Below are 57,671 nucleotides of genomic sequence, written 5' to 3' on the forward strand. Positions count from 1 at the left end.
ACGCGTTATTGCGGATCACATTCGCTCTTGTGCCTTCTTGATTGCAGACGGTGTTCTACCTTCCAACGAAGGGCGTGGCTATGTGCTGCGTCGTATTATTCGCCGGGCGATTCGCCATGGGCATAAGCTGGGTGCTTCTGAGCCGTTTTTCCACAAGCTGGTAACCGCACTCGATACTGAGATGGGCGATGCCTACCCGGAGCTGCGAGATGCCAGCGAGCAGATCGCCCGCGTGTTGCTTAAAGAAGAGGAGCAATTTGCGCGGACATTGGACCACGGCATGGGGCTATTGAATGCGGCGCTTGAAGAGCTGCAAGGTGACGTGCTGCCTGGAGAAACCGTCTTCAAGCTTTACGATACCTACGGTTTCCCCTTCGACCTGACGGCGGATGTCTGTCGTGAGCGCGAAGTCACATTGGATGAAGCCGGTTTTCAGCGCGAGTTAGAAGCGCAGCGTGAGCGTGCTCGGGCGGCCAGCCAATTTGGCGCAGATTACAGTGCTGCTATCGATTTGGAGGGTGAAACCCAGTTCACAGGTTACGAACATCTAGCCGACCAAGCGACAGTTACTGCTATCGTGGATAGCGAAGGTAATGCGTTAGCGGCTCTGGAGGATGGCCAGAAAGGCACCGTTGTACTAGACCGCACGCCATTCTATGGTGAATCGGGTGGCCAGGTGGGTGACACCGGTTACTTATACATTGATGGCGGTCGCTTCCAGGTAACCGACACGCAGAAGCAGAGTGGCCACCACCTTCACCAAGGGGTTATGGTAGATGGCACGCTCAGCGTCGGCGCGAAGGTCCGCGGCGAGGTGGATGCCAGCTTGCGTGGTGCCACCATCCGTAATCACTCAGCGACTCACTTGCTTCACAAAGCACTGCGCATGGTGCTGGGTGACCACGTTCAGCAGAAAGGCTCGCTAGTTAATGCAGAGCGCCTGCGCTTTGACTTTAGCCACTTTGAGCCGATGACTGCAGAGCAATTAGCGGAAGTTGAGCGTCTGGTAAATGAGCAGATCTTAGCGAATGCACCGACCAAGACAGAGCAGATGAGCCTCGCAGAAGCAAAAGCCAAAGGGGCAGCCGCGCTGTTTGAAGCAAAGTATGCTGATAACGTGCGGGTACTGACCATTGGTGCTGACGACTTCTCTATCGAGCTGTGCGGTGGTACTCACGTGAACCGAAGCGGCGATATTGGTTGTTGCCATGTGGTGAGCGAAGTAGGTATCGCTTCTGGCGTGCGTCGTATTGAGGCGATTACCGGTGAAAATGCGCTGGCTTATTTCCGTGAGCAGGAGGCGCGTGTTCAGCGGTTAGGTGAGCGACTGAAAACCAAACCCGAGCAAGTGGAAGCTCGGGTAGAATCACTGGTTGAGCGTAACCGCGCGCTGGAAAAAGAGCTTGAGCAACTGAAAGCGAAACTGGCAAGCGCTGCGGGCAGTGACATGCTTAGCCAGGTGCAAGAAATTAACGGTGTTAATTTACTGGTCACCCAGCTTGACGGTGTTTCCGGTAAAGAGTTACGTGGCGTACTTGATCAGTTGAAAAACAAGCTTGGTTCTGGCGTCATCTTGCTTGGGGTTGCGGATACTGCGGCAGGAAAAGTGAGCTTAATTGCTGGGGTTACCCAAGACTTAGTGGGTCGCGTTAAGGCAGGTGAACTAGTTAATCATGTCGCTTCGCAAGTGGGCGGTAAAGGTGGTGGCCGCCCAGATATGGCTCAAGCGGGTGGAAATTTACCTGATGCCTTGCCTGCGGCATTAAGCAGCGTACCGGCTTGGTTGGAAAATACGCTTAGCTAATTACAAAGGCCGGTGGCACTATTTGCTACCGGCTTTTTGTTAAATAGTAATAACAACACTCACTCTCCATTCCCGAACCTATAGGAAAAAACGGCATATGGCATTATACGTACAGAAGTTCGGCGGCACCTCGGTGGGCTCTGTCGACCGTATCAAGGCCGTGGCGGAAAAGGTTAAAGGCTTTCGCGACCAAGGCCACCAAGTTGTAGTGGTGGTGTCCGCGATGAGCGGAGAGACCAATCGCCTGACCGATATGGCAAACGCAATCAATGAAGACCCAGCACCACGCGAAATGGATATGCTGCTCTCGACCGGTGAGCAGGTAACTATTTCGCTACTGGCAATGGCGCTTCAACAAATTGGTGTTTCTGCCACTTCCCATACGGGTGCCCAAGTCGGCATTCATACCGATAGCGCCTACACCAAAGCGCGTATTCAGCGCATTGAAACTGATGACCTGAAATCTGACCTTGATGACGGGAAAGTGGTTGTGGTGGCTGGTTTCCAGGGCGTTGATGAAGACGGCAACATTACGACGCTTGGACGTGGTGGTTCAGATACCACGGGTGTTGCGCTTGCTGCAGCGCTTGGTGCTGATGAGTGCCAGATATACACCGATGTTGATGGTGTTTACACCACTGACCCTCGCGTGTGTTCCAAGGCTCAGCGCCTTGAGAGCATTACCGTCGAAGAAATGCTTGAACTCGCAAGCCTAGGCTCCAAAGTTCTACAGATTCGCGCCGTCGAATTTGCTGGTAAGTACAACGTACCACTTCGCGTGCTGTCGAGCTTTGAAGATGGCCCCGGCACCCTAATTGTTGCAGACGCAGACCAAGACGAGGACGCTATGGAAGAACCGCTAATCTCCGGTATCGCTTTTACTAAAAATGAAGCTAAATTAACCCTGTTGAATACGCCTGATGTGCCAGGTGTAGCGTCGCGTATTCTTGGTCCTATCGCCGATGCCAATATCGAAGTCGATATGATTGTGCAAAACGTAGCACCTGCTGGTGATTACACTGACTTCACCTTTACGGTAGCCAAAGGCGATTACAAAGCAACGAAGAAATTGCTTGAAGAAACAGTAATTCCTGACTTGGGCGGCGGCGAGCTACGTGGCGATGACAACATTGCCAAAGTATCGCTTGTAGGGGTTGGTATGCGTTCTCATGCCGGTGTTGCTTCTAAAATGTTCCGTGTTTTGGCAGACGAGAACGTCAATATCCGTATGGTTTCAACGTCGGAAATTAAAATTTCCGTTGTCATTGATGAAAAGCATATGGAGCTTGCGGTTAACGCCTTACACAAAGCATTCGGTTTAGATAAGTCTGATATCGAATCTGAATAACAATTATGCGCTAAACCTTCTACGCTGAAGGGTACTTGCTGCCGTGTGGTGGTGAGCTTTCTTTCAACGGGAGGTTAAGGTGTCATAGGGGCTTGAGCCATTGGTGGTGGCGGCACCATGCCGCATAATAGCGTGGTGCCGCTTTGAGCGGACACATCCCGTTGTATAAAACGTCTGAGAAGGAGATCAGCCATGCTCATCCTAACCCGCCGTGTCGGCGAAACACTGATGATAGGTGATGAAATCACCGTTACAGTGCTAGGTGTGAAAGGTAATCAAGTGCGTATTGGTGTTAACGCACCAAAAGACGTGGCGGTTCACCGCGAAGAGATTTACCAGCGCATTCAGCGTGAACGCAACAGCGAAAGCGAATCTGAGTAAATGGCCGTTTGTGCTGCGCTCATTACAGGGCGCTTAAGCGGTAACTGCGGGGCGGTGCGAAAAAAATCGGCATAAGACTGGACAGCAGTCATCAAAATCGGTAATATTCGCGCCGTGCCGTTGAGGAGAGGTGGCCGAGTGGCTGAAGGCGCTCCCCTGCTAAGGGAGTATAGGGTTTATAGCCCTATCGAGGGTTCGAATCCCTCTCTCTCCGCCAACTGCATAAAGCAACATCAATTTGGATAAGCGCCCGTAGCTCAGCTGGATAGAGTACCTGACTACGAATCAGGGGGTCGGAGGTTCGAATCCTCCCGGGCGCGCCAGCTTGAATTCAGAAGTTATTGATGTTACTATGTTTTTGCTCACGCAAGTGATGTTAAAAACTGTTAAGCGCCCGTAGCTCAGCTGGATAGAGTACCTGACTACGAATCAGGGGGTCGGAGGTTCGAATCCTCCCGGGCGCGCCAAATTCGAAAAACCCGCTTTCAAAAGAAAGCGGGTTTTCTTATTTCTAGCCTGGCCATAGTAGCTCGTGCTTTGGTCTTGAGATCGTTTAAAGCGTCCCCGCACAGCGGCCGGGCGCTTTTTTTTTGTGCCGCTACCTAATGCCGAAAACGACTTATGCGGGCTCGCAGCAAAGAGATGTGCTGGGTATCAGGTTGTTTAGCAGCGTATTAAGGTCCGTGAGGCGTTTTAAGCGCTGAAAGTGTTGGTTGGCCTCGGCATTGCCTTGGCGCATTTGTGCTAGCCACTGTTTAACTAGTGACACCACGACGCGCTCTGGTAAATGCTGCCGCTGTAAATCAGCGTACTGCTTTAGAACGTTGGCGCGCATTTTCCAGGTGGTGGCGGGGAGGCGCTCACCCGTGCGCTGCCAATGGCGTATGCGAGCTGCAAGCCATGGATCTGAAAGGGCGCTACGGCCAAGCATGACATCCTCGCAACCTGATAGAGTACGAGCCTTCCAGTAGTCTTCTAGTGTCCAAATATCGCCGTTTGCAACGACAGGGATTGATACGTGGTGGCGAACTTTGCCAATCCACTCCCAGTGTGCAGGTGGACGATAGCCTTCATCCCGCGTACGGCCATGCACGACTAACTGTGCAGCGCCACCAGCTTCCGTGGCCTGTGCGCAGGCCACTGCTAAGCGACGATCAGAAAAACCAAGGCGGATTTTAGCCGTCACTGGAATTTCGCCATCTAATACTTCGGCGACCGCTTTTACGGCGCGATAGACGCGATCTGGCTGGCGAAGTAGCGATGCGCCACCATCATGGCGATTGACCAGTTTTGCGGGGCAGCCAAAGTTAAGATCGATGCTGATAGCGCCCAGCGAGAGCGCTTGTTGTGCATTGCTGGCTAATGCGTCGGGGTCTGATCCCAAAAGCTGTAAATGCACGGGAACGCCGTTAGGGGTAGCGACGCTGCCTGCTGTCAGTTCGGGACAATGTTTATAGAACACGCGAGGGGGGAGTCGTGCGTCGACCACCCTGACAAACTCAGTCACTGCCCAGTCAAAACCTGCCTGCTGAGTCAGTAAATCACGCGTTAAGGCGTCGATGACACCTTCCATAGGCGCTAGGCCTATCCTGCCTTTATGTAGTAAATTAACAACCATGACTTCCACTATGGCGCGATTGCAATCTATCCTGGATGTGGCAGGTTAGTGTATTAGCCTCACTGCGCCAAGCGCCTTTAGAGGCTATTGGTGTGCCGATAAGCATTTGAAAGAGGGGGAATGCGGTATGCAGGAGTCAGAGTTGCTCCAGGAAGGGCTTGCCCTTATGGGGTTAGGTATGGGGTTTGTATTTGTTTTTCTTACGATTTTGGTAATTAGCGTCACGCTGATGTCGAAATTAATTGGCCGTTTTCAGCCTGCCCCTGTTGCAGCGCCGAATGGCAGAAATAGCGCAAAAACATCTGCACCGAAAGGCCAGGATGATGAAGTCATGGCAGTGATTAGTGCTGCAGTGCATCGTTATCGTTCTTCGCGCCGCAAGTAAGGCCCTAGTTTTGTAGCTATCCTACCGCCCAATTGCTAATTATTTTGTTAAATTTACTACAAATCCATAACGTAAAAATTGTGAGCCACGACCATGAATGAAACAAAACGTCCTCTGGGGATCACTGATGTTGTTCTTCGCGATGCCCATCAATCGCTGTTTGCCACTCGTTTGCGTCTTGATGACATGCTGCCGATCGCTGAAAAGCTCGACAACGTTGGCTATTGGTCATTAGAGACCTGGGGTGGAGCAACGTTTGATTCGTGCATCCGTTATTTGGGTGAAGATCCTTGGGAGCGTATTCGGGCCCTGAAAGAAGCCATGCCGAATACACCTCAAGCGATGTTGTTACGTGGACAAAACTTGTTAGGCTATCGCCACTACGCCGATGACGTAGTTGATAAGTTTGTAGAGCGTGCCAAGACCAACGGGGTTGATGTGTTCCGCGTATTTGACGCGATGAATGACCCGCGCAATCTTGAGCGTGCCATCAAAGCGGTTCGTCAAGTAGGTGGGCATGCTCAAGGTACCATCTCTTATACGGTTAGCCCGGTACATACCCTGGATAGCTGGGTAGAGCTCGCCAAAACCATTGCCGCAATGGGCGCTGACTCGCTGGCTATCAAGGATATGGCGGGGCTTCTGACGCCTTATATCGCCTATGACCTTGTTACGCGATTGAAAAAAGAGCTGTCTATTCCAGTTCACCTGCATTGCCATGCCACTACAGGGCTGTCGACCTCGACAATTTTAAAAGCTGTCGAAGCGGGGGTCGATAATGTCGATACTGCGATCTCTTCTATGTCCATGACCTACGGCCATAGTCCGACTGAGTCTGTTGTTGCCATGCTCAAGGATACTGATCGCGATACCGGTCTTGATCTGGAGTTATTGGAAGATATCGCCAGTTATTTCCGTGAAGTGCGCAAAAAGTATGCGGCGTTTGAAGGCTCGTTGCGCGGTATTGACTCACGCATTTTGATTGCTCAGGTGCCTGGCGGCATGCTCACCAACATGGAAGGCCAGCTTAAAGAGCAGGGCGCTGGCGATAAGCTTGACGATGTGTTGAGTGAGATCCCCCGCGTACGCGAAGACCTTGGTTTTATTCCTCTGGTGACGCCGACCTCCCAGATTGTGGGTACTCAAGCCGTGATGAACGTGATGATGGGGGAGCGTTACAAGTCCATCTCCAAAGAGGTTCAGGCGCTGTTAAAAGGTGAATACGGTTCCGCGCCCGCACCGTTTAATACAGAGCTACAAAAACGCGTGCTTGAAGGCGGCGAGCCAATCACTTGCCGCCCGGCAGATAATCTGTCGCCAGAAATGGATCGACTAGCTGCCGAACTTAAAGAGAAGGCGAGCGCAGATAGCATTCGTATTGCTGGTGGAGAGCAGGAAATAGACGACGTGCTGACCTATGCGCTGTTCCCGCAAATTGGCCTGAAATTCCTTAAAAATCGTGACAATCCTGATGCTTTCGAGCCTGCACCCCAGGTGGCTGAAGCGAAAAGCACTAACGTGCCGGCAAAAGCCGAAAGTAAAGCGCCAGTCGTCTCGAGTGGCCCGGAAACATACACCGTTAAGCTCAATGGCAAAGCGTTTGTAGTAGAGGTGTCTGAGGGCGGAGAAATAGGCGAGGTGCAAGAGCAAGCGGCAGCGAGTGCTAGCGCTCCCAAAGAGGAAGCAGCTGCACCCAGCGGTGAAAGCATTGATGCACCGCTAGCTGGCAATATCTTCAAGGTCAATGTGCGTCCTGGTGACCAAGTAGCGGAAGGCGATGTGGTGATTATTTTGGAAGCCATGAAAATGGAAACCGAAGTGCGCGCCAGCAGTGCCGGAACCGTATCGAAAGTTAACGTCAGCGAGGGTGACAGCGTCACCGTCGGCGATTCGCTGATCGAGCTTTAAGGGCATTCGGCAATGGATAAGTTAATCACCTTATGGGAGGGCTCGGGGCTTTATAATCTCGAGCTTGGTCAAGCGGTCATGGTTTTGGTAGGGCTGGGGCTTCTCTATCTCGCTATCTACAAGAAGTTTGAGCCGCTGCTGCTGGTACCGATTGGGTTTGGCGGCATTCTTGCCAATATCCCTGAGGCGGGCTTGGCGATTTCAGCGCTCGATCAGGCGATCGAGGTTGCAAAACCCGCTGTACTGCAACAGATAGCCTCTGTACTGGGCGCTACCCTTGATCCACTAAGCGGTGTAGAAACCTGGCGAGAGTCACTGAAGGCAATCGCTCACGATGCTGCTGCCCCGGACCAGTTGCGAGCGGCAAAGGATATCGCCATGAACGTTGGTTATGGCGATGGCATGCTCTATAGCTTTTATAACGTAGCGATCGCCTCCGGTATTGCCCCGCTGATTATCTTTATGGGCGTGGGGGCAATGACCGATTTTGGCCCGTTATTGGCTAACCCGCGTACGCTCTTTTTAGGGGCAGCGGCTCAGTTTGGTATTTTTGCTACGCTGTTTGGTGCTGTTGCACTGTCGTCGATAGGAGTGATGGATTTTTCCCTCAATCAGGCCGCGGCAATTGGCATTATCGGTGGTGCTGACGGCCCGACGTCTATTTACGTATCGAGTGTGTTAGCCCCTGAACTGCTTGGTGCTATTGCGGTGGCGGCGTACGCCTACATGGCACTTGTGCCGTTGATTCAGCCGCCGATCATGCGTTTGCTGACCACTCAAAAAGAGCGTCAAATTAAGATGACGCAGTTGCGGCCAGTATCCAAGCTGGAAAAGGTTGTTTTCCCGCTAGTGTTGTTGATTCTGGTTGCGCTCTTCTTGCCTGATGCAGCGCCGCTATTAGGGATGTTCTGCTTTGGTAATTTGATGCGTGAGTGTGGTGTGGTTGAGCGCTTATCGGATACGGCGCAAAACGCCCTGATTAATATCGTGACAATTATCTTAGGGCTGTCGGTAGGCTCCAAACTAATGGCGGAAAGCTTTCTGACGTTTGAGACGCTGGGCATCTTGGGCTTGGGCATTGTGGCGTTTGGTATTGGCACGGCCGCAGGCGTATTGATGGCGAAGCTGATGAATTTGGTTAGCAAGATGCCGATTAACCCATTGATTGGTGCTGCTGGTGTTTCTGCGGTGCCGATGGCTGCACGAGTGGCGAATAAGGTTGGCTTGGAGTCGAACCCGCATAACTTCCTACTGATGCACGCCATGGGCCCCAATGTGGCAGGTGTTATCGGTTCTGCTGTCGCGGCGGGTGTTATGATTAAATATTTAGGCTAAGACCCGCTAGCAGTGCCATTGCGCAGTTGTTGTTACGTGATGGTTAGTGGCTAAAGCGCGGCTTACCGGGCAATTGCTCGCGTAAGTCGCGTTTTTTTGTCTAACATATCAATGGCTCTGTTACGGCGTCACTTTTTGAATATCGAGAGCAGTTTTTAGTCGGTTTTCAAGCGTTGTGAGACTTAGGGGTTCATCCCTTGGCCAGCCAATCGTGAGGCACACGCCGCTGCTATCATACTCTGCTTGTTGGACGGGAATTTTCTGTTCGTCACACCAAGTGCGCGCGACTGCCTCATGGGAAAAGTTAACGCGGAGCAGGTAATTTTCTCGTTCGACGACTTCGCATGTGGGTAATGTGTCAACCCCGGCGTTAACCGACTGTGCGTAAGCCCGGGCAAGTCCGCCAGTGCCCAACTTGGTGCCGCCAAAGTAGCGAATCACCACGCAGCCTATTTCTCCTATTTGACTGCCAAGCAAGGCTTGATACATGGGTCTGCCAGCTGTTCCTCCTGGTTCGCCATCATCAGAGAAACCTATATGTGTCTGTTCACCAGGAGGGCCTGCAATAAAGGCCGTACAGTGATGACTTGCATTGGGGTGGGCGGTTTTGGCTGCCTGCAGCATTGCATGAAAGTCAGCAGTGTTGGGCGCATGGCATATCCAAGTGAGGAAGCGACTTTTTTCAACCTCAATTTCAGCGGTATGCCATGTGGCGGGTGCTAGGTTTGGAACTCGGTAACGCAATCGATACTCCCTAAAGCGGGTGACGAATTAGTGGTGCCGAGTGTTGGTAGCGCCATGCTCGACGCCCATCACCATTCCCAGCACTTGAATATCACAATTATGCAGGAAGACGGCAGGCATGGCTGCATCTTCGGGCCATAGGTGAACGCCAAGCCGGCTAATGGAAAGTTGCTTTAGCGCAACTTCTCGCTGGTTAATCATCGCAATAGCCGTTTCTTGATGGCTGCCTTGTTGGTAACGGCGAATAATAATGACATCGCCATCGAATAGATTGCATTCACGCATTCTGTTGCCGCGCACGCGAAGCGCATAAGTATTGCGCCGAGTTACACGAGGTGCTGAATAAGCAGGACGACCGCTATTCAGCGTCGTTTGAGTTAGTGGCTGTTGAGTTAATGCCTGTTGAGATATGGTCAAGGGTGTTGGCATTGACATCGTCATACTGTTTTCTCCAATGCAGCGCCCGCTCCCTAGGCGTGTAATTGAGCAGATTGCTGTGTTTATGATCGGTAATGTTTTTTCATACAGTGGTCGTAGTATAGGCCTGTTTTTGCATACAGTGCTAGTGCTCTGCATTGTCTATTGTTCTTAAGCGAAGATAGGGAGGCGTGTGCTGCGACCCCAGACCGCAGAGAGCGACTGGCGAGAAAGGGGCTTTCCGTGTAGAGTTCGACGCAAAATCTACGTGCCTGGAGATATCCTTGAGCCTCTGCCTGCAAGCCCGACAGCTAGCCTGTGAACGCGATGACCGCTGGCTGTTTGAGGGGCTAGACCTTGATATTCAACGTGGTGAAATTGTCCGCATCGAAGGCCCTAACGGGAGCGGAAAAACCACACTGTTGAAAATTCTCTCAGGCCAGTTGAGCGACTACCATGGCCACATTTATTGGAATGGCGACTCAATGCGTGAGGTGCGTGAACATTTTCTCGCCAATCTACTCTATTTAGGACATGCCCCTGGCATAAAATCGGGTCTTTCTCCGCTGGAGAACTTAGCGTGGTACCAAGCGCTTAGCGGTGAAAAAGGCGATGATTACCAGCGTGAAGAAGCGCTGGCACAGGTCGGGCTTAGTGGCTTTGAAGATGTGCCAGCAGGGCAGCTTTCCGCAGGCCAGCAGCGGCGGATTGCACTTGCTAGGCTAACGCTTACTAAGCGGGCATTGTGGGTGCTGGATGAACCTTTCACAGCAATTGATCGCCATGGAGTGGCAGCATTAGAAGCTCAGCTTGTTGCACATGCCAATGCGGGAGGCTGTGTATTAGTGACGACACATCATGAGTTAACCGCATCCTCCGTGCTTAGGCGCATTCAACTGGGGTAGAAGGAGACAGCGTTGCCAAGCTCACACGCCACGACAGGCATCCCAGAAATGTCGATGCATGCGCCTTCCGGTGGGCTCATGGTCGCCATTAGTGCCACCTTTAAGCGAGATCTAACGCTTTTGCTACGCCGTCGTGGTGAAGTGCTTAACCCATTGGTGTTCTTTGCCTTGGTGATTACGCTCTTTCCGATCGGCATTTCACCTGATCCCCAGTTACTGGCAGAAATAGCGCCTGGGTTGCTGTGGGTGGCGGCATTACTGGCGGCATTGCTTTCCCTGGATAGCCTATTCCGGAGCGACTACGACGACGGTAGTTTGGAGCAGCTACTGTTAGCCCCTCAGCCGTTGGCGGCTCTCAGCCTTGCGAAAGTTGCCGTTCACTGGCTGCTGACAGGACTGCCTTTGGCCCTCATGGCACCGATTTTAGGTATCATGTTGGCACTTCCTGCCGGTAGTTACTTGGTGTTGGCGCTATCGTTGGCATTGGGAACCGCAAGCCTCAGCTTGATAGGTGCAATTGGCGCGGCGCTTACCGTCGGGCTTGCCAGAGGCGGTGTTTTGCTATCACTGCTGGTACTGCCACTCTATATTCCAGTTCTTATTTTTGGCGCGGGCGCTGTGCAGGCCGCTATTTTAGGCGATGGTATCGCGGCACATCTTGCTATTTTAGGCGCACTTTTAGCGATTTCGTTAATGCTAGCACCTTGGGCTATTGCCGCATCGCTACGCATCAGCATCAACGGTTAAAGGACGAAAACACCATGTGGGCCTTTATAAACAAACTGAGATCACCCAAGTGGTTCTACGCGATTAGCGCCAAGCTTCAGCCCTGGTTCTGGGTAGCCGCGGGGCTCTTGTTGCTGCTGGGAACCGTTTGGGGGCTGGCATTTGCTCCCGCGGATTATCAGCAGGGCAATAGCTTTCGCATTATTTATGTCCACGTTCCTGCCGCTTTCCTAGCGCAATCTATTTTTGTCTCAATGGCAATTTCAGGCTTGGTATTTATGGTCTGGAAAATCAAAGTGGCTGATATGGCAGCCACCGTAATGGCGCCATTAGGGGCTGCGATGACGTTTGTGGCACTTTTTTCAGGTGCGGTATGGGGAGTGCCTACCTGGGGAACTTGGTGGATGTGGGACGCGCGTTTAACGTCCATGCTGATTTTGCTGTTTTTGTATTTAGGTGTCATTGCACTGCGCGGCGCTTTCAGTAGTCGCGATAGCGGGTCTCGTGCAGCCTCAGTGCTGGCGATGGTGGGCGTGATTAATATTCCGATCATCAAATATTCGGTGGACTGGTGGTACACCCTGCACCAGCCTGCCTCGTTTACGATTACTGGACGTTCGGCGATGCCCATGGAAATGTGGGCGCCGCTGCTCATTATGGTACTTGGTTTCTACTGCTTTTTTATTGCATTAACCCTGATGCGTACTCGCAGCGAAATACTGCGTCGTGAAACCAATAAGCGTTGGGTGCAAGAGCTAGTAGAGGAGGAGAGATAATGGCTTTTTCCTCACTTAATGAATTTTTTGCCATGGGTGGCCACGGACTTTATGTGTGGGCTGCTTGGGGCATTACTGCGCTGTTGATGCTGGTAATAGTTTGGCATGCGCGCCAAGAGCGCAGCCAACTGCTGAAAGGCGTTAAGCGCCGTGTGCGCCGCCAAAAAGCCCATCCCCAGTCCGCGCAAGCACCGGTTAACTCTGCTCAAAGGGACGTTCGTAATGACGCCTAAACGTAAACAGAAGCTGTTTGTTATTTTAGGGTTGGTTTCACTGACCGCGATAGCGGTGGGACTGACGCTTTATGCGCTGCGCTCCAACATCAATTTATTTTTTAGCCCGGTCCAAATTGCTCAAGGCGATGCGCCTATGGAGCGCCAGATTCGCGCAGGTGGAATGGTTAAAGAGGGCTCGGTGTCGCGAGACCCCGAAAGCCTTGACGTTGAATTTACCGTGACCGACTACGTCGATGACTTGGAGGTCTACTACAGCGGTATTCTGCCGGATCTTTTCCGTGAAGGGCAGGGCGTGGTCGTAGTAGGTGAGCTACAGGCAGATGGACGCTTATATGCCGACAAGGTCTTAGCTCGTCACGATGAGAATTATATGCCGCCTGAAGTGGCGCAAGCATTAGAAGAAGCAGGTTACTCCCCGGCAGATTTTCAGGCAAAAGCAGCCGAAGTGGGTAAGCGTTTGGAACAGGAAGGCACTCCTAAAGCAAGTGACTATTAATGTCTTGTTGTGTCCAGAAAACGGTTATGCCCACTGCTAATTTGGAGCGCTCATGTTCATCAAAATGATTCCTGAAATCGGCCACTTTGCTTTGGTCATCGCCCTATTGATGGCCATAATACAAGCAGTGATGCCGCTCGCGGGGGCAGCTACTCGGCGTCCACTATGGATGGCTTATGGCAAGCCCATGGCAACAGGGCAGTTCTTCTTTGTTGCCATTGCCTATTTGTGCCTAACGGCCAGTTACATGCTGGACGACTTCAGCGTGGCGAATGTTGCCAATAATTCGAATTCACTGTTGCCCTGGTACTACAAATTTAGTGCCGTATGGGGAAACCATGAAGGGTCTGTATTGCTATGGAGCTTGATGCTGGCTGGCTGGGGTTATGCGGCGTCAGTATTTTCCGGCGACTTGCCCCGCGACATGGTTGCACGTGTTCAAGGCATTATGGGAATGGTTTGTGTTGGCTTCCTGCTGTTTATCTTAATGACCTCCAACCCATTCGAGCGGTTATTGCCGGACATGCCCCAGGACGGGGCTGATCTCAACCCGCTGTTGCAGGACTTCGGCTTGGTTGTTCATCCTCCTATGCTCTATATGGGGTATGTAGGATTCTCGGTAGTCTTTGCATTTGCCATTGCCGCACTGCTAGGTGGGCGTTTAGACGCCGCCTGGACTCGCTGGGCACGCCCGTGGACTAATGTGGCCTGGGCATTTCTTACCGTCGGCATCGCGCTAGGAAGCTGGTGGGCTTATTACGAGCTTGGCTGGGGCGGCTGGTGGTTCTGGGATCCGGTTGAAAACGCCTCATTGCTGCCCTGGTTAACAGGAACGGCGCTGGTGCACTCGTTGGCGGTCACTGAAAAGCGCGGTTCGTTCAAAAGCTGGACGGTGCTGTTGGCTATTTCAACCTTCTCGCTGTCACTAATGGGCACGTTTCTGGTGCGCTCTGGCGTGCTGACCTCAGTGCACGCGTTTGCTAACGACCCTTCTCGCGGCTTCTTTATCTTGATGCTGCTGGCAATTACTGTGACGTTGTCGCTGCTGGTATTTGCGCTGCGTGCACCTCGTGTGAGTCATAAAGTCGGGTTTAATTGGTTATCCCGTGACTCGTTGTTGTTGGTCAATAATATTCTATTGGTCATTATGACCGTCACTGTGTTGTTAGGGACGGTCTACCCGCTAATCCTGGACTCTCTTGGATTAGGCAAGATTAGTGTAGGACCTCCGTACTTTAATGCGCTTTTTGTGCCATTAACGGTGCTCATGTGCATGTTTATGGGGCTTGGCCCCATCGCGCGTTGGAAAAGCATGAATGCCAGTGAACTGTGGCGTAAGCTCTGGCTATCCGGCGCTGCTGCGCTCGCGTTGGGCATTGCTATGCCTTTGTTATATGGCGGCGAATGGAATTTGTGGGTTTCCTTGGGGATTATTTCGGCACTCTGGATCGTGCTGCCTATCGTGCGTGATCTATTCGATAAAACTCGTCATGCCAGTTCCTTTATTGCTGGTCTGCGTAAGCTTTCGTTAGCGTATTGGGGCATGGTGCTTGGTCATGTGGGTATTGCGGTCACCATCGTTGGCGTGGCCGTTGTTTCCAATTACAACATCGAACGCAACGTGAGGATGTCGCCGGGCACGACTGTTGAAGTGGCTGGTTATCAGTTCACCATGACGGAGCTGACAAACCGCCGAGGCCCCAACTTCCTGGCAGACACGTCCATCATTCAGGTACAGCGCGGCGATGCCGGGAGCAGCTTTGTGATGCGTCCAGAAAAACGTCTCTATCTTGCGACGGGTATGCCAATGACTCAGGTGGCGCTTCGCCCAGGGCTGTTCCGTGACCTTTATGTAGCTATGGGGGAAGATTTAGGCGACGGTAGCTACGCGATGCGTGTTCAATACAAACCGTTTGTACGCTGGCTATGGCTTGGCGGGTTGCTGATGGCCTTCGGTGGCATTCTGGCGATAGTCGATAAGCGATACCGCCGTGTCGTATCGCGCAAAGTGCCTGCTAACGCAGCCTCTGCAACGACTGAGTCTGGAATGTCTAAGGAAGCTACGGTATGACACGTCGCCTGTTGCTTTTACTGCTGCCCATTGGCTTTTTGGGGATCGCACTATTTCTGTATCAGGGGCTAGGGCGCGACCCTTCGCACCGTGACTCTGCGTTAATGGCCAGACAGTTTCCTGCGTTTGAAGCCACAACACTGCGCGATGAAAACCGCCAAGTTGATCAAACATTGTTAACTGGCGACGTCACCCTGGTGAATGTATGGGGCGAGTGGTGCCCTGCCTGTAAGCAGGAAATGCCGCAGCTGCTGGAATTGGCTGATCAAGGAATTCGCATGGTTGGCATTAACTATCGAGATACTCGCGAAAAAGGGCTGGAATTTTTGAGCGAGTTTGGCGATCCCTTTGAAGTGAATATCTTTGATCCCGACGGTAGCCTTGGCTTTGATTTGGGGGTTTACGGCGCGCCGGAAACCTTCCTGGTTGATGCTGACGGCGTCATTCGCTACCACCACAAAGGCTACGTGTCACCGGAAGACGTTCGTGAACGCATTCTGCCGGAGGTGGAAAAATGGCGCTAATACGCTTAATGCTTACCGTCGCGCTGCTTGTACTGACCAGCAGCGCGTTGGCTGCGGGTATCGAGATACGTGAGTTTGACGATCCTGTTATGGAGCAGCGCTATCGCGACCTAACTGCTTCAATGCGCTGCCCTCTGTGTGAGAACCAAGCAATTGATGATTCTGATGCGCCAATTTCCGGTGATATGCGTGAACGCGTTTATCAGTTGCTACAGGATGGCCAATCGGATATCGAGATTGTTAACCACATGGTTCAGCGGTTTGGAGAGTACATTCTTTATAACCCGCGCTTAGAAAACCGTACTTACCTGTTGTGGGGATTACCGATAGGGTTAGTGCTGCTCGGTGTGATTGTCGTCGTGATGATGGTTCGCGCTCGGCGTAATGCCTCAGCGAAGGCGCTTAGCGCTGAAGAACGTGCCCGCCTGGATGCCCTGATTAACCGTGAGAGGTCTTCATGACACCGCTGTGGATTGCGATTGCTTTACTATTACTTCCTGCGCTTTGGTTAATGATAGCGCCGATGCGCGGTGCCCGAACGCTGCGTGACCAGCTAGATCACTTTGAAGCAAACGATACTGCTGATGAGCAAAACGTGGCAATTTTTAAGCGCCGTTTGGCCTCGCTAGAAGCTGCTTACGAACGTGGCGATATGAATGAAGAGCGGTTTAAAGAAGACCGCCTGGAATTAGAGCGTAGCCTATTAGAAGACACTGCCACCCGTACTAAGCGCCCCTTGAAGACGGCGACCGCAGGCAGGCTTGCTGTTCCCTTGGTTATGGTGGCCGTAGTGGGGGCGAGTACATTTTGGTATCAGCAAAACGGCGCAGAAGGCGACTTAACGCTTTACGCTATTCAGCAAGAAGTGCAAAACGACCCTGATGGCTCACTGGCTATGTATTTAGAGCGCATGGAAGCAGAAGCCGTACGTCAGCCGAATAATCCCAATGTCTGGAGTTCGCTGTTTCCGCTTTACCGTGAAACCGGTCAGGCCGACAAAGCAGCCGATGCATTAGAGCGGTTGATTGCTATTGAAGGGCGCATTCCACCATTATTAGCGCAACTTGCTCAACTGCGCTTTTTTATGGCGGAGCGCGAACTGACCCCCGAGGTACAGTCGTTAGTAGACGAGACGCTAGCGCAAGATCCACGCCAGCCCACAGTGCTTGGCTTGCTTGGTATTCATGCGTTTGATAATGGTGACTATGAAATAGCGGTAGACCGCTGGCGTCGTGCTGTAGCAAACATCGAAGACCCTGAGACGGCATCCTCTTTGCGCGAAGGTATTCGCGTCGCTCAAGAGCGCTTAGGGGTAGCGCCAGATACAGCGGCGGTTGAGGCCGCCCAAAGTCAAGGCGTGCGTGTATCCGTCTCATTAGACGAAGCACTGATGGATAATGTAAGCGACGATGCTAGTGTGTTTATTACCGCTCGAGACATGGAAGGCGAACTGCCGCCGCTCGCAGTTATTCGTGCCCAAGTGTCAGAGCTTCCCATGACTGTTGTGCTTGATGACAACGCGGCCATGTCACCCCAAGCGCAAATATCCCAGGTGCGTGAAGCACGCCTAGTCGTTCGCGTTTCGCAATCTGGTCAGGCAACCCCTCAGCCTGGCGATCTCTTTGGTGATCTAGAGAGCGTAAGCGTTGGACCGATTAGTGAGGATGATGCGGCAAATGTTGTTATTGACCGCGTTTTTGAATAACGTCCACGCACACAACCGCTGCTAAGGGTCGCAATGCGCTTAACCTCTATTCGTCTCGTTGGGTTCAAGTCTTTTGTTGATCCAGTAACGGTACCCTTCGATGGCAATATGACGGCCATCGTAGGGCCAAACGGCTGCGGAAAATCTAATATTATTGATGCAGTGCGCTGGGTAATGGGGGAATCCTCAGCTAAAACCTTGCGCGGTGAATCGATGGCTGATGTTATCTTCAACGGCTCCACCGGCCGTAAGCCAATCAGCCAAGCCTCTATCGAGCTCAAGTTCGATAATCGCGATGGTGGCATGGGGGGTGTTTACGCTCAGTACTCAGAAATTGCAGTAAAACGCTTAGTCACCCGCGATGGTCAATCCAATTACTTTTTCAACGGTCAAAAATGTCGTCGGCGAGATATTGCTGACCTGTTTATGGGTACCGGTTTAGGCCCACGTTCTTACGCCATTATCGGCCAGGGGATGATTTCACGGCTAATTGAAGCACGCCCCGACGATTTGCGTGCCACGCTTGAAGAGGCTGCGGGTATTTCTAAATACAAAGAGCGCCGCCGAGAAACCGAAAACCGCATGCGCCGCACTCAGGAGAACTTGGAACGCCTGGATGATATCCGTGAAGAACTGGACAAACAGCTCGAACGCCTTAAACGTCAGGCAGAAGCAGCCAAGCGCTACCAAGAGTTAAAGCAGCAGGAGTACCGGTTAAAAGGCGAGCTGGCGTTAGTACGCGGACGCGCATTGCGCAATGAGCAATCTCACCAAGAAAGCCGAGTGCGCGAGCTGGAAATTGCGGTTGAGAAAGACGTATTTGGCGTACGTCAGTGTGAAACGCGCCTGGAACAAGCGCGCGAACAGCACGATGAGCTTGCCGATGTACTAGATCGCCACCAGCAGCAGTTTTTTGAAACCACCACCCGGATTGCTCGCCTGGAGCAGGATCAAGCGCACCGTCGCAGTCGTGAAGCCCAATTGGCGAACGATATAGCAACGGCGCGCCGAGACCTTGAGGAACAGCGCAGAGTCAGCGAAGGCGACCAAGAGCGATTTGCCGCTATAGAGGCCCGCTTAGAGGACTTACTTCCAGAGCATGAAGCCCTTGAAGAGCAACTAGAGACGCTTGAACAAACGTTAGCGGATGCGACCCCCGCGTTAGAAACTGCCGAGCAGCAGTGGGCTGATGCAGAAAACCACTGGCGCGATGCCAGTCGAGAAGCAGACCGTAGCCAAGATCAATTACGTGACTTAGAACAGCGTATTGCGCGCATGCAGGCAGAAAATCAGCGTCGCCGCCAGCAGCGCGGTGAACTTGCCGATGTTACTGAACTGCGCAACGAACACGCTGAATGCCAAGCCCAGCGGGAAGAGGCTGAGCAGCGCGCTGAAGCCTTTCAAGTTGAACGTGACCATTGGCAGCAGCGTTATAGCGATGCCAAAGCGGCTTATCAGCAGGCTACCCAGGCACGTGATCACCAGCGTGCTGAATTAAGTCAACATCAAGGCGAACTCGCATCATTGAAGGCGCTAATGGATGCCGCCTTGGCTGACCACGACCCAGATTTGAGCGATGCATTAGCAGCCCACGGCTTAGCCGATGCGCCAAGGCTTGGTGAAGCGATTAGTGTGTCATCTGGCTGGGAGCGAGTGATTTCCTGGCTACTCGCGCCGTGGTTAAACGCCCGCTTAGTGTCTGCGAACCAGCTAACCGCGCTACCTAGCGCCCTAGCCACTGACTGGTGCTTAATTGATCAAGCTGAGCGGCCTGCATCAGCGCAGCGCTTGAATTCGTTGGTCTCGGGTGCAGGTGCGTTAGGTGAGTGGTTGGCAAGTATTCACTTCGCCGAAACGAACGAAGATGCTGAGACGCTATTAGCTGACTTAGCGCCTGGTGAGAGTGTTGTCAGCCGAGACGGTGTATGGCGTGGGCGCGGCTGGCTGCACCAACAGGCTAATGGTGAAGGTGTTGATGCACTGTTGGTCACACGCCGCCGGTTTGATGAATTAAACGCCCGTCTTACACAGGATGAAGACGCGTTGGCGTTACTGGACGAGCAGTGCGAAGTTACTAGCGAAGCCATTGAAGTGCTTGAGCAAACCCGCGAGCAGCAGGCCGAGCAAGAGCGCGCCCACGCCGCTTCGCTCCAGCAGCTTGCAGTGAAAGAGCAGCGACTAGCCCAACGTCTTGAACATTTAGAGAGTCGCGCCACTGAGTTGGATGATGAACTCACCCAGCTACAAGAGGATGAAGCGGCGTTAGCGCTCACTTTAGAAGAGCAGCGCGCTCGATGGCATGTCGCAATGGAGCAACTTGAAACCGCTGCTGAAGCCCGTGAAACCAGCGCTGAACATCGCAGCCGTCAACGTGAGCAGCGTGACCAGTTAAATCAACAGCATGCTCCCATGAAGGCACGTCAGCAGGCTCTAGCGCTAGAGCGAGAGCGCTTGCACGCTGAGCGGGATAGTCTGCGTGCGCAACAAAGTCGTAGTAGCGATAGTGAAGAGCGCCTTTCTCTACGTATTGCTGAGTTAGAAGAATCGCGAGAAATGTTGGTAGAGCCAGACGAATTGGCTGCCGAAGAGTTAGAAGAGTTGCTACACCAGCGCGAGCAGCAGGAGCGGCGCCTCAATGACACCCGTCAGCAGGCTCAGGCATTGGCTGAGCAGCTGCGCAACGACGAGCTGGCTCGCCAGCAGCACGAGCGCAACTTGGAGCAAAGCCGTGAACAGTTGCAGCAGCGCCGTATGGATGTACAAGCGCTGGCGCTGAAAGCGGCTACCCAGGATGAGCAGTTGGCAGAACTAGGCCATGATCCCGATGCTCTGGCCGAGCACTTGCCTGGCGATGCTAGTGAAACTGCTTGGCAGGAGCGGTTGGAAAACACGACAGAGAAGATTCGCCGTTTAGGCGCCATCAACCTTGCCGCGATCGAAGAGTACGATCAACAGGCCGAGCGGCGTAATTACCTGGAAGCTCAGCATGCCGAGCTTACCGAAGCGTTGGAAACGTTAGAACGTGCGATTAAACGCATTGATCAGGAAACCCGCATTCGTTTTCGAGAAACATTTGACCAAGTTAACACTGGCCTACAAACGCTATTTCCACGAGTTTTCGGTGGGGGGGCTGCTTGGTTAACGCTCACCGGAGATGATTTGCTGGAAACCGGTGTTGCAATAATGGCGCGGCCTCCAGGTAAGAAAAACAGCACGATTCACCTACTATCGGGAGGGGAGAAGGCGCTAACAGCACTGTCGTTAGTTTTCGCAATTTTTCAGCTTAACCCCGCGCCTTTCTGCATGTTGGACGAAGTCGATGCTCCACTGGATGATGCCAACGTAGGCCGCTACGCCAAGCTTGTAAAAGAAATGTCTGAAAGTGTTCAGTTTATCTATATCACCCATAATAAAATTGCTATGGAGGCGGCCGAACGGTTGATGGGCGTCACCATGCAGGAACCTGGTGTATCAAGGCTTGTTTCGGTGGGCATTGATGAGGCTGCAGCACTAGTTGTTTAAGTGCTTTATCGGCATGCATGGTACGTTCAATGGTGGTGAGTTAAACGAAGCTCCACCCCTCGAGGGCATCGTGAAATATGCAAAAGTGATGACACAGAGAGCCTGGGGCAGGTTGTTTGTTGAATAGATAATGCCTTCTACTGCTTTATAATTGAGGTTGCTTAGCCATTCCAGACTGTGTTCATTAGTTGCTTTTTATAGCGTTCCTATCTTTGCTTTTTTTTATTAAATTTATTGTTTATCAATATGTTATTTTTATTTTTTATCTTTGGTTAACTGCATGGGTCATGATGGTGATGGCTGCTTCTGCTAAAGCACACAGTGGCAGCTAAGCATGTTCATCTATCTAGAATGGATAAACCTGAAATGTGAACTTTCATTATCTTTGTGTAGCGTTAGTTAAGGGTTTAAAACATATATGCTATGATTTCATTAGCTATTAAATACTGTTTTATTGACGAGTTTCTGATGTTTGATGAGGTAGGTCTCTCTAACACAGCAGTATTTGATCTAGCAGCAGTTGGTTGGGCAGTTTTGGCAGAGTAATTTTGGCAGAGCGGTGACGTTTCGTTACGTGAGTTTGAATGTGGGCTTGTCATATTTCGGTGTGAGAGGCGAGCAAGGGAGGAAAAATTCTCCCTTTAGAAAGCAGACGATGATGTGACGATGTGTCCTGTCGGGATAAATTAGCGCTAAAATGGCACTTTTCTTAGTTGATATAGTCAAAGATTTGGCCTAAAACCACCAGTAGCGGTGTGTTAAAGCGTGAAAATCTGCAAAAAGTGGCCCTTTTCGTAGCAACCGCGCTATGCTTGATGGTAATTAGCTAACATCGGATATGTTACGCCATCAGGCATAGCGCCTTTGCAACCGGTATATTGACCCATGGAATGCTCGACATGGAATTAAGAGAGTGGTTAATCATTCTAGGACTGGCACTGGTATCGCTCATCGTCGTTGATGGTGTGCGAAGGCTTCAGCGCCAACGCCGTGTGCCCCGTCTGGATCAAGCAGTCAAAGACTTGCCAGCCGCTAAATTTGAAGAATTTAATGATGAAGTCAAAGAAGCGGAAATAAATTGGGAATTGCCTAACGGCGGTGCTCGTGTCGTTAAGCCTGCTGATTACAGTAACCTTGGTCAAAAACCCAAACTGGAACGCCAAGAGCACCCTGGGCCTTCCAAAGTGCTGTCAGATTTTCGCCGCTCTTTTTCTAATTCTGCCAGTTCGGCCAAGTCAAAAGCCAACGCGCATTTCTCGTGGTCTCGTAAAAATGAGCCCCGAAAGAATGAACAGCCGTCTGCTGTCGGGCATCCAGCGTCGGCGAATTACACATCATCTGTTCAGCCAGATACTGCTGCGGCCGAGCATTCGCTAGGTAGGACTGCTATTTCTGAACACGAGCGCCGGGAGCCTAGCATATTCATGGCTGATAATAGTCCCAACAATACTGCTAGCACCGATACTCAGAAAAAAACAGAAACTCAGCAAACAGAAACTATTCGTCAGACGACGAGTGGCAAACCTGTACCTACCGCTGAACCCCTTCGCTCTGATGATAGCCATATTGCACCGTCAGCAACTGAACGAGCCGAACGTTACGAGTCAGGCATCAGCGATCAGAAAGCTGATAAGCAAGCCGATGTACAAATGACATCCACGTCTGATTTAGCCGCACCCAAAACAAGCAGTTCAGAAACAAGCAATTTAGAAACGACAGTCGGAAAAGTTCCAGAAGAGCATAAATCTACTGCAGAAAGTAAAACGACAGAAGCAGAAGAAGCCAATATTGATGAGCCGAGCGTAAAAGCAGAGTTGCACGTTGAAACAGAGCCGACGTTAAGAGTTGAGCCTGAAGATGCAGTACACCATGCTTCTGACATGCCCAAGCGGCGTCAACTGCGTCCAGACACTGCCGGTGAGGACAGAGAGCTAGATGACGATGAAGTTGATGAATATCGGCTGGTCGACTTCGAAGGCATTGGTCGTTCCTTTAAGCGTCGCTTAATTGAGCGTCGTAAAGAAAAAGCGCGTAAAAAAGCAGAGAAAGCTAAACGTGCAGAAGCGCTAGCTAAGCAAAAAGCTGAACGTAAAGCACTTGAAGCCGAACGCAAAGCGCTTGAAGCACAGCAGCGTCGTGAAGCAAAAGAGGCGGCAGATGCTGAGAAAGCGCGTATCGCACAAGAGCAAGCTGAAGCACGCGAGGCAGCTGCGGTAGCCGCCGCAGCTGAACGTGAGGCTGCGCAATATAATGAGCCGATGATTTCAGCACAAGATGATAGCTACCACGATGTTGGTAACTATGATGTTGACAACTACGATTACGATGATGATGCGCCTGAAACGGGTTACCGGGACAATGTTGTTCGTACGCACCCCACGTTAGAAAAAGCGTTACGTCACGATGTTAATAGCGAGCGTGCCAGGGATACGCTTACCGACGCTTCTGAAATGGTCGTAATCAGCGTGCTTTCGCGGGAGCCTGAAGGTTTTGATGGCGGTAAGTTGCTTGAGCTAATCATGGCCTGTGGCCTGCGTTACAGCCGTGAAATGGGGGTCTTCCACCGTTTTGAAACAGAAAGCTTCGACAGCGAATTGCAATTTTCAATGGTGAATGTACTTAAGCCTGGTACGTTTCCCATCGAAGAGATGAATGAGTTTGTGACCCCAGGTATTACGTTCCTGATGCCGCTGCCGGGAGCTGAAGATAGCTCTGCGGCGTTTGAGGCTATGGTCGAAACGGCAATGGTTGTCGTGCGTCATATGGGCGGTGAACTTAAAGATGAAAACCGTAGTGTAATGACGGCGCAAACCATCGAGTTTGCAAGGCAACGTGTTCATGAGTTTGAACGTCGCCATCGCTTGCACCGCCAACTTCAAGCGCGTTAAGCGTCGCGTTGCGTTAACACCCGCCTTCCCAAAGAAGGCGGGTGTTTTTGTTATTAAACACCTGTTTTTTTGTATGCCGGAACAACTGAATGAGTCAGCCTGAACCAATACTGCTGGAAGAGATTAGTCAACTACGTGCTGATCTCGATGACGCCAACTACCGCTACTATGTATTAGACGAACCTAAGCTGACTGATGCAGATTACGACCGCAAGCTACAGCGGTTGCAGCAATTGGAGTCTGAATACCCCGATTTAATCTCTCCGGATTCCCCTACCCAGCGGGTAGGGGCCGCGCCAGCGGAAGGGTTTCCTGAAATCGCTCATGCGATTCCCATGCTGTCGTTGGATAATGCTTTTAGCCGCGATGATATTACGGCGTTTGCCGAGCGTGTCGCTGAACGTTTGGAGTGTCAGGCGAGTAGCGTCGAGTTTAGCTGTGAGCCAAAGCTCGACGGTGCTGCGGTTTCGTTAGTATACGAGCAGGGTGTACTGGTTAGTGGTGCAACCCGTGGCGATGGCCGTACCGGAGAAGGTATTACATCGAATTTGCGCACCTTACGGACTGTTCCGTTAAAGCTAATGGGCGATAGCATTCCAGCGTTATTAGAAGTACGCGGTGAAGTTATTATGCGCCACGCGGGCTTTGAAGCACTCAATGACCGAGCCAGAGAAGAAGGCAGCAAGGTATTTGCTAATCCGCGTAATGCGGCTGCTGGCAGCCTACGACAGCTTGATCCGCGGATTACCGCAACGCGTCCATTAGAGTTTCATGCTTATCAAGTTGCCCGGGTCGATATGACGAATCTTGGCGACGGCGCGCTGAGCAATAGCGCAATGACAACCCACAGCCAGCAAATGGAAATGCTCAAAGCATGGGGCTTTCGCTCCAGCACGGAGCTTCAAACTGTCAATGGCCCCGAGTTGGTTGCTGACTACTGCGAGCAACTCGGTGAAAAGCGAGACCAGCTGGGTTACGACATCGATGGCGTTGTGATCAAAGTAAACGACCTGCGCCATCAGCGGGAACTTGGTTTTGTGGCGCGGGCGCCACGCTGGGCGGTCGCGTTTAAGTTTCCTGCCCAGGAAGAGGTTACGACCCTTAACGATGTAGAGTTTCAAGTAGGCCGTACGGGGGCGATTACGCCGGTCGCTAGGCTAGAACCTGTCACCGTTGCCGGTGTGACGGTATCGAACGCTACGCTGCATAACGCAGATGAGATCACCCGCTTAGGTGTCATGATTGGCGATACGGTGGCCATTCGTCGTGCAGGCGACGTGATCCCACAGGTGGTACGGGTAGATATCGACAAGCGTCCTGCCCAGGCGCGAGAGATCATTTTTCCAGAGCAATGCCCGGTGTGCGGTTCAGATATTGAACGGCTGGAAGGTGAGGCGGTCGCTCGCTGCTCAGGTGGGCTTTATTGTGCCGCTCAGCGTAAAGAAGCGCTTAAGCATTTCGCCAGCCGTAAAGCGTTAGATGTGGATGGGTTGGGTGAGAAACTGATTGAACAATTGGTGGACCTGGACTGGGTGAAAACGCCAGCTGACTTATTTCATCTCACAGCTGAGCAGCTTCAGGCGCTGCCACGCATGGGAGAAAAGTCCTCGACCAACTTGGTAGATGCCCTAAACAAGGCAAAGCACACTACACTGGCACGTTTTATTTACGCCTTGGGTATTCGGGAAGTAGGCGAAGCCACAGCGGCAAACTTAGCCAGCCACTTCGGCACACTTCAGACCCTGCAGGAAGCTGATGAAGTGGCGTTGGAGGCTGTGAATGATGTTGGTCCAATTGTGGCCGCTCATGTTCACACCTTTTTCCGTCAGCCTCATAATCTAGAAACGCTGGAAGCACTGCTTGAGGCTGGCATCACTTGGCAAGAGAATGAAGTGACACAAGGCCCGACACCTTTAGCGGGCCAAACCTGGGTGCTTACTGGCTCGATGGACAGCATGACCCGCGATGAAGGAAAAGCGAGGTTGCAAGCGCTAGGCGCTAAAGTGGCGGGTAGTGTTTCCAAGAAAACCACCTGTCTTGTCGCAGGTGAGGCCGCAGGCAGCAAGTTAACCAAAGCAGAGCAATTGGGCGTTGAGGTTATCGATGAAGCCATCTTTATCGAGCGCCTAGCTGCCTGGGAGCAGAGTGAATGAGCCGTTTTATAGAAGTGCCCGCGCGTATGCTGCCGCCGGAAACGCTGGATGCTTTGCTTGAAGCATTTGTGACACGCCAAGGATACGATACGACCGATACCGGCGAAGGTATGAGCGGCTGGGTCGCCGAGCTTAAACAGCAGCTTGAGCGTCACGAGTTACTTATTGCCCATGACCTAGAGTTGGAAATGACCGAGGTGATGACCCTCGCCCAATGGCGTTCCTTTGGGCGAGACCTTGCCGACGATGAGGAAGAGGGGGATTACTGAGCGCGGACTAGCGCACTGATAATTCGTCGTCCTGGATGTAAATGATCCACTAACGATAGTTCTAGCGGCATCGGTTCATCACACATTCGTGAGGCAATGATTTCAGCGCAGAGCGGAGCACTGGAAAGGCCCCGAGAGCCGTGTGCGGTAGATATCCACAGCCCTGAATGATGCTTTCCTTGGGTATCTGGCACGTTAGAAGCATCTTTTTGCAGCGCCGCGTAATCTTGCTGCCATACGTCGGTATGGGGTACTGGCCCTGCGTAGGGGCTTTTGTCAGGGCTGGCTGCCCTTACCGCAGCACGACCTGTTAGCGTGTCGGGGCTTAACGTCACGCCCGCCGTCTCAAGGGTTGCGACCCACTCAGGCAGTGTTTGGCGTAATTCATCAATATTGCACTGATGGTCTGCTGTTGTAACGTCGCTCGTGGCGTTGTTAGGCACAAAGCTAGCCCCAAACGTCAGCACGCCTTCTACTGGTGGCGACACATAGCCACCAGCGCATACCACACACTGCGGACCTTGAACCCCCTCGGGAAGCGTCATTTCGCTCACCTGGCCGCGAACTTGCTGTAGCGGTAGCGCTGCCGTTTGTTCAAAGCGGTTAGCCAACGACGCATTGGCCACCACAACGTGATCAGCGGTCAGCGTTTCGCCGCTGGCCAGCACGACCTGCCAAGTCTTACCGTCGGGCTGAAGGGTTGTCACTTCTCCCTGGTGCAAGATGATATTCGCGTGTTGTAGCAGCTGTTCGCAGAGCAATTTGGGGCGCACCCAGCCTGCCTGAGGATAAAACAGTCCGTGACCCAGTGTGATCGGAAGGCCCACCGGCTCACTAAGCGTCTCAGTTTTAGCGGACACCACTGTTTCTGGCAGAGGGTGGCGTGCCATAAAGCGCTGCTGGCGAACAGCCTCTTTATCACTTAACGCGAGTTGCACTACGCCGCATGGCTGCCACAACGGCGTTTCCTGTAGTGAGGTGGACGCCCGTTGGAGCTGGCTAAGCCAGCGCTGGCTGTAGAGAAGTCCTGATAAATAGAACCGGCTCTGGTTATTCGTTTCCGCTGCTAGCTTTACATACAGCGCACCCTGGCGATTACCGGAGCCACCTGCGCCGGGAGCATCGCGTTCAATAATCGTTACCTGAACTCCACGCTTGGCTAACGCCGCTGCCACGCTGCAACCGGCTATGCCCGCCCCAATAACGGCCACATGGTTAGCAGGCCTTACCGTAGGAGGCATAAACCAAGGGGTTGATTGGCGGCGAGTGTCTTTAGGTGGTGTGTCGATATAGCCCGCTAACATTTCCCGCTTTCGCCCAAATCCAGGTACCTTTTGCCAGCTAAATCCTGCTGCTTTTAACCCTCGTTTAACGACACCAGCACAGGTAAATGTGGCAAATGTGGCACCAGGCCGAGAGCGGGCTGCCATGGCCTCGAATAGCTCAGGCTGCCACATTTCTGGGTTTTTAGAAGGAGCAAATCCATCTAGAAACCATGCGTCGACTTGGCCATCTAGCAGGTTTAGTCGTTCGGTGGTGTCGCCAAAGTGCAGGTCGAGAGTCACTCGCTCGTTGAGATGAAGACGGTGAATGCCGCTGACGGCTTCAGGCCATTGAGCGCATAGCACCTGTGCATAGTGTGCTAACGAAGGCCAGGCGCTTAGTGCGCGCTCAAGAGACACTCGGTCAAGCGGAAACTTCTCAGTGGATAATAGATGAAGGCGTGCAGTGCTCGGTGCGTGTTGCTCAAAACAATCCCACGCGCACAGCATATTAAGCCCAGTGCCAAAGCCTGTTTCGCCAACCACAAACGCGCGGCTGTGTTGCCAATTCGCAAAGCGCTTGGGAAGGTGGTTTGCCCCTAGGAATACGTGCTCAGTTTCAGCACGGCCATCTTCCCTGGAAAAATAAACATCGTCGAAGACGTCTGAATGGGGAGATGTCTCGTTCCATGTGAGTAAAGGAGCCGTTAACGCCATGAGTGGAGGCAGGGCAGTAGAGCGTTGGGTCACGCGGGTATCCCCGTACTGATGAAGTTTGTATTAAAGGTTGGTTAAAAAATGATCAACTTGTTGATAAGGGCATCATCTCTAGCTTTGGGAAAAGCGTCCGCCGAGTTTTCACAGAGTTTTCCACAGGCTCTGTGAAAAAGAAGGCGGACTCTTCACACTCGCCTCTCTCGGTCAAGGCATAACTTTTTTAAACGGCTTAACAATTACCTTGGCATAGACCCCAGCAATGATGTATGGGTCGGCGTCTGCCCAAGCCTGTGCGTCCTCAAGGCTTTCAAATTCAGCAACGACCAAGCTGCCGCTGAAGCCTGCATCGCCCGGGTTATCGGTATCAATAGCAGGGTGGGGGCCAGCCAGAACCAAGCGACCTTCATCGCGCAATTTTTCCAGGCGGCCAAGGTGATCCGGGCGTGCCGCTAGACGGCGCTCCAAGCTGTTGGATACATCTTCACTGATAATAGCGTAAAGCATGGGGATAACTCCTTGAATGCTGGGGCGGTTGTCCAGTGTCGAATTGACCGCGCCCTTGTAAGCGCGCACCATGGCGAGCGCCTGTATACCGTTAAGGGAAAACAGGATGCCTGTTTTGTTCACACCATTTTTTATTCACACCATCCTATTCTGACAAACTCGCCACACGGCGTCATGCTTATGCCCCTACTTCCTGCGAACTATCTTTCTGCGAACTCTCTGCCCCCTGTGTTTGATGCCGACCAGCGTTATACGGTGGATTTACACATGCACTCTACCGCGTCAGATGGCGCGCTTACCCCTACCGAGCTGGTAAAGTTGTGCGCTGAACGTGGTCTTACGCACATGTCGCTGACAGACCATGACACCATGGAAGGCATTGAAGAAGCTGGCGTCGCGGCTCATCAAGCTGGGGTTTGCTTGGTGCCTGGCTGTGAGCTATCCACGCGCTGGCAAGGAATCAACATTCACGTAGTGGCGCTTATGCCCGGCGGTTTGCAAGGGCCTCTTGTAGAGGGGCTTGAGCAGCAGCGCGAAGCACGCATCAAGCGCGCTGAAGTAATCGCCGAGCGGTTAGAAAAAATGGGGTTACCCAACGCGCTAGAAAAAGCGCGCGCCCAGGCAGGCAGCGACCGTCCCTTGGGCAGGCCCGACTTTGCCCGTGCGCTAGTTGCTGAAGGTGTGGTTGATGATTGGGCAGGTGCGTTTAAGCGCTATTTAGGCAGCGGTAAAAAAGGCGATGTAAAAGCCCACTGGCCAGAAATCAGCGATGCAGTGGCCTGGGTTGTGGCCTCTGGTGGTGTGGCAGTGCTGGCGCACCCGCTGCGCTATGGGCTTACCCGGCGCAAGCGAGGTTTGCTGATGGATACCTTTAAAGCAGCAGGTGGACAGAGCGTTGAGCTGGTGAGTGGTCAGCAGAATCCAGACAGCACTCGCGATCTCGCTCGACAATTAGTAGAGCGCGACTTATACGCCTCCATGGGCAGCGATTTTCATTTTCCTGGCAGTCACGCTGCCCCTGGTAGTATGAGCGTGATACCACGCACAGCTGCGTCGCCAATTTGGCAGCACCCGCGCTTAATTCATTTGCGCGATGCGCCCAGTGGTATGTTAGGTCCTGGGTCTTAAACCGCGTATCGACTAACCTAGAAACTAAATGGACAACGATATGCCCACGGTCAGGAGCAAGTGATGAGTCAATACTTTCAGATTCACCCCGAAAACCCGCAGAAACGCTTGATTGATCAAGCCCTAGACATTATTCGCAAAGGTGGTGTGGTCGCGTATCCAACCGATTCAGGCTATGCGTTGGGCTGCCACTTAGGTGAAAAAAAGGCTATTGAAAAGATCAAATGGCTGCGTTCGTTAGACGATAAGCACAATTTCACGCTGATGTGTTCGGACCTATCCGAGATTGGCACTTACGCAAAAGTGGATAACGCGGTGTTTCGGCTGTTGAAGGCCCACACCCCTGGGCCTTACACCTTTATTTTGGATGCCACCACAGAGGTTCCGCGCCTGTTGCTGCACCCGAAGCGCCGCTCCATTGGCGTGCGTGTGCCTGATCACCGTATTACCCACGCGCTGCTTGATGCGTTGGGTGAACCGCTGATGAGCGTGACGTTGATTCCGGTAGGAGATACCCTGCCAATGAGCGATCCTGAAGAGATCCGCGACCGCTTCGGGGCACATCTTGATGCCATTATCGATGGCGGTGCCTGCCATCTTGACCCCACCAGTGTGATTGATCTACGCGAGCTGCCGCCCAAAATTGTGCGGGAAGGCCGCGGCGACATTACGCCGTTTACGAGTTAACACCGTTTTCTAGCCTGTATTGGTAGCCCCCTGGCGGCAAGTATTGGGGGGCTGCTGCTATCCTGCCTGTTTCTATATCCGCGACACAGAAGCCACAAAGAACCTTAAAAATACGATGCGTATCAACGTATCCATTTAGCACGCTACCTTTCTTATTTGAATGACCAATAAAAATAAATTATGATGAATTTTATAGTTTTTAATAACTAACGATGATGGATGATGTGGAAAACTCCCTCCTAACTGATAACCATCACTGACTGGAGATTGCTTAATGACGATATCCCGATACCGCAACGCTGCCACTGCAACGGCATTTGCGAGCTTAGCGCTACTTCCTTTATCAGGTAACGCTATAGCCAATGACGCGAGTGCTTGTGATCAGGCTGAGTACACAATGGGGCTTCGTTACCAACAGCAATCCGCAGAAATAATTGCTTTACAGCGCCAAGGGTTCGAGCTGGCGACCTATCGTTTGGAAAAACAGATTGAGGCGCATGGCGAGGATGCTGATTTGGCCATCATTACCGATGTGGATGAGACGCTCATCGATAACAGCGCCTTATTAGTGCGCGACATGCAGGCCTGTCACGACTTCACTGTTTGGGATACTTGGTTGCATTGGGAGCGCGAAGGCGAGCCGCGTTTGATCCCAGGCGCGAAAGATTTTCTCGAATTTGCCGATGAGCAAGGCGTGTCTATCTACTATGTGTCTGATCGCTACCAAGAAAATAAAGCCGATACGCTGGCCACCATGGAAGCATTAGAGCTTCCCCAGGTATCGGATGAGCGAGTCATGCTACTTGGCCCACCGAAGACCGAGCGTCGCGCTATCGTCGAAGAAAATCACACATTGGTGATGCAGCTGGGGGATACACTGCACGATTTCTCGGGTGACTTTGCCGGTACAAGCCTTGAAGAGCAGCGTGATCTGGTTAACGACCACGCTGAACGTTTCGGCCAAGACTGGATTGTTTTCCCCAATGCGAGTTACGGCAGCTGGAGTGACGCGGAACTAGACGCTTGGCAAGCACCTTTTGAAGATGCTGAAAACGAATAAGTTGTCGTTGCCCAGGTGATGGGTAACCAACTAGCTGAAGAGGCCCTAGCAAGTGACTAGGGCTTTTTTTCGTCTTTTTGCTGTTCTTTTTTGCGTGGGTCTTCGCTGTCTTCATCCAGCCATGTGCCACAGCGCAGGCAGTAACGAGCGCGTTTATCATGGCGGTCATGGCCACAGCCGGGGCAAGCTTCTTCTGAATAGCGGTCTTCGCGAATAGAGCGGATAACCTGGGCGGAAAATACCCCAGTAGGTACAGCGATAATTGAGTACCCCAGCAGCATCAGAATCATCGTGATCGCTTTGCCTATCGACGTGGCTGGGACAATATCGCCGTAGCCCACCGTGGTCATACTGACGATCGCCCAATACATTGACATAGGAATGCTGGTAAAGCCGGCTTCAGGAGATTCGATGGTGTACATAAGCGCAGCAAACAGCATGACGACCATCATGATGCTACTAAAAAACAGCAGGATTTGACGTAGACTGCGTTTAAGCGCATCGAGCAGTAAACGCCCCTCACCGATAAACTCCATCAATCTCAGAATCCGGAAGATGCGTAGCACCCGCAGTATCCGTACGATGACGAGCCCATGAGCACCTGGCATCAGCAGTACTAACCAGGCTGGGATAATGGCGATCACATCAACAATACCGTAGAAGCTTTTGAGGTAAATCGTTGGGCGCTCTAAACAGTAAATCCGCACCGCTAGTTCAATGCTGAAAAGTAGGGTAAATATCCACTCTACATAGTAAAAGATATGCCCATAGCGTTCGGAATAACTATCTACGCTGTCCAGCAAAATGACCCCCACGCTGATTAGAATGGCGATAATCAGCGCAATATCAAAGCCTTTGGCCCCCGGCGTATCAGACTCGAAAATAATATGGAAAAGCCGTGTGCGAAGTCCTTCTGCACCGGGAGTTAATTGAAAACTCATCGTGTCATCCTGAAGTGGGCTGAATGTTTCTAGCGTAGCGTGGTTTGATAGGCGAAGCGATGCGCCAGGGTTAACGCAGCAACGCCATAAGCGGACGTTGGATGTCCGCTGTCAGTTAGTTCCGTGGTCAGTGTCTGTGCCTCTTGTCGAGAGCCTTCATCCAGCTGTGGGTGGGCAGCCAGTGTGGCTAATGCCTGTTGTGCGATGATTAAGTGCTCTTCAAGTCCACTGTCGTGATAGGCATCCAGCGCCGCCGTCGCCCTGTGTAGCCACTGAGCCGGTGCGCTGGCCTCAGGTAGTGTCCACTGCTGTACGCCTAACGCGTTGCCGCGAGCGGCTTTGCTGGTATCAGAAGGGCGCAGCGGCACGCTTTCCGCGAGCGTTAATGCCATCGCCCAAAGCGCCTCTGGTTCACCCGCCTTGAGTTCCAGCTCGACCTCGCAAATAGCGGCTTGAGCATCGCCGCTGACAATTTCCCCTTCGTCTATCACTAGCTCGATATGGCTACCTTGCCAGTTGATTTGCCAGCTACGCCGAGTAAAGTCGGTGCGCAATGCAGGGCGTAGGGCGGAAATAACGGTGCCTAGCGAACCCTCGAAGGGTGGTAAGGCGGCCAAGCTACGTTGGTCTAGCTGTGGGCCAGGAACTTGCGACTCCCACTCTTGTCGGGTGGAGAGGCCGCCACCGCCGTGGCCTGCGGTTTTTACCGTTTGAAGTACACGATCATCTATCTTGCGTAAGCGCACGGCAATCCGCGCCTTTGCCATATCGCCTGCAGAGGTATCGAAATAGGTATTCGCCAGATGTTGCCACTGGGGTGATTCAGCCAGTGCTGGGTGACACAGCAGCATGTTGAGCTGAGTTGGCGCAAGGGCAAGTTTAAGCTCTATTTCGGTAGGTGCTGAAACAGAGTCCGAAGCAAGAGTTGAATTTTTCATGACATTAGCCACCTTTGTATTGTGACATTTCAATTAATTTTTGATGACATTGTGAACTTTTCATGACGGCGGCGAGCGCACTCTTTATACTGGCGCCGCCATTTCCAGGCTCCCCGAAAACAGGCTAAAGGCTATATGGTTACCTCCAACCCTTTTTCCGCGATGTTTGGCCGCTCGCCATTCCAGCCGCTGCTGGCCCACATCGTCAAGGCCAATGAATGTGCCGACCAACTGTTGCCCTTCTTCGAGGCATCGCTTGCCGGTGATTGGGATACCGCAGCTGTATTGCGTGAAAACGTTACTCGCTTAGAGCATGACGCCGACACGCTGAAAACAGAGCTTCGGCTAAACCTACCCAACACGATGTTTCTTCCCGTCTCACGGTCTGACTTGCTCGACCTTATCAGTGTGCAGGACAAGATCGCCAATAAGGTGCGCGACATTACCGGCATTATGCTGGGACGTAAAATGCGTGTCCCCGACGAGCTGGCTGAACCCATGCGTGATTATATGCGCACTAGCGTGGCGTGCGTGGCTCAGGCTCGTCAGGCGTTAGAAGAACTTAAAGACCTCCTTGAGTCCGGCTTTGGGCGTAACGTTTCCGATGTTATGCAGAAAATGATCCGCGAGCTGCATACGCTTGAGCACCAAGCTGATGATCAGCAGGTGAATATTCGGCGACAGTTGTTTGCGCTTGAGAGCCAGCTTCCACCGGTTGATGTGATCTTTCTTTACAAGATTATCGATTGGGTCGGTGAGTTATCCGATCGCGCCGAACGCGTGGGCAGCCGCCTGCAGATTTTGACCGCACGCTAAGGGGATCACATGCAGATTATTGCCCAGCACGGTGAAATTTTTATTATTTTGGCCTGTTTGTTTGGCTTCTTTATGGCTTGGGGCGTGGGTGCGAACGACGTTGCCAATGCGATGGGAACGTCGGTGGGGTCGAAAGCCATCACCATCAAACAAGCCATCATTATTGCGGTTATCTTTGAGTTTTTAGGTGCTTGGCTGGCGGGCGGTGAAGTAACCGCTACCATCCGAGGCGGGATGCTTGATCCTGTCTTACTAGAGTCAAACCCCCAGCTGCTGGTTTACGGTATGCTTTCTGCGCTGCTGGCTGCCGCTATTTGGCTGATGATCGCATCAGCTCGTGGCTGGCCAGTTTCCACTACCCACTCTATCGTGGGCGCTATTGTTGGTTTTGGCGCGGTAGGACTTGGAATGGAAGCCGTTGCTTGGGGCAAAGTGGGTCAAATTGCTTCTAGCTGGGTCGTTTCACCACTGTTGGCCGGTACGATTGGCTTTGTGCTGTTCAAATCCGTTCATCACCTGATTTTCGAAAGTGATGACCCCTTTGCCGCTGCCAAACGCTACGTACCCGGCTATGTGTTCCTGGTAGGGTTTATCGTTGCAATGGTGACGCTGACCAAGGGCCTTAGCCACGTTGGTCTGAACTTGACGTTTGGTCAGAGCCTGCTGCTATCTGTTTTGATTGGTGCTGGGATCATGGGCTTGGGCTTGATTATGCAGCGCCGCATTAAGTTCGAAAAAAATGCCAGTGACCACTTTGGCTACGCCAATGTTGAGCGGGTATTTGGCGTTCTGATGATCTTTACGGCTTGTGCGATGGCGTTTGCACACGGTTCTAACGATGTTGCCAACGCCGTAGGGCCTCTGGCAGCGGTTATAAGCGTGGTTCGTAGTGAAGGCGTCATTGATAGCGCGGCGTTAGTGCCTTGGTGGGTGCTGGTGCTTGGTGGCGGTGGTATTGTGTTTGGCCTTGTGACTTACGGCCATAAAGTCATTGCAACTGTTGGTACGGGTATTACTGAGCTAACGCCTAGTCGTGGCTTTGCCGCCACACTGGCAGCTGCAACGACGGTGGTACTGGCATCTGGTACGGGCCTGCCAATTTCAACCACTCACACGCTTGTGGGGGCTATCCTTGGTGTGGGGCTAGCACGCGGTATGGCGGCACTTAATCTGCGTGTTATCGGTACGATTGTGATGTCCTGGCTGATCACACTGCCAGCAGGTGCCGGTTTGGCCATCTTGTTCTTCTTTATGTTCAAAGGCATGTTTGGTTAACACGGGGAAGCCCGCCGTAGCACGCCATTGCTCGATGCTATTTTGGATAGATAATACAGCGGTACCTTCGCGCAAATTAGCCTGTATCTGGGTGGATTTGCACAAGAAGGTGCCGCTGTTTTTTGCGCTCTGTTAAAGTAAACGCTGATACTCTCATTCACCTGCTGCCGGAGAGCGGCCCTTGGACACACGCTTCCCTTTTGTTGATTGGTTTCGTAACGCTTCCCCTTACATTAACGCGCACCGGGGACGAACCTTTGTCATCTTAATTGAGGGCGAAGCCATGGCGTCTGGCCGAGGGGAGCAGCTGATTCAGGATTTAGCGCTGCTACATACCCTGGGGGTGCGGCTAGTCGTGGTGTTTGGTATTCGCCCACAAGTGCATGACGCATTAACGGCTGCTGGGGTAGAGCCAACACGGGTGGATGGCCGCTGGGTAGCTGATCGAGCAGTGATGGCCCACGTGGAACAGGTGGCCGCGCACCAGCGCTTATGGCTAGAAGCTCGGCTTTCCTTAGGGCTGCCTAGCACGCCACTACACGGTGTGGAGCTTAGTGTGATTTCCGGCAACTTGGTGACCGCTAAGCCACTCGGTGTGCGCGAAGGCGTAGACTTTGATCACAGTGGTGAAGTGCGTCGGGTGCGCGCGAGTGCCATTGAAGGGTTGTTGGAGAAAGGCTCACTGGTGCTGCTGCCGCCGCTGGGTTTCTCGAGTACAGGTGAAGTGTTTGATTTAGACGCCTCGGAAGTGGCGCAACATGCTGCCGTTGCGCTGAAAGCGGATAAGCTCATTCTATTAGGCGAATCGGAAGGACTTGAAGATGAGCGGGGCGCGCTATTGCGACAGCTTTCCCCGGCAGAGGCCGAACCACGCCTGCAACAGGCGTTACCCGGCAGTGAGCTGGCACGCCACCTAAATGCAGCCTGTACCGCCGCCCGGGAAGGAGTGGCGCGCACTCACCTGCTTTCCTGGCGTAATCACGATGCCCTGTTAGGGGAGTTATTCACACGTGACGGCGTCGGTACCATGATCACTCAGCACCGCTATGAGCAACTGCGGCCCGCTACGTTAAACGACGTTGCTGGCTTGCTAGAGCTGCTGGAGCCGCTTGAGCGACGGGGCATGCTGGTAGCTCGTTCGCGGGAGCGGTTAGAGCACGAAATCGATGACTACATGGTCATCGAGCGTGATGGCATGGTGATTGGCTGTGCCGCGTTGCATGTTTTTCCAGGCACCACCGTAGGGGAGATGGCCTGTGTCGCGGTTCACGGTAATTACCGCGGCGGCGAGCGCGGCGAGCGCTTAGTGGAAGCGCTAGAACGGCGCGCGCGGCAGCGCGGGCTTTCCGAAATATTTGTGTTAACTACGCATACGGCCCACTGGTTTGTCGAACGCGGTTTCCGTGCTGCTAGCCTAGATGACCTACCGCCGTTGAAACGCGAAGCCTACAACCACGCCCGAAAATCTAAGGTGTTAGTCAAGACGCTATTGGGATAGAAAAAACGTGTCTAGTAAGTGGGTGTCAAAACAATGGATTAGTGGGAAGCACATAGGGGCGGCTTTGCCGCCCTTTTCATTACTTATGTATTAAGTATTTAAAATAACCCCGCCATTTAAGTGCAACGTTTGGCCGCTCATGTAAGACGACTCTTCGCTGGCGAGGTACACATACGCTGGGCCAATTTCACTGGGTTGGCCGGCTCGCTTCATGGGGACTTGCCCGCCAAAGTTGGCGACTTTTTCGCCATCAAAGCTGGCGGGAATTAATGGTGTCCAGATAGGCCCCGGCGCGACGGCATTAACCCGAATGCCTCTATCCATTAACGACATAGCCATTGAGCGTACAAACCCTTGGATGGCGCCTTTCGTGGCGGTGTAGTCAATTAGCGTGTCGTTGCCTTTGAAGGCGTTAATGGAGGACGTGGCGATAATGGTGTCGCCTTCGCTCAGGTGGGGCAGCGCCGCTTTAGTGAGATAAAAATGGCTGAACACATTCGTTTGAAACGTGCGCAGTAGCTGCTCATCAGGAATGTCAGTGACATCGTCCCAGTCATACTGCTCTGCGGCATTATGAATGACTACGTTGAGCTTGCCGAACTCTTTCAGGGTACGTTCCACAATATCGCCACAAAAGCTGGGTTCCGCCACGTCGCCTTGCAGCACCAAGCAACGGCGTCCCTCTGCCTCTACTAAACGCTTGGTATCGTCGGCATCTTTGGGCTCTTTAAGGTGCACGATAACGCTATCGGCACCTTCACGAGCGTAATGTACGGCCACCGCTCGGCCAATGCCGCTATCGCCACCAGTAATGATAGCAACTTTATCTAATAGCTTATCGGCACCGCGGTAGCTTTCGCGAATATACTCCGGCGTTGGCCGCATCGCATGCTCATCGCCGGGCTGTTTATTCTGATGCTGCTGGGGTTGCTGTTGATCACTCATGTGCGGTCACTCCTTTGTTGGCACATTTTTTTAACGCTAGCCTATTGGAAGGCTAGAAAGATTCAGCACTGGGAAGAGTTGAAAATGACAGTGTATGTTGCATCCGGTTTCAGTGGCTAAATAGGGCATCCCTATTTTTGAGTGCCTTATGTTCTTAATTCGAGTGCTTCTAACGTAGACCAATGGCGCATAAAGTGACAAGTAACCGCTGGATAACCCAGCGGTAAAGGTAATAGCAAACGTTAATAATGACTATTTGAAATGTCCATTAGGTCATTTTTAATAACGTATTAATATCACAAGTAGCTGTTTTTTAAGTTTTATAAAAGATAAGTGTGCTGCGTGCTTTGGATGATTTTAATTTTGCGTAATGGCAAGTAGGTTACGAGCGACTATAGTGAATAAGCCAATTCATTCCCCTTGGCACGTAAGGCGATACGGCGACTACCAAGGAATAGGAGGTAATATGCAACAACCTGATAAAGACGATCAAAAAAACGATCATAAGAAAGATCAGCGCCAAGATCACCATGATGATGCCAATCCGATGCCCGACACGCATCATGTCAATCCTGATGCCGATGATAAGTCGTCCACCAAGCAACCTAAGCACTAATTTAACCGGTTTGCCTAATAATGGGCGCTACCTAATAGTAGCGCCTTTTTTATAGGATGTTGTAATAGTTATCAGTATCTCCGGTGAGTGGGTTTAAATGCTAATATTTTAATTTTTGTTATTTATATTCGCTGTCTTTTGATTTGATTTATGAAAGTTAACGATATTTGTTGGGTTGGATTGGTTTTTTTGATCATTAAGCTGTTTTGAATGGAAAGCTAATGGCGGTTCGCTATAGTTTTAAATAAGAGGTGATTTTCGAAGCTATTTTAACGACACGGAGGGCGTCACCATGGATGAGCAAGGAAAGCAGAACTATTCACATATTGAAGATTCGCATATTGACGATTTACATCTTGATGAGCTAGATGATCACGGTTCACTTAAGCAAAAAAGCCGAGAAGGCGCTGAGGAGCTAAAAGTGACTGCTCAACAACAAGATAAAGAAAAAGCGCTGCATATCAGCTATAGCTCTAGAGGCGCAGCGCACCACTTAGAGGAGAACGTCAAATCAGTTAAACGATGGAACGGCTAAGCCGTTGGTCGATGATAAGCATGATTTGTCACACCGTAGTCCTAACTAGCGGCAAACTCATGGCCACCCTCGCGGCGCTACTTCTTGTAGCGCCGTTTTACTTCCACGTTTAGCCTACCTTCGCCCAGCTGTAGCGAGAGCTTCTGGCCTGGCGCGGTGTCCTCTGCCCGGCGAATGACATGGCCTTTTTCATCCTGGGCAATGGCGTAGCCGCGCCCCAGCACCGCAAGCGGGCTGATGGCATTTAGCTCACGGGCGGCGCTACTCAAGCGTGCCTGACGTATTTCCAACGCTCGCTGCATAGCGCTGACTAAACGGCGCTGGAGTTGGCTAACACGCTCTTGCTCTGTTCGGTGCAGACGCGCCATGTCTTGGCTGGCTAAGCGTTTGCTTAACTGTGTGACCTTAGTTTGCTGCTGCTGAACGCTTTGCTGCATTGCGCGCTGTAGCCGTTGGGAAAGGGCGGTAACGTGCTGGCGCTGGCGGTCAAGCTGTTCGCCTGGGTGGCGAAGGCGGGCGCGCAAGGTATCCAGCCACTGGCTATCCCGCTCTAAGCGTGCCTGCAGGGCACGATGTAAGCGGTTTTCTGCCTGTGTTAATTGCTGCTTAAGCGCATGCTGGTCAGGCACTAAACGCTCGGCCGCCGCTGATGGGGTAGGGGCACGCATATCGGCGGCGAAATCCGCTAGGGTGACATCCACTTCGTGACCCACCGCTGACATTACTGGCAAGCGGGAGTGAAAAATCGCCCGTGCCAGATGCTCGTTATTAAACGCCCACAAATCCTCTAAGCTACCGCCACCACGGGTGATCAGCACCACATCATGGTCAGGGTCTAAGCGTGCCTGTCGGTTCAATAACCCCAGCGCTGAAATCATTGCAGGGGCGGCCTCGGCACCTTGTACGGGTACCGGAATCAACGTGACATCAGCCAGAGGCCAGCGCGTCGCCAGCACCGCCAATACATCGCGAATGGCCGCGCCGCTGGCGGAACTCAAAATCAAAATCTTGCGGGGTGGAAAGGGCAGGGGGCGAGCGTTGGCAAACACCCCTTCACCTTCCAACTGCGCTTTTAGGCGCTCAAATGCCGCCAGTAGCTCCCCCAAGCCCGCCGCCTGCACGGCGTCGGCAATCAGTTGATAATCGCCGCGCGGCTCGAACAGTGAGACCCGGCCGCGCAGTTTTACCTGATCACCATCGCGCATGGGGGCCGCCACAAAACGCGCCCGCTGGCGAAACAGCGCACAGCGAATTTGCGCGCGGTCATCCTTCAAGGTGAAGTAAATATGCCCAGAGGCCGGGCGGGAAACATTGGACAATTCGCCTTCTACCCACACCTCGCCCACCTCTCGCTCAAGGGTCTGCTTGGCGCGCTGATTCAACTGAGTCACAGAGAGCGCTTGAGGTGTATCGGGCATAGAGCAACCTTAGAAAGAAAATGAGCGAGCGGGTGAATTTCGCAAGAATCCTAGCTTATTAGCCATTGGTCTGAATTGAAAACCTTCTTCACATTGCTGGTACGGCCATCAAAACGTTATAATAGGGGATTAACTTTCCACGCCCCACTTCCTCTTCTATCAGGGTGTTGCCGCTATGCTACGTATGGCCCAAGAAGCACTTACGTTCGATGACGTACTCCTCGTTCCCGGCTTCTCCGATATTCTGCCCAAGGATGTCAGCCTCAAAACCCGCCTGACCCGCAATATTTCACTCAATATCCCGCTGCTTTCTGCTGCGATGGACACCGTTACCGAAGCGCGTCTAGCAATTGCGATGGCTCAGGAAGGCGGCATCGGCATTATCCATAAGAGCATGGCCATGAGCCAGCAAGCCGCTGAAGTGCGTAAGGTTAAAAAGCACGAAAGCGTGATTGTAAAAGATCCGGTCACCGTTAGCCCTAAGGCGAAGCTGGATGATCTGCTGGCGATGGCGCGTGAGAACGGCTTCTCTGGCTTCCCCGTCGTAGAAGGCGAAACCCTGGTCGGTATTGTGACCGAGCGTGATATGCGCTTCCAGCCCAACCACGGTGACAGCGTAGCGGACATCATGACCCCCCGCGAGCGGTTGATTACTGTCAAGGAAGGCACCGACCTTGAAACCAGCAAAGCCAAAATGCGCGAACACCGCATTGAGAAAATGCTGATCGTCGATGACGAGTTTCACCTGCGCGGCCTGGTGACCTTCCAGGACATCGAAAAAGCCCGTACTTACCCGATGGCTGCCAAAGACAGCGATGGCCGCTTGTTGGTCGGTGCTGCCGTTGGTACTGGCCCGGAAACGCCTGATCGCGTTGCTGCCCTGGCCGAAGCCGGTGTGGATGTGATCATTGTTGATACTGCCCATGGCCACTCCAAAGGCGTTATCGACCGCGTGCGCTGGATCAAAGAGAACTTCCCCAACATTCAAGTGATTGGCGGCAACATTGCCACCGGCGCTGCCGCGAAAGCGCTGGCCGAAGCGGGCGCAGATGCGGTTAAAGTGGGCATTGGCCCCGGCTCTATCTGCACCACACGTATTGTGGCAGGCGTTGGCGTTCCGCAAATCACCGCGGTGTCTAACGTGGCGGAAGCGCTGAAAGAGTTCGATATTCCGCTGATCGCCGACGGCGGCATTCGCTTCTCGGGTGACTTAGCCAAAGCCATTGCCGCTGGCGCAAGTGCCGTGATGGTGGGTGGCCTGCTGGCCGGTACCGAAGAAGCACCAGGTGAAGTTGAGCTTTACCAAGGCCGTACCTACAAAGCCTACCGTGGCATGGGCTCCATGGGCGCCATGTCTCAGAACCAAGGCAGCGCCGACCGCTACTTCCAAGACAAGAGCGAAGGTGCCGAGAAGCTGGTGCCGGAAGGCATTGAAGGCCGCGTACCCTACAAAGGCATGATGGGCGCTATCGTTCACCAACTGATGGGCGGTTTGCGCGCTTCCATGGGTTACACCGGCTGCCGCAGTATTCAAGAAATGCGCACCAAGCCGGAATTTGTACAAATTACCAGCGCTGGCTTTAACGAATCCCACGTTCACAACGTGCAGATCACCAAAGAAGCTCCCAACTACCGGGTGAGCTAACCAGCACGTTTCGTTAAATGGCGCGGCGGGCATTGCCCCGCCGCTTGCTTTTTGGCCTTAACAGCGGCACCCACACCGCTTAACCGAGACCCCGCCATGAGTGACATTCACGCCCATAAGATCCTGATTCTCGACTTCGGCTCCCAGTACACCCAACTGATCGCCCGCCGTGTACGTGAGATCGGTGTATTCTCCGAAATCCGCGCCTTCGATATTACCGAAGAAGAAATTCGCGAATACAACCCGAACGGCATCATCCTGGCTGGTGGCCCGGAATCCGTGACCGAACTGGATTCCCCGCGAGCACCGGCGTGCGTGTTCGAAATGGGCCTGCCGGTGTTTGGTATCTGCTACGGCATGCAGACCATGGCCGAGCAGCTTGGCGGCAAAGTGGAAGGCTCTAACCAGCGCGAATTTGGCTACGCCCAGATTCAAATCGACGGCGACACACCGCTGTTCAAAGACATCAAAGACCACATCGATACCGACAGCGGCAAAGGCCTGCTAGACGTATGGATGAGCCACGGCGACAAGGTCTCCCAGGTGCCTGACACCTTCACCGTGACCGCTTCCACGCCGAGCTGCCCGATTGCCGCCATGGCCTGGGAAGAGAAGCAGTTCTACGGCGTACAGTTCCACCCGGAAGTGACCCACACCCTGCAAGGCCAGCGCATTCTTGAACACTTCGTGCTGGATATTTGCGGCGCCGAAAAACTCTGGACGCCTGCACAAATCATCGAAGACCAAGTACAGCGCGTACGCGAGCAAGTGGGCGACCGCCATGTACTGCTTGGTCTTTCCGGTGGTGTCGACTCCTCGGTTGTGGCAGCGCTGCTGCACAAAGCCATTGGCGACCAGTTGACCTGTGTATTCGTCGATAACGGCCTGCTGCGCAAAAATGAAGGCGACCAAGTCATGGAAACCTTCGCCAAGCACATGGGCGTCAAGGTGATCCGTGTCGACGCCGAAGAGCTTTTCCTCGGCAAGCTGAAGGGCGAGAAAGACCCAGAAGCCAAGCGCAAGATTATCGGCAACACCTTTATTGACGTGTTCGATGAAGAAGCCAGTAAAATCGACGGCGTCGACTTCCTGGCCCAGGGCACCATCTACCCGGACGTGATCGAATCCGCCGCCTCTAAAACCGGCAAAGCGCACGTGATCAAATCCCACCACAACGTTGGTGGTCTGCCGGAAACCATGAAGCTCAAGCTGGTGGAACCGCTGCGCGAACTGTTTAAAGACGAAGTGCGCAAACTCGGCCTCGAACTCGGCCTGCCTTACGATATGGTCTACCGCCACCCGTTCCCTGGCCCCGGCCTGGGCGTGCGCATCCTGGGTGAAGTGAAAAAAGAGTATGCCGACATCCTGCGTGATGCCGACGCCATCTACATCGAAGAACTGCGCGCCGCCGGTTGGTACGAAAAAACCAGCCAAGCCTTCGCCGTGTTCCTGCCGGTGAAATCCGTAGGCGTCGTCGGCGACGGCCGCCGCTACGAATGGGTCATCGCGCTACGCGCGGTCGAAACTATCGACTTCATGACCGCCCGCTGGGCGCACCTGCCCTACGAGCTGCTGGAGAAAGTCTCCAACCGGATTATCAATGAGTTGGAAGGCGTTTCGCGGGTGACTTATGACGTGAGTAGCAAGCCGCCTGCGACGATTGAGTGGGAGTGAGGTTTGAAAGCCTAATGAATGAACATAAACCACCTGTTTGTCGGGTGGTTTTTTAAAATTAAATAAAAAATATGTGTTGATTGTGTTTTTTCGAATATATTTAAATTAAAAATATAATGAGATGAGCTATGCAAACTGATTTGTTCACAGTCTCAAAATTGTTCACAGAGCGATTGTTTAGAATTCCTGATTACCAGAGAGGCTATGCATGGAGGGAAAAGCAGTTAAAAGATTACTGGAATGACTTGGAGCAGCTTGAAGATAAAAGTCATTATTTAGGGGTTTTGACGTTAGAGGATGTCCCTGAAGAAGTAGTGAAGGAATGGAAAGATGATAAGTGGATAATTGATTCTAAAGGTTATACTCCTTTTTATATCGTTGATGGTCAGCAAAGGCTTACAACTACAATAATATTGATTCAGGCTATAACGGAAGTTGTTAAAGAAGGTGAAAAAATAAATTATACTTCTAAAGAGGAGATTAAAAGAAGATTTCTTTGGGACTCTAAAGATGACGGTATATCAAGGTCTTATATTTTTGGTTATGAAAAAGACAATCCAAGCTATGAGTTTTTGAAAACAAAAATATTCAATGAATCATCAGATATAAGTTTTCCGAGTCAAGATACTATTTATACGAATAATTTAAGTTTTGCGAAAGATTTTTTTCTTAAAAAGATAGTTGATCTTGATATAAGATCTCTAGAGGAAATATATAAAAAAGTCACGCAGCAGCTACTTTTTAATATATATGCTATTTCGCGTGAAATTGACGTTTTTGTCGCTTTTGAGACTATGAATAATAGGGGTAAGCCTTTATCTCATCTTGAGCTTTTAAAAAATAGACTTATATATTTATCGACTAAATTTCAGGTGGAAGATTATGAGAAAGATAACCTCCGTGCAGTTGTAAATGAAAGTTGGAAGAATATTTATCACTATTTGGGTAAAAATAAAGATAACCCGCTTGATGATGATTTATTTTTAAGAAATCATTTCCTCTTATATTTTGGCAAAAGCCTAACAGATGAAGATGATCCTGATTATCGTGGCTATTTAAGGATGAGAAGAAGTTATGCTCACGATTATAAAGACTATTTGCTGGAAAATCATTTTACAACCAGGAATATAGAAGGTGTTGGAAAGAATGGAGGGAAAGCAATAAAGACTAAAGATATCTATGATTATTCTAAAAGTTTAAAAGATTCAGTTGAAATATGGTATCAAATACTTAATCCGAGTGATAGCACATTTAGTAAAGCTGAGAAGGAGTGGTTAGATAAGATAAATAGGCTTGGTATTGAATTTGTTGCCCCTCTAATTATGGTTTTTTATCAAAAAGTCAAAAAAGCCGCTTTAAAGCTTGAGTTTCTTAAGGCTTTAGAGAAACTCATTTTTTTAAATGAGCTGGTTAGATATCGTCATTACATGACATTTGATCCTGTTCTTTTTTTAGAGATGTCTTCAAAACTTAGCTCTGGTAAGTCTAATGCTGAAGATATAGTTAAAGAATTAACTGTTGCATTCGAAAGTGGGAGAGATAGTAAAGAGATTTGGAAGATAATTCAAGCTGAATTTATTCGGTCAGGCTACTATGGTTGGAGAGGGATAAGATATTTTCTTTATGAGTATGATTTGCATCTTAAGTCACAGTCAAAAACCCAAAGAGAAAAGATAGATTGGGATGTTTATATAGACACCCCAGAAGATTATCATACGGTAGAACATATTTATCCTCAGCGCGCCAGGCGTGAGTGTTGGACAAAATTATATACTGCATATACTAATAAAGAGAGAAGCGTTTTAAGACACTCTTTGGGTAATTTAGTACCACTTTCTAGGCCCAAAAATTCATCTTTCTCAAATAAATGTTTTCAAGATAAAGTTGGCGATATTAGCACTAAAGTTGGCTTCAGATATGGTTCATATGCAGAGAATGAAATAGCTACCTACGAGAAGTGGGGAGCTGTTGAAATACTGCAAAGAGGAGTTACTTTGCTAGATTTCATGGATGATAGATGGAGTTTGAAAATTGGAGATAGAGGGAAAAAAGTAAAAATGTTAGGCCTTGACTTCGTAGAAGAAAAAGAGGGTATAACTAAAAAGAGAAGAAAATAATGGAAGTCTTGGGAGCTTCTTTAATATAGAAGCTTCCATTTCTTCTTTTATGTGTTGGCGATGTTGTTTATTAATCATTGGAAGATATCAACACCTGACCTTTCTCCTAGATTAATACCACTCGCTTTATGAAATGCTCCACCTTTTCCCGCTCCTTGAGCATACCCATCGGGTGACAGGAAATTGAGATGGAATGAGCCCCCGCTGATACTTGCTAGCTCAATGACTTCCATGCCTTGACGATTAAAAACTGTCGAGGAATTGTTAGCGCTGACTTTGAGGTAAAAGAGGCGACCCCCAACCCGCTGTGTGCTTTACTACCTGCACCTGTTATTCACGGAGGAAGTATCCATAGCCATAGGCGGCTTAAAGGATTACTGGATGACATTGCCGCATTGGCGAAGTTGACCGCAGCATCACTGGACGATGTGAGCGCCGCCGCTGGGCGTGCGACGGCGGAGGCGGCTGGGGTGGTGGTGGATGATACGGCGGTGACGCCGCAGTATTTGCAGGGGGGGACAGAGGAGCGTGAACTGGCGGTTGTGAAATAGATCGCGCTGGGGTCGATCCGCAATAAGCTGGTTTTGCCACAAGCTGGTTTTTAGCCCACCAGTAGCGCTGCCGATGTGCCATTGCGTTTGCCCATTCGGCTTCTTTTGTCATCTGAAATAACTCCCTCACGTCACCCATGAGCCGAACATATATCTTATTCGGCTCGCAATATGAGCTGAATAGGCTGAGCAATCGGCTCATGGATGACTTCGGGGCAAGTTTGAAAGCGTGGTGAGCACTAAGGATATGAGAGCTAAGAGTTACGCTGTTTCTAAGCCATCAACAATAAACACGCGATAGTCGGCACCCTGGAAACGGTGTTTGCGGGCTTCCTGATAGGCGGGGCTTTCGTACCAGGCGCGGGCGGCGGCCATATCGGGGAAGCGTAGAATCACCGCACCTTCCATGGCGCTTCCTTCTAGCACCTCAACATCTCCATAAAAGGCGAGTGGTTGTGGGTCGTGGCCTTCGCGGGCGGCTTTGGCCTTTTCGCTGTAGCGCTTCATTTCTTCGTTGTCGTGAGTGTGTTCACGGGTTAGTACGATGTAGGCGGGCATTCGGCTCTCCTCGTGGGTATTAAATGCGCTATGCAATCATACCTGTTGTTGGTTGGGCGCTGTCCACTTACTCTCAACCCCCTGCTCTCAAAACTTTGCTCCAAAGCCCCATTAGCAAGCCACCAACCTATTCGATTGCCTTGATAGCAACTGTCGGTATCATATTGTGGGTGTTGTCCATCATTACGTCCCTTTACCGCGAGCTTCTATGACCCAATCTAAAACGCCGTTCATTGTGGTGCTGAGCTTGGCATTGACCATGATGCTGGGCCCGTTTTCCATGGATACGTACCTGCCAGCTTTTCCGGTTATTGGAGAATCGCTGGGAGTTTCTCAGCAGGCGGTGTCGTTGAGCGTTTCAGTGTATGTCTTCGCGATGGCGTTTGGTCAGTTAATCGGCGGAGCGCTTTCAGACCGCTTCGGGCGCCAGCGGGTGTTGATGAGCGGCCTGGCAATTTTTGCGCTCTCAAGCATTGTCATTGGTATGGCGGATTCTCTGAACACGCTGCTCGTCGGGCGGGCAGTTCAGGCTCTTGGCGCCGGTTGTACCCTGGTATCGGTGCCGGCGCTGGTGCGTGACCGGGTGTCAGGCCGCGACGCCGCGAAACTGTTCTCGATGATGGGCTTTATCATGGTGCTGGCGCCAGGCATTGCGCCGAGCGTGGGCAGCGCGATTCTGGCGTTTGGTTCCTGGCACACTATCTTTTTCGCCTTGGCAATATACGCGGTGCTGCTGGTGCCGTTGTTGGTGCGGGTACTCTTTACCGGTACGGGCAAGGTGTCTCGAGTGAAAAGCCCAAAGATGAGCCTGCTGGCGCGTTATAAACTGGTCCTGTCGACAAAGCCAGCTCTGCCGTTCATCGTTTGGCAGGCTGCCTCGTTTTCTACTCTGATGATGTTCATCACCTATGCGTCATTTATCTATCAGGGGCATTTCGGCAAGTCGCCTTCGGCTTTTTCAATGCTGTTTGCGGCGAATATCGTCGCGATGCTTATCTTCAATATTCTCAATCGAGTGTTGCTTTCCAGGCTATCGTCACTGCGTATCCTGCAGCTGGCAACGGGCTGCCAGGGCGTTGGCATACTGTTGTTGGTGATGGCTGCCTTTATGGAGTGGCCGTTGTACGCTTTCTTGCCCGCTATGATGCTGACCATCGGCTCGATAGGGGCGATCTCGCCGAATATACAGGCCTGTTTTTTGGAGTACTTTCCCACCAGTGGCGGAACGGCTGCAGCGCTTCTGGGCGCTGCCCAGTTCGGTGTCGCCGGGCTGCTAAGCGCACTGTCCGCTATGTTGCCGCATACGCTTGAAGCGGTCATTCTGGCCATGGCTGCCTGTGGATTGGTGGCGTATTTAATGCTTGCCCGCTCTATTATCAAAGGGCGTGCCACTGTTGAGACGCCCTAGGCTAGACGGCGAGCCTTTGCCAAAAGCCTCGTGTTATCCAAAACATAATGACCCATCTCGTTAGAAAAGGCTGGCTGTAATGAATATTGATCTCTACCAAGTAGATGCGTTTGCCGCTAAGCCGTTTGAAGGTAACCCTGCGGCGGTTTGCCCGCTGGAAAAGTGGCTGGATGATGCGTTGTTGCAGGCAATCGCCACGGAGAACAACCTCTCTGAAACCGCCTTTTTTGTGCCGACTGAATCTGGCTATCACCTGCGCTGGTTTACCCCGTCGGTGGAAGTGGATTTGTGTGGTCATGCCACGCTGGCGGCGGCGTGGGTGATTTTTAATGTGCTGGGCGATAGCGCTGAAACACTGCAGTTCGAGACCCGCAGCGGGCAGCTTTTAGTGCAGCGTGATGGCGACGAACTGGCGATGGATTTTCCCGCAAAGGTAGTCGAACCCTTGGTGATGGAAGCTGAGGTAAAGGCAGCACTAGGGATTAACAAGCTCGAAGAGCTGCTGATATCGGACGATATCGTGGTGGTGGTTAACGATGCGCAGTTGATTGAGTCACTAACGCCGGATATGCAGCAATTGAAGCGCCTTCCTGGGCGCGGCATGGTCGTTACTGCGAAAGGTAGCGATGTCGATTTTGTCTCCCGTTGGTTCGGCCCCAAAGTGGGTGTGGAAGAAGACCCCGTTACCGGCTCGGCGCATACCTCGCTTGCGCCATACTGGGCGAAAAAGCTGGGTAAGCAGCAGCTTACCGCACGCCAGGGGGGTGCCCGCAAAGGTGCACTGAGCTGCGAGATAGAAGGCGACCGCGTCATTATCAAAGGCCGCGTTGCGCCTTACTTGAAAGGGGTAATTACGCTGCCACCACAGTGACAGGCCAGTGCTGGTGCCGTCGATAATCCGCTAATGGGAATTAGCGGAATCGTCAGCTGGAATAAAGGTCGCAGGCTCAGCCATGGGAGGTAGCTGCTTATTTTCCAGGGTGGCCAAGGCAATCTTGTAACAATCCTCAATATGGCTGTTGCCCATGTACTTCATGGCGGTAAAGCTAATAGTGCCAGCCACGGCGCTGCCAATGAAAGGAACAAACTTAGTAACCCCTTTGGCGGCGACTTTAACGCCCATCTTATTCAGCAGCGTTATAATTAGTTTCTTCGTGATGTATTTTCCGGCTAACTTGCTTCCCGTGTTGGAAATGGTGGTCATCACAAAGAGCTTGGTTTCGGTATCTAGGCTTTCGATTTGTTCAGGCGACAATCCAAACTGAGCGTTAATTTTGGGAATTATGCGCATTAAGATAGCTACGTCTGAACCGATATCTAGCCCTGGGATAGGAATGATAGCGGTGCCCGCCGAAACCCCCGCGCTTTTGGTCACCATCGAATAGCATGACTTTTTAATGGCGTCGAGTTCTTCCCTTGTCTCAATCATGCGGCATTCCTTTTTTACGATGCTGATATAACCGTAGCCGACGGCTGCGCGAAATTCGATGTTGCGGGGGATGTTGTCAGGCGAGCCCTTATGTTTTCACTTCCCCACACCCCCGTTCAGTGCAGGCGGGTTGGTGGTCGTATAGCGTTTGAATGATCTGGCAGTTGGCTGTTTTTCCGCCTCGGCATTGGTGAACCACCTGGCGCAGTTCGCCTGCCAGAGCTTGTAAGGCAGCGATGCGCTCTTCCAGGTGTTCGAGATGGCGGCTGGCGATGTCATCGGCGGCGGTGCAGTCGGTATCGGGGTTGTCGGAAAGCGCCAACAATTCCTGAATACTGTGCAAGTCTAATCCCAGGCTACGACCATGGCGAATGAAGCCAATGCGTTCTAGCGCGGCCTGATCATAAGACCGGTAGCCTTGTTCTCCCCGCTGTGGCGGTGCCAGTAATCCCAGCTTTTCATAATGGCGAATGCTTTCCGGCGAGCATCCGGTTCGGCTGGCAACTTCCCCAATACGATAGTGGCGTTTCATCGGCTTGACCCTGTAACGATTACAGGGTTTAGGCTAGTCGTTATTCTCTTGACTAACAAGCAGGTAACCGACGATGAGTTTGATCAATGAGCTGTTGAGTATCGCGCTAAGTGCCGCGCCTTGGCTAATGCTGGGGTTGGTAATTGCAGGATTAATTAAGGCGTTAATGCCAGAACACCTATTACAGCGTTGGATGGGTGGCCGCGGGCTGGGAAGTATTACCCGAGCGGCGGTGATTGGGATGCCGTTGCCGCTGTGTTCGTGTGGGGCGATTCCCACCGCGTTGGCGTTGCATCGGGGTGGGGCGGGCCGTGGGCCAACCACGTCTTTTTTGATCAGCACCCCAGGCGTAGGGGTAGATTCAATGCTCATCACCAGTGTGCTGTTAGGTCCCTTAATGGCGCTGGCGCGGGTGTTGGGAGCGCTGGTAACGGCGATAGTGACAGGCATTTTAGTGGGCTTTACCGGCCAAACAGCGCTGCCGAAAAGCACCCCTGTTAGCAGCTGCTGTGCATCAAAAGGCTGTGACGCTGACAGCGCTAACGCACATGCCTCTGATGCGACGGGAATAATGGCAGGATTGAAGTATGCCTTCAGCGATTTATTGGATGACATCAGTAGCTGGATGTTTGCCGGTTTATTGTTGGCGGGGGTGCTGGTTACCTTTGTGCCGCCAGAAACCCTGGTAGGTTTTTCGGGTGGTTTGTTGGCGCTAATCCTTATGGCGGTCATCGGCATTCCTTTGTATATCTGTGCTACCGCAGCCACCCCCGTTGCTGCCGGTTTACTATTGGCGGGCATTTCGCCGGGAATGGCGTTAGTCTTTCTGCTTGCTGGCCCTGTAACGAGCCTAGCCACCCTGGCTATTCTGTGGCGTGAGTTTGGAAACCAAGCGTTAGCGGTTTATCTCGTCAGCATTCTACTGGTGACGGTGTTGATCGGCTGGGTGTTTGATAAAGGGCTAGCAATGACGGGGTGGGACCCGGTTCAGCAGGCCAGCCAAGTTCAGGAGCTGCTACCTGCATCGGTCGAGTGGCTGGCCTTAGGCGCACTGGTACTATTCTCTATTCGCCCTGTTCGTAAGCGGTTGTTCGGGTTTTAGATCGCTGCATTCACTAATAAGTCTTTTGAAGAAATGATCATAAATAGAGCTGAGCTTTACCGGCAGTTAGCCTTAGAAACGCACCTGCGGCAGGGGTTGTCGACCATTAATAGAGTCATCTGCGTGCTGATTTTGCTGGCATCGCTGGTGGCTATTTTGGAAACGGAGCCAATGCTGCGGGCGCTTTCACCTCGCCTTTTTCCTACCCTAGAAACCGTGTTTGTGGTGATCTTTATCGGCGAGTATTTACTGCGTCTGTATGTTGTCGGTGAAGATTTTCGTTACCGCGGGATAAAAGGCCGGTTGCGCTATGTATTTTCGTTTTGGGCCATGGTGGATTTACTGGCGATTTTGCCTTATTTCCTGGGGTTTATGGTTCAAAACAACGGTTTCTTACTACGCATGTTGCGTTTGGGGTTAATGCTGCGGCTAACCCGTTTAGGTAGATTCAGCCAGGCTTGGGTAGCGCTGGCAGAGGCGCTGAAGTCTCGTTCTCATGAGCTGTGGTTGAGTGCGGGTTTGGCGATGCTATTGCTGTTACTTTCCTCTTTCTGCCTGTATTTAGCAGAAGCCTCTGCCCAACCGGAAGTGTTTGGCAGCGTGCCCCGTGTGCTGTGGTGGAGTGTTACTACGCTGACGACGGTGGGGTATGGCGATATGGTTCCTATCACTGGGTTAGGTAAGTTTTTTGCGGGATTAACGGCGGTGGCGGGCATCGGGATTATCGCGATGCCCACGGGAATTTTAGCGGCGGCATTAAGTGATGCGTTTCAGAAAAATCGCTAGTCTCCGGTAGGAAGTCATCCGCTGAGGCTTTTAGGTGTTATTCCCACGACGAGCGGGGTGTCATGTCGTGGAAAACGTGTTACTAAAACATCCAGGTCGCGCCTAGTAGTGGGCCACTCATCGACACATCAACGCGGGTGCCGTTTTCATCGCGGTCTACTGCTAAGTGCCGAAAGCCTGCTGAAAGGTGAAATGCATCATTTACCTGGTAATTCGCCGTGGCGACCGCTTGCCATGTGCTACTGGCATCTATGCCGAAGCCGCCCCCATCAACATGCACTAACGTTGACCACTTAGGTGTCCACGTTGAGCGCAGCCGGGCGGCTAAAAGTGGATCGACCCAGCGTTCAGTGTGACTGGCGCTAACGCCTAAGGCGGGCACGCTCACGTCAGCTTCTATTCGCCAAGCCCGTGCGCCCGCTAATAGATCTAGATATTGGGTCGGGGTGTTGAGCACTTGATAGCCTGCTGCTGCGGTTATCGAACGCTGACGTAGGTTGCCTTTTATCGCAACGCCGGGCTGCAACGTGCTCTCATGGCTCAGTGATGCCCAGGTAATATCTCCAAACAAAACCCAGCGGTCTTTACGGGCGCTGCCGGCCATAAAAAAAGCACCTTCTAGGTCACTCAATACATCACTAAAAGAGCGTGAGGTGCTGATGGTCGGGGCGTTGGAGAGTGGCCGCACATCGCCAGCCAGCCCTGTCATCCACACATAGGGGGTTAGCTGGAAACGCCAAGAGTCATCTTGTGCGTGGGTGTTGGCGGCGAAGCCAGCAGCCATAAAGCCAACTGCGGCAAGAAGTAAGCGGGCGTTGGGCATCGTCATTGTCCTAATGAGAGAGTCCTAATGAAAGTGTCTTAATGTTAGCCGTGCCGTTTAACTTTTACCGAGATATGTTCACCGACTCAATCGGTAGCGCAGTTTTGGTAGTGTGCGAGCGACGGGCGGCAGGCGGGTTGCCATGACTAATGTGGCAATGGCGGCATACATGGCCCACTCTTGCATGTCGGCGCGCACTACCCAGAAAAAGTGCAGTAATACCAAGCCTAAAATGACATAAGAAAATTTGTGCAGTGGCTTCCAGCGTTTGCCTAAGCGACGCATTGACCAGAGGTTAGAGGTAGCACCCAATACGGCAAGGCCGATCAGTGCGATCATGCCAACAATGATATAGGGCCGTTTGATCAATTCGCTACCTAGTAGTGCCCAGTTAAGCCCCAGAATAAACAGCGCATAGCTGAGCATGTGCAGGGTGGCGTAGGCGAGTGTCCAAAGACCAAGCTGACGGCGGATCAATGCAAAGCCTTTCCAGCGGGTGAGTTTGGTGAGCGGTGTAAGGCTTAGCGTGAGGAGTAGCATCCATAGCCCGCCAGTACCGATGTTCAGCAGCAGGTAATTGCCAGGCTCGGGACCAGCGGCGTTAATGGCTACCTGCCAGCCCCAGAACACCAGCGGCGCGAGCGCCGCCAGGAAAACGCCTATCCGCCACAGTAACCATACCCGTGGCGCTGCCATTAGTAGTGCTTCCTTAAATCCATGCCGGCATAAAGCTCAGCGACCTCGTCGGCATAGCCGTTAAACATCTGCGTATCAATGGTATTAGAGTTGAACAGGCTGTTGGGAAGCCGCCGTTCGGTGGCTTGGCTCCAACGCGGATGGTCAACTTCTGGGTTAACATTGGCATAAAAGCCGTACTCATCAGCGGCGATTTGCTGCCAGGAGTTGACGGGCTGCTCTTCCACCAGTGAGATACGCACAATCGATTTAATGCTTTTGAAGCCATATTTCCAAGGCACCACCAGCCGTAAGGGTGCGCCGTTTTGGTTGGGCAGTTCACGGCCATACATGCCCATGGCGAGCAGTGTCAGTGGGTTCATGGCCTCGTCTAAGCGCAAACCTTCCACGTAAGGCCACTCGATGATCGAGAACGAAGAGCGCTGGCCACGCATCTGCTCTGGGTCGACTAGGGTTTCAAAGCGCACGTACTTGGCTTTGCTGGTGGGATCGGCACGTCGAATCACCTCCGCAAGGGGGATGCCCAGCCAGGGAATCACCATCGACCACGCCTCTACGCAGCGCAGGCGGTAAATACGCTCTTCAAACTGTGAAGGCTTGGCGAAGTCTTCTAGGGCAAAGCGCCCGCCGTTATTCACTTCACCATCGATCACTACGCTCCAGGGCTGGGTTTCCAGGCTGCCTGCATGGCGGGCGGGGTCGCGTTTATCGGTGCCAAACTCAAAGAAATTGTTGTAGCCGCTGGCATCGTCAAAAGGGGCGATTTTATCTTTCTCGGGGTTGCTGGGGGTGATGGCTCGCCACTGAGTGTCGCTGATTTTTTCCTTCAGCCAGGCTGGGGCATCGCCTTCCGGTACATCAGAATAATCTTCGTTGGCGCGGACGTGGCCGGAGAGGGCAAGCCCCGCGCCTAGACCCGCCATGCCGCCCATAAAGCGCCGTCGGGAGAGGTAAATAGATTCCGGTGTTACATCGGATTCGTGTAAATCACTCGGTTTGGCAATCTTTATAAGCATGTGGTATCTCCACTCGCTATGGGGAAGGGGGGTGATGACTGTGGCCAGTTTGCACCAGATTTATCACAACCAACTCTCTAGGTTATTACGTATTTATAACGTTAGAGGGCGAGGGGCGGTGGGGAACCGTATGCAGAAGGATGCACCGCCAGTGTCCAGGTTCTCGACACTGATATCACCGCCCTGAAGCGTCATGATTCTACGCGCAATGGCCAGCCCTAATCCTGCATGGCCAGCGCCACCAGAGGTCTCACCACGATAAAACGGGTCAAAGATATGCGGCAGGTCCTGTTCCGAGATGCCTGAGCCGCTGTCTTGTACGCAAACCTGTGGTTTGCCGTCCGTTTGACTAAGCACTACGTCGATGTGGCCGCCAGCGGGGCTGTAGGCAATGGCGTTGCTGATCAAGTTGTCGAGTACGCGTTCGGTCATAGCAAGATCGGCGTAGGCACTGGGTAACGCTGGATTACCGCTCAACGTTAGCGCTAATTGGTTGTCTCGTGCAGCTTGATCGTGCTTCTGCACTACGTCATGTACCAGTTCTGCTAGCGGGAAGGGTTCAGGCACTGGCTGTTTCTCTCTTGCCTCAAGGGCGGCAAGCTCGAAGAGCTCATCCACTAAGCGGCTTAACCGACGGCCTTCTTTGAGGGCAATGTCGAGAAAGCGATCCTGTTCTTGGGGGCTGAGACGATCACGCCTTAATTTCAGGCTTTCGATATAGCCTTGCATGGAGGCAAGCGGGGTGCGCAGGTCGTGGGATACTTGGGCGATCAAGCGACGGCGTTGGGTATCCTTTTCTGTCAGCTGTTCGATCTGTGTGGCAATTCGATGAGCCATGTCGTCGAAGGTAGCGTCCAAATAATCGATTTCATCGCGCACCACGGACTGTTTGTCGTGCCATCTGCTATCGAGCCGGGGCTGGCTCATGTCGCTGTTCTCAAAGGCTTCCACTCGGCGTGTTAATGATCTCAGGCGGCGAGTCAGCAGGCGGAAAATAGTCAGCCCTGCTAACATCGCCACCGTTAGGCTGACGAGTAACGCCCAGGCGCTCATTTCCAGTAGTTTGCCACCACGGGCCATGGTTTCCGCCGTGTCGTACTCTTCACCCCGTAACACGACATAGAGGTACCCTTCGGGGTTGTCTGCTGTTGGCACCGGGGTAACGGAAAAGACTTTCTGCCGATCGTGACTGCGGGGGTCATCGCCAAGTATCGGATAAAGGCTCATGTCATCCATCAGCCTGCGTATGGGAGCCATCGAGACTTGCTTGCGTTTAATCTTCGCTGGGTCTGCTGAATAAGACAGGATGGTGCCATCCAGCCCTAGCAGGTAGATCTCGATGCTGGGATTAATGGCCATGTACAGTGAGAATAGTTCTTCCAGAGCGCTACTATCAAGCTGCCCGTTGCTGACCAGATTTCTGTCTGATACTAGATTTTTGGCCAGATTCTGGTGTAACGCCTGATTGACCGAAGCATTGTATTCGCGCAGCGAATAGAGGCTGATGAAGGTGTATAGCAGGCCGACGGCGAGCAATAACAGAAATAAGCCTAAGGCTAGCCGAGTATAGAGTGTTTTCAGCATAACTTATTCGCGGAAGCGATAGCCCACCCCCCAAACGGTTTGGATAAACACCGGGTCAGCGGGGTCTGCTTCGATCTTGCCCCGTAAGCGATTGATATGGGTATTGACGGTATGTTCGTAACCTTCGTGGCTGTAGCCCCACACAGTATCAAGCAGTTGGGCACGGCTAAATACCCGCCCGGGATGCGTGGCAAAGTGCCATAGCAGGTCAAATTCTCGGGCAGTGAGTTCAACAGGCTGGTCTCTTATAAATACTCGCCGACGCAGCGGGTCAATGCGCAGCCCATCGGTGATTAGTTCTTGCTGGCTGGGTTCCGCGGCTGAGGAAGATGCCATGGCATCTACGCGTCGGAACAAGGCTTTCACCCTTGCCGATAGTTCAGCCACACTGAAGGGCTTGGTGAGGTAATCATCCGCCCCCATTTCCAGGCCCAGCACTCGATCAAGCTCCGTGCTTTTAGCGGTTAGCATCAGTACCGGAACGTAACCTGGGCCAGCGCGGATTTCGCGGCAAATTGACAGCCCGTCCAGGCCGGGCAGCATCAGGTCGAGAACCACAAGGTCGATGCCCCCTTCACGAAAACGCGCAAGCCCGGAATCACCGTGCTCGCAAAGAATAGGGTTCATGCCAAGCTCGGCCACATGCATGCGGACGAGCTCACCAATACCCGGGTTATCCTCAATAATCAATACGTTTCGTGTCATAGGTAGTCGCATTATCTTCTTTTGTGCTTTCGCCTTATGGCGCTAGGCGCTTGGATACTCGTGATATTTTCCTACTCATTGGTCGGAAGATTCGAGACTATCCTCGATGTACACCATTACGGGGGTGTCACGGGGTGATATAGAGTGTATCGCGCAAAGTTCACAAATGTGTCACGGGGACTCTAACGATAGGGCGATGTCTGCATTAACGCCTTCCCTTATTTCAATAAGTGTGTTTCAGCAAGGAGAGCGCCCATGGCGACTACACGCCGTAAACTCATGTCGTTAATCGGGCAGGGAGTGATACCTCCTGAGCAAGTGCCGTTAGCGGTTAAAGTGGCGGGGCTGCACCCGTCGCCCCACGCCTGGGCGCGGTTGATTGACCGGCTGCTGCTGTGGCTGGGGGGCTTGGCGTTGGCTTGCGCGGTGCTGTTCTTCGTGGCTTTCAATTGGTCGGACATGGGCCGCCTGCCCCGCTTTGCGTTAGTGCAGGC

53 protein-coding genes and 3 tRNA genes (2 of these 56 only partly in view) are annotated in these 57,671 nt (G+C 52.2%); 39 read left to right on the forward strand and 17 right to left on the reverse strand.

All coding sequences use genetic code 11. The features are described from left to right. From alaS to B6A39_RS03495, 6 genes are all read left to right on the forward strand, one after another. Positions 1–1,804, forward strand: the 3' portion of a protein-coding gene (alaS, locus tag B6A39_RS03470) for an alanine--tRNA ligase (RefSeq protein WP_083001388.1). Its footprint begins 806 nt before the window's first position; 1,804 of the gene's 2,610 nt are visible here — the last part of the coding sequence; its start codon lies beyond the left edge, outside the window; the stop codon is at positions 1,802–1,804. Positions 1,805–1,901: 97 nt separating this feature from the next. Beyond that, entirely contained in the window at positions 1,902–3,152 is a 1,251-nt protein-coding gene (locus B6A39_RS03475; RefSeq protein ID WP_083001390.1) for an aspartate kinase, read from the forward strand. 192 nt (positions 3,153–3,344) lie between these two features. Further along, entirely contained in the window at positions 3,345–3,533 is a 189-nt protein-coding gene (gene csrA, locus B6A39_RS03480; RefSeq protein ID WP_009722197.1) for a carbon storage regulator CsrA, read from the forward strand. A gap of 124 nt (positions 3,534–3,657) precedes the next feature. Further along, positions 3,658–3,750: transfer RNA gene (locus tag B6A39_RS03485), tRNA-Ser, on the forward strand. Between the two features lie 29 nt (positions 3,751–3,779). Next, positions 3,780–3,856: transfer RNA gene (locus B6A39_RS03490), tRNA-Arg, on the forward strand. A gap of 67 nt (positions 3,857–3,923) precedes the next feature. After that, a tRNA-Arg gene (locus B6A39_RS03495) sits at positions 3,924–4,000 on the forward strand. 152 nt (positions 4,001–4,152) lie between these two features. Here B6A39_RS03495 and B6A39_RS03500 read toward each other — a convergent pair. Beyond that, positions 4,153–5,151 carry a tRNA dihydrouridine synthase gene (locus tag B6A39_RS03500; protein WP_232318745.1) on the reverse strand — a complete coding sequence of 333 codons (999 nt, stop codon included), beginning with the start codon at positions 5,149–5,151 and terminating at the stop codon, positions 4,153–4,155. A 127-nt stretch (positions 5,152–5,278) separates the two neighbouring features. Here B6A39_RS03500 and B6A39_RS03505 point away from each other — a divergent pair, with 127 nt between their 5' ends. The 3 genes from B6A39_RS03505 to B6A39_RS03515 all read left to right on the forward strand — a co-directional run bounded on the left by B6A39_RS03505 (position 5,279) and on the right by B6A39_RS03515 (position 8,779). Then, on the forward strand, positions 5,279–5,536 hold the full coding sequence (locus B6A39_RS03505) for an OadG family protein (protein WP_083001394.1): 258 nt from the start codon (positions 5,279–5,281) through the stop codon (positions 5,534–5,536). A 93-nt stretch (positions 5,537–5,629) separates the two neighbouring features. Further along, entirely contained in the window at positions 5,630–7,444 is a 1,815-nt protein-coding gene (oadA, locus tag B6A39_RS03510; RefSeq protein ID WP_083001397.1) for a sodium-extruding oxaloacetate decarboxylase subunit alpha, read from the forward strand. A 12-nt stretch (positions 7,445–7,456) separates the two neighbouring features. After that, on the forward strand, positions 7,457–8,779 hold the full coding sequence (locus tag B6A39_RS03515) for a sodium ion-translocating decarboxylase subunit beta (protein ID WP_083001399.1): 1,323 nt from the start codon (positions 7,457–7,459) through the stop codon (positions 8,777–8,779). Positions 8,780–8,899: 120 nt separating this feature from the next. Here B6A39_RS03515 and B6A39_RS03520 read toward each other — a convergent pair whose 3' ends face one another. Beyond that, positions 8,900–9,523, reverse strand: coding sequence for an IMPACT family protein (locus B6A39_RS03520; RefSeq protein WP_083001411.1), 624 nt, complete (start codon positions 9,521–9,523; stop codon positions 8,900–8,902). Between the two features lie 27 nt (positions 9,524–9,550). Beyond that, positions 9,551–9,964, reverse strand: coding sequence for a LexA family protein (locus tag B6A39_RS03525; RefSeq protein ID WP_083001413.1), 414 nt, complete (start codon positions 9,962–9,964; stop codon positions 9,551–9,553). A gap of 260 nt (positions 9,965–10,224) precedes the next feature. Here B6A39_RS03525 and ccmA point away from each other — a divergent pair, with 260 nt between their 5' ends. The 13 genes from ccmA to B6A39_RS03590 all read left to right on the forward strand — a co-directional run bounded on the left by ccmA (position 10,225) and on the right by B6A39_RS03590 (position 26,211). Further along, entirely contained in the window at positions 10,225–10,845 is a 621-nt protein-coding gene (ccmA, locus tag B6A39_RS03530) for a cytochrome c biogenesis heme-transporting ATPase CcmA (protein WP_083001415.1), read from the forward strand. 48 nt (positions 10,846–10,893) lie between these two features. Beyond that, positions 10,894–11,592: a heme exporter protein CcmB gene (gene ccmB / locus B6A39_RS03535; RefSeq protein WP_198036780.1), complete on the forward strand. Its 699-nt coding sequence runs from the start codon at positions 10,894–10,896 to the stop codon at positions 11,590–11,592. Positions 11,593–11,606: 14 nt separating this feature from the next. Then, complete coding sequence (locus B6A39_RS03540) at positions 11,607–12,347, forward strand: heme ABC transporter permease (RefSeq protein WP_083001419.1); 741 nt, start codon at positions 11,607–11,609, stop codon at positions 12,345–12,347. Continuing rightward, complete coding sequence (gene ccmD, locus B6A39_RS03545) at positions 12,347–12,580, forward strand: heme exporter protein CcmD (protein ID WP_083001421.1); 234 nt, start codon at positions 12,347–12,349, stop codon at positions 12,578–12,580. The genes B6A39_RS03540 and ccmD overlap by 1 nt, the downstream gene beginning before the upstream one ends. Then, positions 12,570–13,079 (forward strand): cytochrome c maturation protein CcmE, encoded by a 510-nt coding sequence (ccmE, locus tag B6A39_RS03550; RefSeq protein WP_083001423.1) that lies wholly within the window; start codon positions 12,570–12,572, stop codon positions 13,077–13,079. Before ccmD ends, ccmE begins: the two co-directional genes overlap by 11 nt. 52 nt (positions 13,080–13,131) lie before the next feature. Then, a complete protein-coding gene (locus B6A39_RS03555) occupies positions 13,132–15,150 on the forward strand; it encodes a heme lyase CcmF/NrfE family subunit (protein ID WP_083001426.1) in 2,019 nt (672 codons plus the stop codon). Continuing rightward, complete coding sequence (locus B6A39_RS03560; RefSeq protein ID WP_083001428.1) at positions 15,147–15,674, forward strand: DsbE family thiol:disulfide interchange protein; 528 nt, start codon at positions 15,147–15,149, stop codon at positions 15,672–15,674. Before B6A39_RS03555 ends, B6A39_RS03560 begins: the two co-directional genes overlap by 4 nt. Beyond that, the gene (locus B6A39_RS03565) at positions 15,665–16,135 is read left to right on the forward strand and encodes a cytochrome c-type biogenesis protein (RefSeq protein WP_083001430.1); all 471 of its coding nucleotides are present in this window, start codon (positions 15,665–15,667) and stop codon (positions 16,133–16,135) included. Before B6A39_RS03560 ends, B6A39_RS03565 begins: the two co-directional genes overlap by 10 nt. Continuing rightward, positions 16,132–17,379, forward strand: a complete 1,248-nt coding sequence (ccmI, locus tag B6A39_RS03570; RefSeq protein WP_083001432.1) for a c-type cytochrome biogenesis protein CcmI — start codon at positions 16,132–16,134, stop codon at positions 17,377–17,379. The genes B6A39_RS03565 and ccmI overlap by 4 nt, the downstream gene beginning before the upstream one ends. A 33-nt stretch (positions 17,380–17,412) precedes the next feature. Continuing rightward, positions 17,413–20,901 (forward strand): chromosome segregation protein SMC, encoded by a 3,489-nt coding sequence (gene smc / locus B6A39_RS03575; RefSeq protein WP_083001434.1) that lies wholly within the window; start codon positions 17,413–17,415, stop codon positions 20,899–20,901. A gap of 899 nt (positions 20,902–21,800) precedes the next feature. Continuing rightward, positions 21,801–23,789, forward strand: coding sequence for a cell division protein ZipA C-terminal FtsZ-binding domain-containing protein (locus B6A39_RS03580; protein WP_083001437.1), 1,989 nt, complete (start codon positions 21,801–21,803; stop codon positions 23,787–23,789). A gap of 89 nt (positions 23,790–23,878) precedes the next feature. Further along, a complete protein-coding gene (gene ligA, locus B6A39_RS03585; protein WP_083001439.1) occupies positions 23,879–25,942 on the forward strand; it encodes an NAD-dependent DNA ligase LigA in 2,064 nt (687 codons plus the stop codon). Continuing rightward, on the forward strand, positions 25,939–26,211 hold the full coding sequence (locus B6A39_RS03590; protein ID WP_083001441.1) for a YheU family protein: 273 nt from the start codon (positions 25,939–25,941) through the stop codon (positions 26,209–26,211). Before ligA ends, B6A39_RS03590 begins: the two co-directional genes overlap by 4 nt. On the opposite strand, the gene mnmC is transcribed toward B6A39_RS03590, so the two are convergent. Further along, positions 26,205–28,223, reverse strand: coding sequence for a bifunctional tRNA (5-methylaminomethyl-2-thiouridine)(34)-methyltransferase MnmD/FAD-dependent 5-carboxymethylaminomethyl-2-thiouridine(34) oxidoreductase MnmC (gene mnmC, locus B6A39_RS03595; RefSeq protein WP_083001443.1), 2,019 nt, complete (start codon positions 28,221–28,223; stop codon positions 26,205–26,207). The two genes, B6A39_RS03590 and mnmC, sit on opposite strands and share 7 nt — an antisense overlap. Positions 28,224–28,394: 171 nt before the next feature. Continuing rightward, entirely contained in the window at positions 28,395–28,694 is a 300-nt protein-coding gene (locus tag B6A39_RS03600) for a YciI family protein (RefSeq protein ID WP_009722218.1), read from the reverse strand. Positions 28,695–28,874: 180 nt separating this feature from the next. Between B6A39_RS03600 and B6A39_RS03605 the strand changes: the two genes are divergently transcribed. From B6A39_RS03605 to B6A39_RS03615, 3 genes are all read left to right on the forward strand, one after another. After that, positions 28,875–29,822, forward strand: coding sequence for a PHP domain-containing protein (locus tag B6A39_RS03605; protein WP_083007837.1), 948 nt, complete (start codon positions 28,875–28,877; stop codon positions 29,820–29,822). Positions 29,823–29,885: 63 nt separating this feature from the next. After that, positions 29,886–30,509, forward strand: coding sequence for an L-threonylcarbamoyladenylate synthase (locus B6A39_RS03610; RefSeq protein ID WP_083001445.1), 624 nt, complete (start codon positions 29,886–29,888; stop codon positions 30,507–30,509). 274 nt (positions 30,510–30,783) lie between these two features. Then, positions 30,784–31,569, forward strand: coding sequence for a 5'-nucleotidase, lipoprotein e(P4) family (locus B6A39_RS03615; protein ID WP_083001447.1), 786 nt, complete (start codon positions 30,784–30,786; stop codon positions 31,567–31,569). Between the two features lie 56 nt (positions 31,570–31,625). Here B6A39_RS03615 and B6A39_RS03620 read toward each other — a convergent pair whose 3' ends face one another. Beyond that, positions 31,626–32,510 carry an ion transporter gene (locus B6A39_RS03620; RefSeq protein ID WP_083001449.1) on the reverse strand — a complete coding sequence of 295 codons (885 nt, stop codon included), beginning with the start codon at positions 32,508–32,510 and terminating at the stop codon, positions 31,626–31,628. 29 nt (positions 32,511–32,539) lie between these two features. After that, positions 32,540–33,448 carry a CYTH domain-containing protein gene (locus tag B6A39_RS03625; RefSeq protein WP_083001451.1) on the reverse strand — a complete coding sequence of 303 codons (909 nt, stop codon included), beginning with the start codon at positions 33,446–33,448 and terminating at the stop codon, positions 32,540–32,542. 135 nt (positions 33,449–33,583) lie between these two features. Between B6A39_RS03625 and B6A39_RS03630 the strand changes: the two genes are divergently transcribed. From B6A39_RS03630 to argA, 3 genes are all read left to right on the forward strand, one after another. Next, positions 33,584–34,264, forward strand: a complete 681-nt coding sequence (locus tag B6A39_RS03630) for a TIGR00153 family protein (RefSeq protein ID WP_083001453.1) — start codon at positions 33,584–33,586, stop codon at positions 34,262–34,264. A 9-nt stretch (positions 34,265–34,273) separates the two neighbouring features. Continuing rightward, on the forward strand, positions 34,274–35,539 hold the full coding sequence (locus B6A39_RS03635; protein WP_083001455.1) for an inorganic phosphate transporter: 1,266 nt from the start codon (positions 34,274–34,276) through the stop codon (positions 35,537–35,539). 181 nt (positions 35,540–35,720) lie between these two features. Continuing rightward, on the forward strand, positions 35,721–37,037 hold the full coding sequence (argA, locus tag B6A39_RS03640; RefSeq protein WP_083001457.1) for an amino-acid N-acetyltransferase: 1,317 nt from the start codon (positions 35,721–35,723) through the stop codon (positions 37,035–37,037). Positions 37,038–37,127: 90 nt separating this feature from the next. Here argA and B6A39_RS03645 read toward each other — a convergent pair whose 3' ends face one another. Next, positions 37,128–37,982: an SDR family oxidoreductase gene (locus B6A39_RS03645; RefSeq protein WP_083001459.1), complete on the reverse strand. Its 855-nt coding sequence runs from the start codon at positions 37,980–37,982 to the stop codon at positions 37,128–37,130. A 466-nt stretch (positions 37,983–38,448) separates the two neighbouring features. On the opposite strand from B6A39_RS03645, the gene B6A39_RS18965 reads away from it, so the two are divergent. Both B6A39_RS18965 and B6A39_RS03650 read left to right on the forward strand, forming a co-directional pair. Next, positions 38,449–38,598, forward strand: coding sequence for a hypothetical protein (locus B6A39_RS18965; protein ID WP_198036754.1), 150 nt, complete (start codon positions 38,449–38,451; stop codon positions 38,596–38,598). A 292-nt stretch (positions 38,599–38,890) separates the two neighbouring features. Next, positions 38,891–39,133 carry a hypothetical protein gene (locus tag B6A39_RS03650; RefSeq protein WP_083001461.1) on the forward strand — a complete coding sequence of 81 codons (243 nt, stop codon included), beginning with the start codon at positions 38,891–38,893 and terminating at the stop codon, positions 39,131–39,133. 77 nt (positions 39,134–39,210) lie between these two features. Here B6A39_RS03650 and xseA read toward each other — a convergent pair whose 3' ends face one another. Beyond that, positions 39,211–40,551 (reverse strand): exodeoxyribonuclease VII large subunit, encoded by a 1,341-nt coding sequence (gene xseA, locus B6A39_RS03655; RefSeq protein ID WP_083001463.1) that lies wholly within the window; start codon positions 40,549–40,551, stop codon positions 39,211–39,213. 175 nt (positions 40,552–40,726) lie between these two features. Between xseA and guaB the strand changes: the two genes are divergently transcribed. The 4 genes from guaB to B6A39_RS19020 all read left to right on the forward strand — a co-directional run bounded on the left by guaB (position 40,727) and on the right by B6A39_RS19020 (position 46,538). Beyond that, entirely contained in the window at positions 40,727–42,196 is a 1,470-nt protein-coding gene (guaB, locus tag B6A39_RS03660) for an IMP dehydrogenase (protein ID WP_083001465.1), read from the forward strand. 96 nt (positions 42,197–42,292) lie between these two features. Further along, positions 42,293–43,870, forward strand: a complete 1,578-nt coding sequence (gene guaA / locus B6A39_RS03665; protein WP_083001467.1) for a glutamine-hydrolyzing GMP synthase — start codon at positions 42,293–42,295, stop codon at positions 43,868–43,870. Between the two features lie 128 nt (positions 43,871–43,998). Next, positions 43,999–45,987 (forward strand): DUF262 domain-containing protein, encoded by a 1,989-nt coding sequence (locus B6A39_RS03670; protein WP_083001470.1) that lies wholly within the window; start codon positions 43,999–44,001, stop codon positions 45,985–45,987. A 236-nt stretch (positions 45,988–46,223) separates the two neighbouring features. Beyond that, positions 46,224–46,538 (forward strand): DUF808 family protein, encoded by a 315-nt coding sequence (locus tag B6A39_RS19020; protein ID WP_232318746.1) that lies wholly within the window; start codon positions 46,224–46,226, stop codon positions 46,536–46,538. A gap of 261 nt (positions 46,539–46,799) precedes the next feature. On the opposite strand, the gene B6A39_RS03680 is transcribed toward B6A39_RS19020, so the two are convergent. Next, the gene (locus B6A39_RS03680; protein ID WP_083001472.1) at positions 46,800–47,096 is read right to left on the reverse strand and encodes a DUF1330 domain-containing protein; all 297 of its coding nucleotides are present in this window, start codon (positions 47,094–47,096) and stop codon (positions 46,800–46,802) included. A 208-nt stretch (positions 47,097–47,304) separates the two neighbouring features. Between B6A39_RS03680 and B6A39_RS03685 the strand changes: the two genes are divergently transcribed. Beyond that, entirely contained in the window at positions 47,305–48,504 is a 1,200-nt protein-coding gene (locus tag B6A39_RS03685) for a multidrug effflux MFS transporter (protein WP_083001474.1), read from the forward strand. Between the two features lie 79 nt (positions 48,505–48,583). After that, entirely contained in the window at positions 48,584–49,375 is a 792-nt protein-coding gene (locus B6A39_RS03690; RefSeq protein ID WP_083001477.1) for a PhzF family phenazine biosynthesis protein, read from the forward strand. A gap of 30 nt (positions 49,376–49,405) precedes the next feature. On the opposite strand, the gene B6A39_RS03695 is transcribed toward B6A39_RS03690, so the two are convergent. Further along, complete coding sequence (locus B6A39_RS03695) at positions 49,406–49,933, reverse strand: hypothetical protein (RefSeq protein WP_083001479.1); 528 nt, start codon at positions 49,931–49,933, stop codon at positions 49,406–49,408. An 88-nt stretch (positions 49,934–50,021) separates the two neighbouring features. Beyond that, positions 50,022–50,465: a MerR family transcriptional regulator gene (locus tag B6A39_RS03700; protein ID WP_083001482.1), complete on the reverse strand. Its 444-nt coding sequence runs from the start codon at positions 50,463–50,465 to the stop codon at positions 50,022–50,024. 73 nt (positions 50,466–50,538) lie between these two features. Between B6A39_RS03700 and B6A39_RS03705 the strand changes: the two genes are divergently transcribed. Together B6A39_RS03705 and B6A39_RS03710 are read left to right on the forward strand one after the other, a co-directional pair. Further along, positions 50,539–51,567, forward strand: coding sequence for an SO_0444 family Cu/Zn efflux transporter (locus B6A39_RS03705; RefSeq protein ID WP_083001484.1), 1,029 nt, complete (start codon positions 50,539–50,541; stop codon positions 51,565–51,567). Between the two features lie 33 nt (positions 51,568–51,600). Next, on the forward strand, positions 51,601–52,353 hold the full coding sequence (locus B6A39_RS03710; RefSeq protein ID WP_083001486.1) for a potassium channel family protein: 753 nt from the start codon (positions 51,601–51,603) through the stop codon (positions 52,351–52,353). Between the two features lie 82 nt (positions 52,354–52,435). Here B6A39_RS03710 and B6A39_RS03715 read toward each other — a convergent pair whose 3' ends face one another. From B6A39_RS03715 to B6A39_RS03735, 5 genes are all read right to left on the reverse strand, one after another. Continuing rightward, positions 52,436–53,176 carry a hypothetical protein gene (locus B6A39_RS03715; protein WP_083001488.1) on the reverse strand — a complete coding sequence of 247 codons (741 nt, stop codon included), beginning with the start codon at positions 53,174–53,176 and terminating at the stop codon, positions 52,436–52,438. Positions 53,177–53,254: 78 nt separating this feature from the next. Further along, a complete protein-coding gene (msrQ, locus tag B6A39_RS03720; RefSeq protein WP_083001490.1) occupies positions 53,255–53,872 on the reverse strand; it encodes a protein-methionine-sulfoxide reductase heme-binding subunit MsrQ in 618 nt (205 codons plus the stop codon). Beyond that, complete coding sequence (msrP, locus tag B6A39_RS03725) at positions 53,872–54,888, reverse strand: protein-methionine-sulfoxide reductase catalytic subunit MsrP (protein ID WP_083001493.1); 1,017 nt, start codon at positions 54,886–54,888, stop codon at positions 53,872–53,874. The genes msrQ and msrP overlap by 1 nt, the downstream gene beginning before the upstream one ends. Before the next feature lie 93 nt (positions 54,889–54,981). Then, positions 54,982–56,472: a HAMP domain-containing sensor histidine kinase gene (locus B6A39_RS03730; RefSeq protein WP_083001495.1), complete on the reverse strand. Its 1,491-nt coding sequence runs from the start codon at positions 56,470–56,472 to the stop codon at positions 54,982–54,984. Positions 56,473–56,475: 3 nt separating this feature from the next. Then, complete coding sequence (locus B6A39_RS03735; RefSeq protein ID WP_083001497.1) at positions 56,476–57,177, reverse strand: response regulator transcription factor; 702 nt, start codon at positions 57,175–57,177, stop codon at positions 56,476–56,478. A 255-nt stretch (positions 57,178–57,432) separates the two neighbouring features. Here B6A39_RS03735 and B6A39_RS03740 point away from each other — a divergent pair, with 255 nt between their 5' ends. Further along, a protein-coding gene (locus tag B6A39_RS03740; RefSeq protein ID WP_083001499.1) for a DUF2157 domain-containing protein crosses the window boundary here: on the forward strand, positions 57,433–57,671 show its beginning. The gene runs 736 nt beyond the window's last position; 239 of the gene's 975 nt are visible here — the first part of the coding sequence; it begins with the start codon at positions 57,433–57,435; its stop codon lies off the right edge, out of view.

It is taken from the genome of Halomonas sp. GT (genome assembly GCF_002082565.1).
Taxonomy (GTDB): domain Bacteria; phylum Pseudomonadota; class Gammaproteobacteria; order Pseudomonadales; family Halomonadaceae; genus Vreelandella.

Coding starts and splice junctions, on each gene's coding strand:
- B6A39_RS03715 (WP_083001488.1), bottom strand. CDS start 53,176: ATGCCCAACGCCCGCTTACTTCTTGCCGCAGTTGGCTTTATGGCTGCT.
- B6A39_RS03710 (WP_083001486.1), top strand. CDS start 51,601: ATGATCATAAATAGAGCTGAGCTTTACCGGCAGTTAGCCTTAGAAACG.
- B6A39_RS18965 (WP_198036754.1), top strand. CDS start 38,449: ATGCAACAACCTGATAAAGACGATCAAAAAAACGATCATAAGAAAGAT.
- oadA (WP_083001397.1), top strand. CDS start 5,630: ATGAATGAAACAAAACGTCCTCTGGGGATCACTGATGTTGTTCTTCGC.
- B6A39_RS03650 (WP_083001461.1), top strand. CDS start 38,891: ATGGATGAGCAAGGAAAGCAGAACTATTCACATATTGAAGATTCGCAT.
- csrA (WP_009722197.1), top strand. CDS start 3,345: ATGCTCATCCTAACCCGCCGTGTCGGCGAAACACTGATGATAGGTGAT.
- msrQ (WP_083001490.1), bottom strand. CDS start 53,872: ATGGCAGCGCCACGGGTATGGTTACTGTGGCGGATAGGCGTTTTCCTG.
- B6A39_RS03600 (WP_009722218.1), bottom strand. CDS start 28,694: ATGCTTTACGCTATTATCAGTGAAGATGTATCCAACAGCTTGGAGCGC.
- B6A39_RS03615 (WP_083001447.1), top strand. CDS start 30,784: ATGACGATATCCCGATACCGCAACGCTGCCACTGCAACGGCATTTGCG.
- B6A39_RS03580 (WP_083001437.1), top strand. CDS start 21,801: ATGGAATTAAGAGAGTGGTTAATCATTCTAGGACTGGCACTGGTATCG.
- msrP (WP_083001493.1), bottom strand. CDS start 54,888: ATGCTTATAAAGATTGCCAAACCGAGTGATTTACACGAATCCGATGTA.
- B6A39_RS03610 (WP_083001445.1), top strand. CDS start 29,886: ATGAGTCAATACTTTCAGATTCACCCCGAAAACCCGCAGAAACGCTTG.
- B6A39_RS03700 (WP_083001482.1), bottom strand. CDS start 50,465: ATGAAACGCCACTATCGTATTGGGGAAGTTGCCAGCCGAACCGGATGC.
- B6A39_RS03735 (WP_083001497.1), bottom strand. CDS start 57,177: ATGACACGAAACGTATTGATTATTGAGGATAACCCGGGTATTGGTGAG.
- ccmD (WP_083001421.1), top strand. CDS start 12,347: ATGGCTTTTTCCTCACTTAATGAATTTTTTGCCATGGGTGGCCACGGA.
- B6A39_RS03625 (WP_083001451.1), bottom strand. CDS start 33,448: ATGAAAAATTCAACTCTTGCTTCGGACTCTGTTTCAGCACCTACCGAA.
- B6A39_RS03590 (WP_083001441.1), top strand. CDS start 25,939: ATGAGCCGTTTTATAGAAGTGCCCGCGCGTATGCTGCCGCCGGAAACG.
- B6A39_RS03475 (WP_083001390.1), top strand. CDS start 1,902: ATGGCATTATACGTACAGAAGTTCGGCGGCACCTCGGTGGGCTCTGTC.
- B6A39_RS03605 (WP_083007837.1), top strand. CDS start 28,875: ATGCCCCTACTTCCTGCGAACTATCTTTCTGCGAACTCTCTGCCCCCT.
- guaA (WP_083001467.1), top strand. CDS start 42,293: ATGAGTGACATTCACGCCCATAAGATCCTGATTCTCGACTTCGGCTCC.
- smc (WP_083001434.1), top strand. CDS start 17,413: ATGCGCTTAACCTCTATTCGTCTCGTTGGGTTCAAGTCTTTTGTTGAT.
- ccmB (WP_198036780.1), top strand. CDS start 10,894: ATGTCGATGCATGCGCCTTCCGGTGGGCTCATGGTCGCCATTAGTGCC.
- B6A39_RS03630 (WP_083001453.1), top strand. CDS start 33,584: ATGGTTACCTCCAACCCTTTTTCCGCGATGTTTGGCCGCTCGCCATTC.
- ccmI (WP_083001432.1), top strand. CDS start 16,132: ATGACACCGCTGTGGATTGCGATTGCTTTACTATTACTTCCTGCGCTT.
- B6A39_RS03525 (WP_083001413.1), bottom strand. CDS start 9,964: ATGACGATGTCAATGCCAACACCCTTGACCATATCTCAACAGGCATTA.
- B6A39_RS03515 (WP_083001399.1), top strand. CDS start 7,457: ATGGATAAGTTAATCACCTTATGGGAGGGCTCGGGGCTTTATAATCTC.
- B6A39_RS03635 (WP_083001455.1), top strand. CDS start 34,274: ATGCAGATTATTGCCCAGCACGGTGAAATTTTTATTATTTTGGCCTGT.
- B6A39_RS03685 (WP_083001474.1), top strand. CDS start 47,305: ATGACCCAATCTAAAACGCCGTTCATTGTGGTGCTGAGCTTGGCATTG.
- ccmE (WP_083001423.1), top strand. CDS start 12,570: ATGACGCCTAAACGTAAACAGAAGCTGTTTGTTATTTTAGGGTTGGTT.
- B6A39_RS03690 (WP_083001477.1), top strand. CDS start 48,584: ATGAATATTGATCTCTACCAAGTAGATGCGTTTGCCGCTAAGCCGTTT.
- B6A39_RS03730 (WP_083001495.1), bottom strand. CDS start 56,472: ATGCTGAAAACACTCTATACTCGGCTAGCCTTAGGCTTATTTCTGTTA.
- ligA (WP_083001439.1), top strand. CDS start 23,879: ATGAGTCAGCCTGAACCAATACTGCTGGAAGAGATTAGTCAACTACGT.
- B6A39_RS03555 (WP_083001426.1), top strand. CDS start 13,132: ATGTTCATCAAAATGATTCCTGAAATCGGCCACTTTGCTTTGGTCATC.
- B6A39_RS03540 (WP_083001419.1), top strand. CDS start 11,607: ATGTGGGCCTTTATAAACAAACTGAGATCACCCAAGTGGTTCTACGCG.
- B6A39_RS03620 (WP_083001449.1), bottom strand. CDS start 32,510: ATGAGTTTTCAATTAACTCCCGGTGCAGAAGGACTTCGCACACGGCTT.
- B6A39_RS03505 (WP_083001394.1), top strand. CDS start 5,279: ATGCAGGAGTCAGAGTTGCTCCAGGAAGGGCTTGCCCTTATGGGGTTA.
- B6A39_RS03705 (WP_083001484.1), top strand. CDS start 50,539: ATGAGTTTGATCAATGAGCTGTTGAGTATCGCGCTAAGTGCCGCGCCT.
- B6A39_RS03560 (WP_083001428.1), top strand. CDS start 15,147: ATGACACGTCGCCTGTTGCTTTTACTGCTGCCCATTGGCTTTTTGGGG.
- B6A39_RS03565 (WP_083001430.1), top strand. CDS start 15,665: ATGGCGCTAATACGCTTAATGCTTACCGTCGCGCTGCTTGTACTGACC.
- B6A39_RS03670 (WP_083001470.1), top strand. CDS start 43,999: ATGCAAACTGATTTGTTCACAGTCTCAAAATTGTTCACAGAGCGATTG.
- B6A39_RS03500 (WP_232318745.1), bottom strand. CDS start 5,151: ATGGTTGTTAATTTACTACATAAAGGCAGGATAGGCCTAGCGCCTATG.
- B6A39_RS03695 (WP_083001479.1), bottom strand. CDS start 49,933: ATGATTGAGACAAGGGAAGAACTCGACGCCATTAAAAAGTCATGCTAT.
- xseA (WP_083001463.1), bottom strand. CDS start 40,551: ATGCCCGATACACCTCAAGCGCTCTCTGTGACTCAGTTGAATCAGCGC.
- B6A39_RS03645 (WP_083001459.1), bottom strand. CDS start 37,982: ATGAGTGATCAACAGCAACCCCAGCAGCATCAGAATAAACAGCCCGGC.
- guaB (WP_083001465.1), top strand. CDS start 40,727: ATGCTACGTATGGCCCAAGAAGCACTTACGTTCGATGACGTACTCCTC.
- B6A39_RS03680 (WP_083001472.1), bottom strand. CDS start 47,096: ATGCCCGCCTACATCGTACTAACCCGTGAACACACTCACGACAACGAA.